Source organism: Marinomonas sp. GJ51-14, assembly GCF_055808695.1.
In genome coordinates this window covers 440,190-497,860 of the sequence record NZ_CM147879.1, presented here as the reverse complement: position 1 = coordinate 497,860, position 57,671 = coordinate 440,190, and the positions used below count along the sequence as shown (strand labels likewise).

Here is a 57,671-nt window from a genome sequence, read left to right as displayed (position 1 = left end):
TCTCTAACCACCACAGAAATTGAAATTTTATTGAATATTGTCAGCGAGCTGAAGCAGCAAGGTATCGCCTGTATTTATATTTCTCACAAATTGGAAGAAGTGTTGGCTTTATCAAATTGGGTAACCGTTATTCGTGACGGGGATCATATTGATACTCGGTCGGCTGAAAACCTAACGCAAAATGACATCATTAGCATGATGGTAGGGCGAGAGTTAGACGAGCTATTTCCACGAGAAGAGCATGATATCGGAGATGTCGTGCTGAAAGTAAGTCATGCTACTGCGACACAAGCTGGTGCGACACGAGCTCAAGTGGAAGATGTCAGTTTCGAGCTCCGTCAGGGGGAGATTCTTGGTATCGCTGGGTTAATTGGCTCTGGGCGAACAGAGCTAATGCAATGCCTTTATGGTTCTTATGATGGCAACTATGAGGCAGAGATCGAATTACAGGGAGAGTCTTTAACGATTCGCTCTCAACGCACAGCATTAGAGGCTGGTATTGCCATGGTGCCAGAAGACCGAAAACGTCATGGTATTGTGCCGATTATGAGCGTCGGGCGAAATATTACCTTGTCTGTTTTGAATCAATATTCTTCGTGGTTCGGTGCAATCAATGAAGATAAAGAAAGTCAGGATATCGATCACTATATTGCACAACTGAAAGTCAAAACAGCGTCTTCTGAGCTGTCTATTAAAAATCTGAGTGGTGGCAATCAACAGAAAGCCATCATCGCCAAATGTTTATTAACTCATCCCAAAATTTTGATATTAGACGAACCAACTCGAGGTATCGATGTGGGTGCTAAATACGAAATTTATAAGCTAATGTTTGCGCTCGTGAAACAAGGTATGTCAATCATCATGGTGTCGTCTGAATTGTCCGAAGTCATTGGTATCAGTGACCGAGTTTTGGTAATGCACGAAGGACATCTAAAAGGTCAGTTTGATCATCAAGGTTTGACCCAAGAAATGATTATGAATTGCGCGATCAAAGAGGATACAGCGAATGTTTAAAACAATAAAAACTAGTCAACTACAACTGTTTGCCATGTTGGCCGCTATGTTGTTAATCGTCGTTTTCTTTTCTGTTGCGACGGATGGGGCCTTTGTGTCACCACGAAATATTTCTAACCTGATTCGTCAAACAGCCATTGTCGGTGTGTTGGCGATAGGTATGGTGTTCGTCATTATCAGTGCTGAAATTGATTTGTCTGTTGGTTCCATGATGGGGTTATTAGGTGGCATCGCGGCGATTTTGGATGTTTGGTTCCACTTTCCCATTTTGTTAACTGTCTTGGTCACCGTTGTTGCAGGTTTAGTGCTTGGTTTGTTTAACGGTTGGTGGGTAGCGTATCAAAAAGTACCGTCGTTTATCGTGACCTTGGCTGGTATGTTGGCGTTTCGTGGCATCTTGGTTGGTTTGACTGATGGTGCGACTGTTGCACCAACCTCGAGTTCACTTGCCATTGTAGGGCAAAGTTATATTCCTTCTGGTTGGGGGATTAGTGTTGTGGCTTTGTTGTGTCTTGGTCTAGTGGCGCGCGTTTATACTCGTCGTCAAGCAAGACAAAAGCACGGGGTAGAAAACCAGTCTGCTAAATTTGAATACGCTAAAGCGACGATTGCGGTTTCTGTTCTGTTAGGTTTGTTATTTATTCTGGAAAGCTATCGAGGTATTCCAACGCCAATTTTGATTATGGGGGGGCTGATTTTAGTGGCGACATACGTAGCAAAACGAACATCATTTGGCCGTCGAGTTTACGCCATTGGTGGCAATATCGAAGCGACTCGTATGTCGGGTGTAAATGTTGAACGAACTAAAATGTTGGTGTTCGGTTTCAATGGCATGATGGTCGCTGTTGCCGCATTGATTCTAACGTCTCGTCTTGGTGCCGGCTCTCCTGCAGCCGGTAATATGGCTGAACTGGATGCAATTGCCGCGTGTGTTATTGGTGGAACCAGTTTGGCTGGCGGTGTCGGTGCGGTATTTGGTGCCATTATAGGGGCATTGATCATGGCGAGTTTGGATAATGGTATGAGTATGTTGGATGTGCCGACTTTCTGGCAGTTGATTGTCAAAGGCATGATTTTATTACTTGCTGTTTGGTTGGATGTGAAGACCAAAAGAGCGCAGTAAGACGATATTTCTTCATGAAAAATTATATAAAGGTTGTTTTATGTATATCGGAATAGATCTTGGTACATCTGGTGTAAAGGTTATTCTTATGGATGACAATGGACAAGTTGTGGCGAGCTGTACATCTCCTTTGTCAGTGTCACGTCCTTTCGACCTTTGGTCGGAGCAAAATCCAGAAGACTGGTGGCAAGCGACGGATTTGGCCATGTTGCAGTTATCCGCAGAGAATGACTTAAAAAACGTTAAAGCCATCGGCTTATCAGGGCAAATGCATGGCGCAACCTTACTAGGCAAACAGGGTCAAGTATTGCGTCCTGCAATTCTTTGGAATGATGGCCGCTCCCATGAAGAATGTGCATTGTTGCAAAGACGCTGCCCAGAAGTGCAATCCATAACTGGAAATTTGGTTATGCCCGGTTTCACGGCTCCAAAACTATTATGGGTTAAGGAGCATGAACCAGATGTTTTTGCGCAAATCGATAAAGTGTTGCTACCAAAAGATTATCTGCGTTTTCGGATGACAGGTGAATTCGCGACTGATATTTCTGATGCTTCAGGCACGCTTTGGTTGAATATGGCACAACGAGCTTGGAGCGACACTATGTTGCAAGCAACGGGATTGAATGAACAACAAATGCCGAAGGTTTATGAAGGATCAGAAATCACTGGTGTGATTTCTGATCCTTTGGCAAAACACTGGTCTATGTCAGTTATACCTGTGGTTGCTGGCGGTGGAGATAATGCAGCGGGTGCCGTTGGCATGGGTATTATTAAGTCAGAAGAGACCATGTTGTCTCTTGGTACTTCTGGTGTCATTTTTTCTGTGAGTGATGGTTTTACAGCTAATCCTTCCGTTGCCTTACATAGCTTTGGTCATGCTATTCCTAATACATGGCATACTATGTCAGTGATGTTGAGCGCCGCTAGTTGTATCGATTGGGTAACCAAATTGACGCAATTTAGTAATGTGGAAACCGCTTTATTGGCTGCAGAAAATAGAGTGGATCATGCTGGTAATGTGATCTTTTTACCTTATTTAAGTGGTGAAAGGACTCCCCATAATGATGCTAATGCGAAGGGTGTATTTTGGGGGATGACCCATGACACTTCGCCAGCAGATCTTGTGCAGGCAGTACTAGAAGGGGTGAGCTTTGCTTTGCTTGATGGTTTGGATGCGGTTCGCTCGGCTCAGGATATCAATAATAGTATTGATGTGATTGGTGGCGGTGCTAAAAGTACCTATTGGTTACAGTTATTGGCTGATGTGTTTGCTGTTCCTATGGATTACCGTGAAGGTGGCGAAGTTGGACCCGCCTTAGGAGCTGCCCGATTAGCCGCTATTGGCAACAAAGGTCAGGACACAGTGAATGATATTTGTGTGAAGCCCCAGTTGATTAAACGCTATCAACCAAACTCGGAAAAATCAGCTTACTACGCAAAAAAACGAGAACGTTTTCACGATTTATACCAAAGATTAAAAGGTCTTTAATCATTAAAAGCGGTACTTATAGGTTTATACGTGCCGCTTTTAATGGTCTTTTTTCTCTCTTCTTCGTTCGTGTTTTATTAACTTTATTCTTCTTTGGGTTATCTGTGTTTTCCAATATTACGTTTTTTATTATTTTATTTCTGATTTTTACGATTCATTAGGACGCTTGAGTGTTCAAAGGTTATGATCTTCAAGGCAATAATAAAAATTAGAGACGTCTTTGTATGTTTGAAAAACGCTACCGACTAAACCTAGTCTTCAATGCTAATAAGGTTTATGACCGACAAGTGATTGAAGGTATTGGTGAATACCTACAGGCCGCTCAATGTGATTGGGATGTGTATTTTGAAGATGATTTTCGCTCTCGATTAGATGGCCTTAGTCATTGGAAAGGTGATGGCATTATTGCCGATTTTGATAACCCAGAAGTGGAAACCCTTTTAAGAAATACCGATATTCCAACCGTCGCGGTTGGCGGTTCTTATCATCACAAGAATGACTATCCTCGTTTACCCTATGTTGCGACAGATAACGCTGCGCTAGTGAAATGTGCCTATGAACATTTAAAGCGAAAGGGGCTACCTAGATTCGCCTTTTATGGTGTGCCAAGTACTGAGTATAGTCGTTGGGCAAGTGAGCGTGAGCGTGCTTTTACGGAGCAAGTTAGTTCTGATGGTTTTGAACCCCATGTTCACCAAGGTCTGTTTACCACGGCTGAACTTTGGGAAACGGCTCAACAAGATTTAGAAAACTGGTTGCAAGATTTACCAAAACCAATAGGCATTGTTGCCGTTACAGACTCCCGTGCGCGTCATCTATTACAAGCCTGTGACCATTTAAACATCATGGTGCCGGAACAGGTTGCTATTGTTGGGATCGACAACGAAAACATGGCGAGATACTTGAACCGAACAGCATTGTCTTCTGTTGCCCAAGGCAGCAAGCAAATGGGTTATGAGGCTGCAAAAATCCTACATCGCATGTTGCTTGGTTACCCAGTAGAAGACTCGCTGGTGGTGGTTGATCCGATTGGAGTTGAGGAAAGACAGTCTTCGGATTATCGTGCGTTGCGCGATCCTTATGTGATTCAAGCTATGCACTTTATTCGTCATAATGCTTGCCGTGGTGTGAAAGTTGCTCAAGTTGTGGATTACATCGGTATTTCTAGAACCAACCTAGAAACCCGTTTTATCGATGAAATAGGCTGTTCCATGCATGAACAATTGCACATGACTAAGTTCTATCGTGCTTGTGAATTGATCACTTCGACCAATCTTCCCTTTGACGAAATCGCCCGCACTTGCGGTTATCCTTCCGTCCAATACATGTACACAGTATCACGTAAAAATCTTGGGATGACGCCAGGGGAGTATCGAGTGTCATCTCGACTTGGCAAAGAAAGCAACGAACAAATGCAACATTAAAAAAAACACAAGTCAGTTTTTACTGGCTTGTGCTTTTTTGTTTTAGAGTTTGTTCTATTATTTATTTATTTATTTATTTATTTATTTATAGATAAAACCGTTTACTATATTTTCTAGCATTTCTTGACGACCAGAAACGGCTTTTGGATCAAGGTTATTACTCTCAGCGTAAGCAGCAAGATCTTGGAGAGAGTGTTTACCCGCGAGAATATCCATACCCAGAGGCTCATTCCATTTTGCATAACGCTGATCTACCAATTTCGACAAGCTTTCAGATTCGATCATTTTTACTGCGCGCTCTAATGACAACGCCAAAGTATCCATAGCGCCGATATGGCCATGGAAAAGGTCTTCAAGATCCATAGATTGACGACGCAGCTTGGTATCAAACATGTAACCGCCGTTTTGGAAACCGCCGTTTTTCAATATTTCATAAGTAACAAGCGTATATTCTTCAACACTCGTAGGGAACTGATCTGTGTCCCAACCTAACTGTGCATCCCCTTGGTTAGCATCTACGGAACCGAGAAGGCCTAGTGAGCAAGCCGTTGCGATTTCGTGATGGAAGCTATGGCCCGCAAGTGTAGCGTGATTGGCTTCGATATTAACCTTGATTTCTTTCTCAAGACCAAACTCTTTTAAGAAACCGTATACCGTTGCGGTATCGTAATCGTATTGATGCTTAGTTGGTTCCGCTGGTTTTGGTTCGATCAACAGAGTACCTTCAAAACCGATTTTGTATTTGTGTTCAACCACCATTTGCATGAAGCGACCAAGCTGAGCGCGTTCACGTTTTAGGTCGGTATTTAGTAAGGTTTCATAGCCTTCACGACCGCCCCATAAAACATAGTTTTGACCACCTAGTTTTTTGGTGGCATTCATCGCATGGAATACCTGAGTGGCTGCGTAGGTGAAGATTTCTGGGTTTGGATTAGAGGCTGCACCAGACATGTATCTTGGATTGGAAAATGCATTGGCGGTTCCCCATAGAAGCTTAACGCCAGTGGCTTCTTGTTTCTCTTGAAGCACATCAACCATTTGTGAAAAATTATTAATGTATTCTTTGAGTGAGCTGCCTTCTGGGCTGACATCGACATCGTGAAAACTGTAATAAGAGATGCCCAGTTTTGTGAAAAATTCAAAAGCCGCGTCGGCTTTCATCTTCGCCGCTTCCATTTCGGATGCCGCTTTGTACCAAGGGCGATCAAAAGTGTTGGCACCAAATACATCACTGCCTTGCCAGCAGAAGTTATGCCAATAGCAGGCCGCCATTCTTAAATGTTCTGCCATGGTTTTGCCCATTAGCACTTTATTCGCATCGTAATGTTTGAAAGCAAAAGGGTTGTTGGAGTTTACGCCTTCGTATTTTACAAACGGCACCGTCTTAAAAAAATCGCTCATATTAGAACTCCTGATTGTTGTTATTTTTGTCATAATGAATCATTGTTTTTTTAAGCGATTGCTTCAATTACGAAATTTCTTGAGGGGGTTATTGATTTTATTGATAGTTAGTTGAAAGCAGTTAAATTGAGTAAGTAGATAACGGGTAATGTATTTTTTGTATGAGTTGTTATAAGTCTGTTTTGGTCTTAAAAAAGCCCAACAAACTCTTATCAAAAGCGTTTATTTAGCTTTCAATAAGGAGTCGTTGGGCTTTTTAATAACCTAAACTAAGATGATTGATCGTTAGGTTTATTTCTCGATCAATGCTCCCATTAGTTGCGCAATGTTTGGGTTTGCATAAAGCGCATCAAGCTGGCGAGTGTATTCACTTGTGAATTCATCCGTTTGAGCCAATTCACCAAAGATGTCATCAAGTTTCAGGAAGGACAGTTTGTCTTTCGCTGTGTTTGCTGCAGCTTCGTGCAATTCGGCTTTCATTGCGTCAACGATGTCGAGCGCGACGCCATTTTTGTCAGTGCCTTTGTCTGAGTAATAACACCAAGCCGCGATGACCAAAGCGGCGTATTTTACGCTACCGCCTTTTTTAAGGTTTTCTGCGATGGTTGGAATTAAGAAAGTCGGCAATTTTGCTGAGCTTTCTAGACAAATGCGCGCTAGATTATCTTTCACATTTGGGTTACCAAAACGTGTGATTAGCGTGCTTTTGTACTCTTCCAAGTCAATGCCTTCAACTGGCGCTAGAACCGGAGTGGCTTCAACGTCCATGAATTGACGTAAGTAAGTTGCGAACAATGGATCCGCGATACAGCCGTCAATTGTTTGGTGACCGTGAATGGAACCCAACAAACCTAAAACAGAGTGGCCTGCGTTTAGAAGGCGAATCTTCATGGTTTCGTAAGGCGTTACGTCAGGCACAAATTGCGCACCAACACTTTCCCATTCTGGGCGACCATTTGAGAATGTGTCTTCAATGACCCATTGGTGGAATGGTTCGCAAACAACAGGCCAAGCATCATCGACACCGGCGTCTTTTAGTGTTGCGATATCAGCAGGCATTGTGACTGGCGTAATGCGGTCTACCATGGCATTCGGGAAGCGAACTTCTGCTTCGATCCACGTTGCTAAGTCAGAATCCTGTTTACGAGCAAATGCCAATAGCATTTTGCGTGTCATGTCACCGTTGTGCTGGATGTTGTCGCAAGACTGAACGGTAAAAGCTGGCAAACCTGCATCACGACGTTTTTTCAATGCAGCAGTCAAGTAACCGAACACCATTTTTGGTGTAGTTGGATTGGCTAGATCGTGCTGAACGTCAGGATGGTCAAAGTCGAATTCATTGGTTACAGGGTTAAAGTGGTAGCCACCTTCTGTGATCGTCAATGAGACTATTTTGGTTTCTTCGTTTGCCATTTTGTTAATCACAGCAGAAGAATCATCACTTGCCAACATGAAATCAATGATTGAACCAATCACTCGATTTTCTATTTGTCCGTCAGGGTGTTTGACGATCAAGGTATAAAGATAATCTTGCTGTTTAAGAACATCACCGATTTTACGGTCAGCTTCACGTAAGCCAACACCGCAAATGCCCCATTCTGTTGATTGGGTGTTTGCTAAAAGCTCATCTGTGTAATAAGCCTCGTGAGATCGGTGAAATCCACCTACTCCAATGTGCACGATTCCAGCCTTGAGTTTGCTTCTGTCGTAAGTCGGACGAACGAAAGACTCTGGCAAGTGCGGTAGGTTACTTTGATTCAATGCTATGAATGTTGTCATCATGATTCTCGAATGATTAATTACGCTTGTAGCGCTTTTTTTCGACGCAATACCCAATAAGCCGCTACAAAGTAGACGACGGTACTGATAAAGCCATAAAAATAGAAAGTGTCACGGTTTTCTAAATACGCTGCCATGTCAGAACTGCTAAACATGGTGATGGAAGCAAGGGCTAGAGTGACACCTAAGCTAAGCCAAGCCGTGATTTTTAGCACCGTAGACAATAGAGAGTTGTCTTCTACTATTGGACCTTCTTCTTCTGCTTGCTGTTTGTGGAAAGCCTCGACCAGCTTGTTGTGTTCTGCCATTTCCGCTTTTTCTTCTGGGTATTTTTTATCGGCGCCGTAGCGTTTCGCAAGTAAGGTATAAACAACAATAGTCACAACCCAAGTAGGTAAGAATAGGTAGTAAAATGAGATCACATCAAGCGCGTTCAAGCCAAAGCCAAACACTAGACCAATAGCCCAAGACGCAACCGCTGGCGTGCTGTGAGTTAGCTTTTGGTAACTTACCCAGTAACGGCTGAAGCCAATTCTTGGGAAGATAACGTGTTCTGCAAAAACGATTGCACCAACAGGAACAACTAACAAACCTGCGTAAGTTAGTAGCGGCAAAATCTTACTGAAAACGAATGGGAAACACGCCACGATAACAGTCACAACACCGACAGCTAAGGTTGTTTGTCTCCTTGAGTACCGGTGAAAAATGCCTTGTGCGGCCAAACCCGCGCGATACAAGTTTGCGTTTGCTGTTGTCCAACCTGCAATGATGACAATCACAAAACCTGAAAGGCCAAGTGCTTGGAAAGCAACATCACCTGGGTCCAACTCAATGATGGATTTTTTAACCAAAACAGCTGTACCTGCACCCATGATGCCGGCAGAAATCCAAGCAATAAAGTGACCGAAAAGCATGCCCGAGCTGGTTGAAAGACCGTAAATTGGCTTCTTCGCGTAACGCAGTAATGCCATATCGATTAAGCCAAAGTGCGTAATGGTGTTCGCAGCCCATGCAAAACCAATGACTTCAAGAAGGCCAATACCGGGATTGCCTTGAGCGTTTATACCAGTCCAAATGGACTCATCACCAATGGTTATAAAGTCCTTAAAACTATGCAGTGATGTGGTGTTCAAAACAGAATCAGCAAGGGCTGGCATCATTACAAGTGCGCCAGAAGCAAACATCACAAATAACCAAGGTCCACAAATACTAGAAAATTCAGATACCGCTTTAAAACCATACATGGCAACAAACACCACCACGACACCGACCGCTAAAACAACCAAGACAAACAAGACGTTTGTTGGGTACCAGTCTAGCTGAGCAGGTATATTGAATGCATACCGAACAGCAGTACTAGAAACGGTAATCATCGCCGCGGATATGACTGTAAATATCACCACGTTGGCCCAGTTGTAGAGCTTGGTCATGGACTTGCCAGCAATTTTATCCAGATAGGTATAAAGGCTTAGGCGTGTTTGTGTGGCAATCGGTGCAGTGATCAGCGTCCAGCTTAAAATAGCGAGAATATTACCGATCAAAAGGCCGAGCAATATGTCCATTGTCTTTGCGCCTAATGCAACAAAGGTCGCACCGATAACAAATTCAGTTGCAGCAACATGTTCACCGGCGTACAGACCTAAAAAGTGCTTCCATCCATGGCGCTTATGCTTTGCGATTGGCAGCTGCTCCTCGCTGATATTGTCTAGTTGTTTGAAGTTCATCTTATTATCTCGTTGTTTTTTACCATGGGTTAATTGGTAGGGATATATCCCTGGCAACTTCGAAAAGAGCCTCTAACGTGCGCATTCAACTTGTTGAATAACAAGGTGAATGCATTTCAACTTTTAGACGTAACGTTTTGGTTATTTCGTTTAAGCTATGTAAAGCAAGATTCTGTAGAGTCATGACATTTATAAAAGCGAACATGATGTCGAGTATGAGAGACACGGTAGTACAGAGCACAAAACTTAGACTGGAGTGCAAAATGGAAATACCGAACAACAAGTCGTTGAACAGCCTATGGCTGAACATAGAAAGCTCAGTAAAAATTGTCATTTTCATTATGAAATCAGTTCTCTAAAAATGAATAAGAACGCATATAAATGAGTAACAAAACCATCACGAAAAGTGACTGAACGCCGGCCTAATTACTTTTCAAACGGAAGGGATTCTTGTGTTTGAATGTTTGCAGGCGTCTATTTTTTGTTAATTATAAATACTCAGAATCAAATAGCGGCGCACTATATCAGTACTCATTTTCAAGGGAAATGGTGGTTTGTGGAAAACCTTGCCTGTAAAGGTGTAAAAAATATGAACTTATTTTTTTGTGATATTGATTGGATGAAAGCTGATATTTATTTGCTTATCGACATACGAAGGGTAACTATGAAGGCAGTTCGAAAGGGGTTAGGCTTGCGTAAAATATTGAACATTAAGGAGACGATATGATTACGGTTCATCATTTAGAAAATTCACGCTCTCAGCGCATTTTGTGGTTATTAGAAGAGCTTGGTCTAGATTACAAAATAGTAGAATATAAACGCGATCCAGAAACGGCATCTGGACCGGAATCACTAAAAGCAATTCATCCTTTGGGCAAAGCACCTGTCATTACCGATGGCGAGCTTACTGTTGCAGAGTCTGGTGCGATTATCGAATACCTATTAGACCGATACGATACGGAAAAGCGTTTAAGACCAACAGAGGGTCAGGCCTTATTGGATTTTCGCTATTGGCTGCATTTTGCAGAAGGTTCTTTAATGCCGCTTCTTGTTATGAAGCTGGTCATGATGAAAGTCCCAAGCAATCCAATGCCGTTCTTTGTTAAGCCGATTGCCAAAATGATAACGGATAAAGTCCAAGAAAAATTTATCATGCCGAGAATCGGGCCTCAGATGAGCTTTATTGAAGAAACCTTAGGAAAGCACACTTGGTTTGTTGGTGATGAATTAAGCGCAGTGGACATTCAAATGAGCTTTCCATTACAAGCTTCGAGCACTCGAATGGACCTAGCGAATTTCCCTAATATTAGTCGCTTCCTGAAGCAGGTAGAAGCCGTGCCATCGTATCAAAAAGCGTTGAGTAAAAGTGGTGTGTTTACAACTTTATAAACAATTTTTTACCCCTTTGATTTAAGGGGTAAGGTACTTTTTTCTTCCCCTTTAATATTTAAATTGAGTGTTATGGCATCTCCTTTAGAAACCTATCAAAGAAAGCTGGATCAACAAGAGGTGATTTTTGATGAAAGTCAGCAGCTTGCTCTACTGGCATTAGAGCGTGTTTATCAACAATTGCATGAGGCAACATTAACACCAGCAATGTCTGATGATATTAAAGGCGTTTATATGTGGGGCGATGTTGGTCGTGGTAAGACGTTTTTAATGGATCTTTTCTTTTCCTGTCTGCCTGATTCTGTTGGTTTAAGACTGCATTTTCACCATTTCATGGCAGCGCTTGCATCGAGAATTGAATCTATCCTTTGGACAAGTTAACCCGCTAAAAGGCATCGCGAAAAGATTGGCTTCGGAATGTCGTGTGTTGTGCTTTGATGAATTTTTTGTGTCTGATATTGGGGACGCAATGTTATTGGGCGGTTTGACTGACGCTTTATTTGAAGAGGGTGTGGTGCTGGTGGCTACATCGAATATTGCGGTTGAAAATCTATTTCAGAATCAATTACAAAAGCAACGTTTCGAAGCTCCGATTGCTTTGTTGCAAGCGAATTTAGAAAGTATTCATCTTAATGGTCAAGCTGATCATAGGTTGCGTCATAAAGGTTCGACTGATATCTACTTTGTATCAGATGAGCAAAAAATGAAGGCTTTGTTTAATCAAATCGCAACAGGTGATGTTTCTTCGTTACCGTTACAGATTTGCCATCGAGCCATTAATACTAAGGCGGTTGCCAAAAATATCGTATGGTTTGATTTTTACGCTCTGTGTGATGGCCCTCGATCTGCGTTAGATTATATTGAATTAGCACAAAGATTCTCTGTCATTATGGTGACAGGTATTCCAGAACTAAGTAGTGAACCGTTTGAGCACATTAAAGCGCGAGGTACAGAAGATGGCGCAATAGGTTCTGGTCAAACAGGAGAGCGGGCTGTCTCCTTAGGAATCAATGACGATGCTGTGCGTCGTTTTATCAGCTTGGTTGATGAATGCTATGACCATCAAGTAATGTTGTTATTAGGTGCCGATGTGCCTTTAGAGCAACTCTATTTAAACGGTACTCTATTGTTTGAGTTCCGCCGAACCTACAGTCGTTTAATTGAAATGAAGTCGCTTTATTATCAAGCATTACATTTTAAAGAGCGTGCCAATTAATTGATTTTATTCTGAGTTTTTTTTCATCCTCTGAAAGCTTGTACTTGATAAATACTAAACTAGTAACCAGTATGCTACTTGAAGATGAAAAAACAATTCCCTTAGAAACCAATAAATTAATAGTAAGGAGGGCGATCAATGCAAAATGAAGATCGCGTTGATGCGTTAGTCGCACCCAAAGGTGCGTTGGAAATGCTATCCCATGATGAGATAGCCCGTTTGTCAGAAGAATCTGGTGAACTTCATGATTTATTTCATCGTTGTGCTTTGGCTATTTTGAACTGTGGAAGTGATTCTGATGATCCGCAAGCGGCTGTGGAAGAATTTAAAGATTTTGATATTCAGGTTATACAGCAAGAACGTGGTGTTAAGCTTCAATTAAAAAATGCACCAAGTAGTGCTTTTGTCGATGGAAAAATGATAAGCAGTGTTCGCGAAATGTTGTTCAGTGTTTTGCGCGATATTATTTTTACTCAGCATGAATATAACCTTGCGAGTGGTTTAGAAAATGCCAGTTCAGATAAATTAACGAACGTTGTATTTGAACTGTTGCGTAATGCAGATGTGTTTCGTCGTATTCAAAATCCAGACATGATTGTTTGTTGGGGTGGGCACTCTATCGCACGCCATGAATACGATTATACTAAGCGTGTTGGTCATGAGCTGGGGCTGCGTGAACTGAATATTTGTACTGGGTGTGGTCCTGGCGCAATGAAAGGTCCAATGAAAGGGGCAACCATCGCCCATGCAAAACAGCGTATTAAAGATGGTGTTTATCTAGGTTTGACTGAGCCCGGTATTATTGCAGCCGAATCTCCGAATCCTATTGTGAATCAATTGGTAATCATGCCAGACATTGAAAAGCGTCTTGAGGCTTTTGTTCGTGCTGGCCATGGGATTGTCGTTTTTCCTGGTGGTGCTGGCACAGCAGAAGAGATTCTTTATATATTGGGGATTCTTTTACACCCTAATAATGCAGATATACCTTTTCCTTTGGTGTTCACTGGGCCGAAAGAGAGTGCTGATTATTTTGAACAGATTCATACTTTTATCGGTGATGTATTGGGTATTGAAGCCCAGAGTAAATATCGCATCATTATAGAAGACGAAGTGGAAGTCGCTCGTGTTATGAAGAAAGGTATGGAAGACGTTCGTCAGTACCGTAAAACACACCAAGATGCTTTTTATTATAATTGGAAGTTGCATATCCCTGAGGAATTTCAACATCCATTTGAGCCAACACATGAAAAAGTTCGTGAATTAAACCTTCATTTTGGGCAAGAAACGCATTTGTTAGCAGCGGACTTGCGTCGTGCCTTCTCGTCTATTGTAGCGGGAAATGTAAAAGCGCAAGGTGTAGCTTACATTAAAGAGTTTGGGCCGTTTGAAATTCATGGTGATAAGGGTTTATTGGCGAAACTGGATGCTTTGTTACAGGCTTTTGTTAGTCAGCAGCGTATGAAACTTCCAGGTAGTGATTATGTGCCATGCTATAAAGTCATCACTGAGTAGTTCTAACTTAAGTCGATGAAGTGTAAAAGGCCTCAAATGAGGCCTTTTTTGTTTTAGCTGTTTTTTATGTGTTCTATATGATTCAAGATGAGCTGACCTGAGATAGTCACTCGATTTGGAATATGAGGTAAATTATCAATTGGGTACCAATCCGCTTCGTCTATTTCGCCAGGTGCTGGTGTAATCTCACCGCTTTCATAATCAGCAAAAAATCCAACCATGAGTTGATGAGGAAAAGACCAGGGTTGGCTGCTTGCGTAGCGTATGTTTTTAACTTCTATTCCAACCTCTTCTCGTATTTCTCGGGCGGCGGCTTGCTCTAATGTTTCACCGGCTTCAACAAATCCCGCTATGTTACTGAATTTGCCTTTGGGGGCATGTAATCCACGAGCAAGTAATACTTGGTTGTCTTTACGGATAGAGATAATGACGCAAGGAGAAATGCGAGGGTAATGCCTCAAATTGCAAGATGGGCAGATTTTTGCATGTTCTTTTGTGTGTTTTTCTTTCATTACCGTGCCGCATCGCCCACAAAATTGATGGTCTCTGTCCCAAGTTGATAATTGATGGGCTCGGCTCAAAAGAATGTAATGATCTTGGTCTTGTAAGAAAAGTAGCTCCCGCAGCGCCATTTCTGTGAAACCCTTTGGTATAGATTCGAAGCGGCAAACAAAGATATCTTGCCCATTCCATTGACCGCAATATACCGCGTTCATATTTGCATTGGGTTGAAAGTGGGTAAAGGGGATTAAAAATTGATTATCTTGTTCAACTAATACTTGGCTACGATGTAATAAAATATAAAGAGCATCTTGATTTGGGAGTGGATGCGTTTGAGTGCCAATTTCTAACATGTTGTTGCTCTGTTTGCGTCTAAAAGAATTACGCTAACGCGATCACCTTCTAGACGCAATAACTTAGGTGGATTTAATTCCAATCAAGTACAACTTTTCCAGATTGTCCAGATGCCATGGTGTCAAAACCTTTTTGGAAATCATCTACTTTAAAGTGATGTGTAATGATTGGATTAATATCTAATCCAGATTGCAGCATCGAGATCATTTTATACCAGGTCTCGTACATTTCTCGCCCATAGATTCCTTTGATAATAAGGCCTTTGAAAATCACCTGATTCCAATCGATTAATGTGTCTTTTCCTGGAATACCAAGCATGGCAACCTTGCCGCCATGGTTCATACACTCCAGCATGGTGCGAAAAGCGATATCGTTGCCTGACATTTCTAAGCCCACATCAAACCCTTCATGCATACCGAGTTCGTTCATGACATCTTTTAAAGATTCTTTTGCAACGTTGACGGTACGAGTTGCGCCCATTTTTTTAGCAAGATTTAGGCGGAAATCGTTGATGTCTGTAATGACGACATTCCGGGCACCGACGTGCTTTGCTATGGCGGCGGCCATGGCGCCAATTGGGCCTGCACCTGTGATTAAAACGTCTTCACCGATTAAGTCAAAAGACAGTGCCGTATGTGTCGCATTGCCAAGAGGGTCAAGAATAGATGCCATGTCATCACTGATATCATCAGGGATTTTAAAGGCATTTGTGGCAGGAATAACAAGATACTCCGCAAAAGCTCCTGTACGATTGACACCAACGCCTAAGGTTTCTCGGCATAAATGACGGCGTCCAGCACGACAATTACGACAATGGCCGCAGGTAATATGACCTTCGCCAGAGACTCTGTCACCAATATCTAGCCCTGTTACTTCAGGGCCAATTTCTTCGATTACACCAACAAACTCATGGCCGACAGTCATTGGAACAGGGATGGTATTTTGTGCCCAATCATCCCATTGATAAATGTGCATATCAGTACCACAAATTGCCGTTTTGCTGATTTTAATGATTACATCATTGTGCCCGCATTCTGGATAGTCGGTTTGTCTCATCCAGATGCCTTTTTCGGCGTGAAGCTTAGCAAGTGTTTTCATTGTGTTTTTCCTTCAATAACACCCATTTCACGGCCGACTTTCGCGAAGCTTGTAATGGCGTGGTCAAGCTGTTCTTTTGTTAAAGACGCAGACATTTGAGTACGTATTCTTGCTTTGCCCATAGGAACGACTGGGTAAGCAAAGCCAGTGACAAAAACGCCTTCTTTGTACAGTGCGCTTGCCATTTCCTGAGCAAGCTTTGCGTCACCTAAAATAACCGGAATAATTGGGTGATCGCCTGGAGTGAGGTGAAAGCCCAATTCACTCATTTTTGCACGGAAATACTGGCTGTTGGTTTTTAGTTGCTCCCGAGCAGTATTGGCCGTTTTGAGTGATTCAATAATGCTTAGGCTCGTCGCGGTAATAATAGGTGACAATGAGTTCGAGAATAAATAGGGGCGAGAGCGCTGACGCAACCAGTCTACGATATTTTTTGATGCACTAGTGTAACCGCCAGAAGCCCCCCTAAGGCTTTACCTAATGTCCCTGTAATTATGTCGATTCGTCCCATTACTTGGCAATATTCGTGGCTACCACGGCCATTCTCGCCTAAAAAACCCACAGCATGAGAATCATCGACCATGACAAGCGCCTTGTATTTGTCAGCAAGGTCGCAAATTGCAGATAGATTGGCAATGATGCCATCCATTGAAAAGACTCCATCCGTTACGATCAGTTTAGTACGAGCTCCGTCAATGTCGGCTTGTATCAAGGCTTGCTCCAGCTCGGCCATATCATTGTTTGCATAACGATAGCGTTTGGCTTTACATAAACGAATACCATCAATGATGCTGGCATGGTTTAACGCATCGCTTATTACGGCGTCTTCTTTATCTAATAGCGTTTCAAACAAACCGCCGTTCGCATCAAAACAAGATGAATACAGGATAGTATCTTCCATTTTTAAAAAATTACTGATGCTCCTTTCTAATTCTGTGTGTATGTTTTGGGTGCCACAGATAAAGCGAACAGAAGCCATACCGTAACCATATTCATCCAGTGCTTTATGAGCTGCTTTAGTAACGTTTTTATCATTGGCTAAACCAAGATAGTTATTAGCACATAAATTAATAAGAGAGATCTGGTCTTGCGTTGTAATTTCACTGTCTTGTGGACTAATAAGAGGGCGCTCTTCTTTATAGAGTCCTTGTTGTTTGAGTGATGCTAATTCTGTGTCGAGTTTTGTATAGAATGCTATTTTACTCATCTGTGCTTCCTTTTATTAACCGCTTCACGTTTGAATTATCGAGTCGTCTTTTACGTATCAGCTTATATGTTGATTGTCTGTATTTATTATGAGTGTAGGAGGACTGGACGTATAAAAGTAGATGCAGTGATGTAGTAAAATAGGCATAACAGTTTATGATGATCTTATATGGCTTTTCTGGTCAATGGCTTGGTTAGTCGAGTAGAATGAGCGCAAATATTAAACAAAGAGGAAAGGATATGTTGTCTAAGGTTCACTACGGAGCTGTGATTGGTGTGTTAAGTGCAAGTATGGCTGTTCAGGCTCAAGATTATTTGCCTATCCTTCAATACCATCACGTGAGTGCTACAACTCCTAGATCTACTTCTCTGACTGAAGAAGAATTTATTGGGCACATGGATTATTTACAGAGTGCGGGATTTCATGTTGTAGATTTACGTATCGCCTTGGATAAATTAAAAGTGAATGAAGCTTTACCTGATAAGGCTGTGGCCATCACTTTTGATGATTCTTATCGTGATATTTATAGCGGCGCCTTTCCTATCTTAGCTGAACGAGAATATCCCTTTACTGTTTTTATTAATAGTGAGCCAGTGGAAGCTAAGCGTAGTAATGCTTTGACTTGGGAACAAATGAAAGAGATGGAAAAGTTTGGCGCTGTGTTTGCTAATCACACGATCAATCATCCTTACATGTTACGAAAAAATGAAGGTGAGTCATATGACGCTTGGTTGTCTCGTATGACCAATGAAGTGGACACGGTAGAAGATTTACTCATCAAGAACCTTGGGCATTCACCAAAAATGTTGGCGTACCCATATGGAGAGTCTAATGAGACTATTCGTAGTATGGTGAAAGATAGAGAGATAATTGCTTTTGGGCAGCAGTCTGGCGTCGTGAGTGCTGACTCTGACTTTGCAAATCTTCCTCGTTTTCCTGCCTCAGGCTCTTATGCGAAGTTATCAACGTTAAAAACTAAACTGAATGCGAAGCCAATGCCTTTGCTTTCTGTGACGACTGGTGGTGATTTTGCGACGGATCAAGCTGTCTCTCTTGGTTTAACTTTTAAAGAAGGTAAATACCGCTTAAAAGACTTAGCATGTTATGTATCTGGCCAAGGTAAGGCTTCGCTTGATTGGGTATCTGATACTGAAGTGATTGCTACGGCAAGTAAGGCATTCAATACAGGTCGTGGTCGTATTAACTGTACTATGCCAGATAATTCAGGTCGTCAATATTACTGGTATTCTAACGTTTGGATCCGGACTTCAGCCGAACAAGGCTATATAAGTGAAAAAAATTAACTTTTTTACAAAAAAATGTTGCACTGAAATTTCAAATCAGTAATATACACCTCGCTCGCAACGGAGGGGTGGCAGAGCGGTTTAATGCACCAGTCTTGAAAACTGGCGTAGGTTAATAGCCTACCGAGAGTTCGAATCTCTCCTCCTCCGCCATCTTCCTTAAAGGAAGTGTGTTGCGAACAAGATAAAATTAGTTCCTCGATAGCTCAGTTGGTAGAGCAAATGACTGTTAATCATTGGGTCACTGGTTCGAGTCCAGTTCGAGGAGCCAATCGGAGTATAGCGCAGTCTGGTAGCGCGCCTGCTTTGGGAGCAGGATGTCGGGGGTTCGAATCCCTCTACTCCGACCATTTTTTTATCATCACCTTGTAATGGTGGGCGTAGCTCAGTTGGTAGAGCTCCGGATTGTGATTCCGGCGGTCGTGGGTTCAAGCCCCATCGTCCACCCCATTACACTGATAGTCGGGCCGTTAGCTCAGTTGGTAGAGCAGTTGACTTTTAATCAATTGGTCACTGGTTCGAATCCAGTACGGCCCACCACTATCCCAATGCTTTGATTCTGCATTATCTGATTAATTCCTCGATAGCTCAGTTGGTAGAGCAAATGACTGTTAATCATTGGGTCACTGGTTCGAGTCCAGTTCGAGGAGCCATTTCGGAGTATAGCGCAGTCTGGTAGCGCGCCTGCTTTGGGAGCAGGATGTCGGGAGTTCGAATCTCTCTACTCCGACCATCAGTTTTATAATATAAGTTTTGAGCGGGCCGTTAGCTCAGTTGGTAGAGCAGTTGACTTTTAATCAATTGGTCACTGGTTCGAATCCAGTACGGCCCACCATTCTTATTACCTTTCGGTTACTTATTTCATTATCTTCTTTGTGTCTTTTCTGAAAAAATCGTCTAATCGTCTAATCGTCTAATCGTCTAATCGTCTAATCGTCTAATCGTCTAATCGTCTAATCGTCTAATCGTCTAATCGTCTAATCGTCTAATCGTCTAATCGTCTAATCGTCTAATCGTCTAATCGTCTAAAGGAGGTTTGTGGTGGTTTATTTTTGATGGGGTTTTTGTGTATAAGTTTGTGGTTAACTGGTTTAATTTTTAGTTTTTTTGAATGATTTATTTATGTTTTGGTTTTGTGGGTTATATTGGATGGATAAATATATGATGAGTTAAGGTGTGGTTTTTTAGATTCTGTTTTAAGGATATAGATGTTTTGGTGTTATAGGTAAGGTGTTGATCTATAAAGAAAAGAATTAATGGTGGAGGGAGGTGGATTCGAACCACCGAAACTTTCGTGGCAGATTTACAATCTGCTCCCTTTGGCCACTCGGGAACCCCTCCACAGCAGCGCGGCATATAGTATAAGCCGCGCTTTCATATGTAAATACTTTTTTAAGATTTATTTAATAATTTTTCTAATTTAGCTTTCATTCGCTCTTCTGGGGATAAGTTGTCATAAATTTCATCTTGACGGGGTGTACTTGTCGGTTTTTTGCTAGGTTTAGCTTTTGATTGAGGTTTTTGTTTGTTTCTTGTTGGTTGGGTAGATTTCTCTCTAACAGGCCTACTAGTTGTTCTTGTTGGTGTTGTTTTGGCTTTTGCTGGAATCATAGATTCAGGCAGGGCTGGCTCATTGTTAACGGCAACACCTTCGAGATCTATTCTAGGTTGACCAGATAGTAGACATTTCTTATATCGATCTGAGCGAGTGTATGCAGCTAGAGCACGCTTTTGTTTGCTAGCATTAAAGTCATCATCTAAAACCATATCTTTGTCTATGCCGACTTTTAGTGGCTTGGGTTGGTTCCAGTCGAATGCTTTTGGATAACGGTCTTCAAGCATCTTTATAAGGCGACGATTGTTTTTTTGATTTTTTTGACGTTTCTTTTGCTCTGGCGTCAAGGTCGCTGTCTCTACGGTACTCTCACTTGCTTCTAGTGCGCTAGTGGTGTTCTCGTCTAGGGAATCGTTTTCTTGCAAGTCGTGAAGCTCAGGTTGTTGTGTAGTCATGTAATCAATCTGTTCTGTTGTCGTGGTAGTTGTGCTGCTGATATCAGCATGCTCGTAGGATAGCTCAAAGTTCAATTGATATTCAGCTGGTTTTGCTTCTATTGCTTGTTCAGGGGGCGTTGCGGTTACTAAAAGATCTAAAGAGTCTTCAATATAAAGCTGCAGTGAATCTTCAGTAGAGCTGTCTGCCATGTGTTGCAATAGATCCATTGAGGCGCTGTATTCAATGGGGTCGTTATTCTTTTCCTTTAGTCGCTTAATTTCCTCGTTAGCGCTTTCTAGCTGCTCGGCTAGCCAGTCAATCCTTGCTTCGAGTTTGGCAATAAGTTGTTCCATAAAAGCATAGGACTCAATTTTGTATTGGAGATAGCGAGATATGTGGTGTATTGCTTGTACCAATCATTTCTCTAAGTTGATCGTCACTTGGTAGAATGATCGATATATTTTTGTTGTTTTGCCATCCGATATAGGTAGTAATAACTAAAAAGCCGAAGATAAATAGAAATAATGGCTTCATGTTTCTTAAAAAGTCAGTCCTGCGCCAATCATGATATGTTTATCATAAGTCTCATTACTGCTATTTAAAATTTTGATATACACATCTAGTCTAGATGAATCGGATGTTGCTATGCGAAATCCTGCCTCTGGGTAATATACGGTATCTTCATAGAAAGATACCCCTCCACCAATATATGACCACATTGGAGCCCCTGGGATAATTTGAAAGGCTGGTGATGAGCTGTAGAATCGAGATCCTATGGTAACAGAGCTTTCAAATGTTTCGCCAAGTACAAAAGAAAATCCACCATAAAAAGAAATATTTGTCGGTGTGGTGAACTCCATATTGGTATTGAGTATTGACGTTACATTGTCTGTATCGCCATTGCTATCTGGGCGTGCAGCCGTAGATTCAAAGTTTACTAAGCTTGCAATTTGGCCTTCTGCTAATGTTGCTGAGCTTATTAATGCTAGGGCTACAAATAAGAGTCGCTTCATTGTTTATCATCCATTTTATTTAATCGACTTAGCATTTGCGAAAGCGATGATTCCCAGTTTGATTGCTGTTCTTTTGATTGGTTTAGGGCGTTTTCAAGTTCGCTTTTTTCTTCGCTAAGTTCATAATTCTGCATTTCTAATTCAGAAACGCGTTTACGTAAAGAACTTATTTCTTCAACCGCTTCGTTGATGCGTTGCTCTAGGTGGTGTAGTAATTCGTTGTTCATGATGTCTATCCTAAAAAATTAACTAATAAAAGGCGCCATTTGTTCATGTATGGGCGCGGTTATATAAAAACTACCATGCAATTACGACATCTTGTTGTTGTACATTCAAAATATGAGAGTCAACAACCAGCTCGCCAACTGAAAAGTTGGGCTGCACTTGCTTTATTGTAACACTGATATTGGCATTGTTCAGCTGAGTTTGTGCTGATTGCAACTGATTGAAGACCTCATAGCGTCGATAGATATTAAATTTATCACCTTGCTTTATGCCGGCTAATGAGCCTGCAGCAATATGAATTCGATTGCCTTCAGTGCGGAAAATATTCGCTATGAAGGGTTGGCAGCGAAGTTCTTCACTTGCATCGAGTGCGCTTTCTTTTAATGCTTGTTGAACTACTTTTCCATAATGGATTGACCAAAACTTAGCGCTGCCAAAACCTACTCTAACATGGTCTGAAATATCCCAATTACCTATTTCGCTATAGCGATGCTCAAATAAAAGTGCACCACTAAAACCATCATATATGTATATATCGACCACAAAGTTTCTTTCTTTATCTATTCCTTCATCTAAAAAGTCTTTTGCATTTTTGTCATTTGGACGTCTTAGATAGACTTCACCTATATCTCTTATGACTCCACTTACAATATATTGAACGCCTAATTGTTCGCTAATGCGAGTAACGTTAGTCAGTGATCCGTCAAAGTTAGTTGAGGAAGGGGCATTGATGAGGTCGGGATAAATGGCGATATTTGTTGCTGTTAGGGCTTTTAGGTAGCCCTGTTTATTGATTTCGTTTGCCAGATTTTTAGGAAGCTCGCGGGAAATATTACTAAGTTCTCCAAGTCTTGCTTGTTGTGGGACTTGTAGTTCAAAGCCTGTCACGCCAACTGTTTTTTTATAGTAATTAGTAGGGCCTGTGCTGCATTGAGAATCAGGAGTGACTTCAACTCGCGCGATAACAGTAAGAAAGTCTCCGTTTTGTTCTTCGGATATTATTCTGGCTCTTTGGATGTGACCTGAGCTGCGGATTTCTAAGTTGGATTCAAGCTCTCCATTGCTTAACTCATCTTTTACATTGACTCGAGAGCCAGACTCCAAGACAGCTTGCTTTATTGCTTGTTGGGTTGCTCTGTAACGTGCGTCTACAATATCGTCATTGTAAATTACTGCTTCGCCGATAGCCTCAATGGTTTTTGCAAAAGAGGCTGTTGATAGTAAAAAACTACAACTAATAATAAAAAAATATTTAATAGTTAACATTATTATTCAATGCTATAAAAGTTAGTCGTCGGAGCAGAATTTTCGACATTGATCGCGCGGTAACCAGGAGTGACTTGGCAGTTAGGGTTTGAATTAATACCTTGGGCTGAAGTTACGCATTGTCGGAAATTTTCTTGTAAAGCCATTTCAACAACTGTCTCAAATGTACCGTCTTCGTGTTCTCTTTGAGACACAACTTTCGCACCGACCAAATAAGCATCAACGTACGTTCTTAATTCATCATTTTGCAAAACCATATTGCTTAATGAGCTAGAGCCATCGATTTTCAAACCATAAACACGTTCTGACAGGTTTCTATAGGCATCCAACATAGAGCTGCGCAATGTCATGATACGCGCTTGAGATTTGGTTAAGCGTTTATTTGTTGTCATAGCTGCATAACCTGTAGCGGTAACCACAATAGGTTCTTGCTTGATCACAGCAATAGTGTTGTTTGCATTAACTGCACCATTTTGTACATATCCATTGTTTTGAGTGTAGCCAGAATATGACGTATCACCAACGACATTGCCATTACATGGAGCGACAGATGTACAGCCTGTTCCAGCTGTTCCTTGCTGATTAAGGTTTTGGCAACCGGTAAGAATTATTGTGCCTATGGCAATTAAAAAAATTCTAAATGGTAGTGTCATGATGGTGCCCTTTATATAGAAGTCTTTGCCCTAATGCCTCGCATTGAATACGTATAATGCGGCTTTCTTTAAAGCCATTTCAATTTAGCGAATCATTGCTGGGGGCGTTTATTGTGGATAGTTTACCTGAAAAAAAATTATTTTTTAACATAACTAATCTAATGAACAAAATGTAAACTATTTTACTAACTAGCGTCCATGTTTGCGTCCTTAAAAACGTAATTTTCTTTGTTTTTAGTGCTGAAATTATTGTTTTTGTCCTGTTTTATTAAATTTCTCAATTATTTTACTTTATGCGTCGTCTATCTAAAAGAAAGTTTATCTATCCAGTGGCTGAGTTTAGCGATTTTTAATTGCTTTGTTGTATACTGTTTTTTTATACAGTTATGTTAGGTTTGCTTTAAATCTCTATGTTACAAAACCGTAAAATTATTCATATTGATGCCGACTGTTTTTATGCCGCAATAGAGATGCGTGACGATCCTGATTTGCGAGACATTCCAATTGCCATTGGGGGTTCTATTGATCGTCGTGGTGTTTTAGCTACTGCAAATTATGTGGCGCGCGCTTATGGTGTTCGCTCGGCTATGCCAACGTCTGTTGCTAAGCGTCTTTGTCCTTCATTGTTGGTGATTCCTGGTGATATGACTAAATATCGATTTGCTTCTCAGCAAATGCACACAATTTTTCGTGATTATACTGATGTTATTGAGCCATTGTCTTTAGATGAAGCTTATCTTGATGTGACAGGTTCCGAGCATTTTCAAGGTAGCGCTACTCGTATTGCGGAAGAGATTCGCGCTCGAATTTTTGATGAAGTCGGAATCACTGTTTCTGCAGGTGTGGCGACAAATAAGTTCATTGCAAAAGTTGCAAGTGATTGGAAGAAGCCTGATGGTTTAACGGTTGTAACGCCTGAAAAGCAATTCGAATTTGTATCAAATATTCCTGTTAAATCAATATCGGGCATTGGTCGAGTTGCTCAGGAAAAGCTGGCTTCACTGGATGTGTTTAGTTGTGCGGATTTGCAAAAGTTAGACTTCGCGTTATTGCAAAAGAAATTTGGAAGTATGGCGTTTCGATTATCCCAGTTTGCTTTGGGAATTGATAATCGACCGGTGACTATTTCAAGGGAAAGAAAGAGCATTTCTGTTGAGCATACTTTTTCGAAGGATTTGCTTGATCTTAAAGAGTGTTTATCTGTGTTGCCCATGTTGTTGGCAGATTTAAAAAAACGGATGAAGGGAAAAAACGTTGAATCGCAATTGAGTAAATATTATCTGAAAATAAAATTTGATGATTTTAAGCAAACCACAATCGAGCAAGCCATTAAAAGTAAGCTCACAGATGATATGTTTTCTGCTTTGCTGGCGCAGGCTTATTCTCGGTCTAGTCGTCCAGTACGTCTAATTGGTGTGGGGTATCGATTATCTCCCCCTGAACCTCTTCAACTTGTTCTTGCATTTGATTAATCATTTAGTGTAAATGTTGTTTGTTTTTTGTACACCCAACTATACTGAGTAAAATAATTTGTATAGGGGTGTTCATCATGCTTAAGCAACATAATAAATCTAACTATATACATACGAGTCAACCAGACTCCTTATCACATCGACTGCGTTTTGAAGTAGGGCAAACTTTGGCTTCTTTATATGCGGATTCCTCCTTGATTGATCAGCTTGATAGTTTGTATTTGCCTTTTTCTAACTGGATAGATAAAAAGGCCAGTACAGGGAAAGGCCCTTTGTTTGTAGGTGTTGGTGGTGCTCAGGGGTGTGGGAAAACGACCTTCTGTAGTGTGATTAGTCGAGTGTTACATAAGGGGTTTAATTTAAACTGTATTGTGCTGAGTTTGGATGACTTGTATAGCACTCGATATGATCGCCTGAAATATGCGAAACAAACAGTAGACATGTTTTCCGTCAGAGGTGTGCCAGGGACTCATGATGTTGAGCTGGCGATGGTGCTCTTTGAGAGATTAAAAAACCTTAAAGAAGGTGAGGTGATGCGGCTTCCTTGTTTTGATAAGTCGATAGATGACCGTAAAGCAGTGCATTTATGGCAAGAGGTTCAAGGTCCTGTTGATGTTGTCTTATTTGAAGGTTGGTGTGTTGGTGCGCCACCGATGAATAATGCTTTAAAACGTCCAATAAACCAGCTTGAGAAAGAAATAGATGTAGATGGTTTATGGCGGAAAACAATTAACCAGCATCTAAAGAAAGATTATAAGAACTTGTTTTCCAAAATTGATTTGATGGTTTGGATGCAGGCGCCTCATTATGATGTTGTTTATAACTGGCGTAACAAGCAAGAGAGAATGTTAGAAAAACATTTGCATGATATTCACGGCATTTTATTGGATACAATTGACTTAAAAGTGATGTCTGAAAAGGAGTTAAAGCGTTTTATACAATATTATGAGCGACTGACTCGTCATTTGTTGGCTGTGATGCCTGATCAAGCTGATGTGCTTTTTAAATTGAATGAGGCTCAAGAAGTAATTGAGGTACGTTTTCCTGTTGAGCACTAGGTTTACTATGTCGAGTGAGGACCTTCAGTATGATAGGCTATAGCGAACTGATATAGCCTATTTTTTGGAGAGTTAAAGAATGACCGACTTATTACCTTCTGTCATCGTGGAAACCAGTTCTCAACCTGATGCCGCCATTATCTGGTTGCATGGGCTTGGTTCCGATGGTCATGATTTTGAGTCTTTAGTGCCTGCTTTGTCTTTATCGTCAGATCTCGGTGTGCGTTTTGTTTTTCCCCATGCACCTAAACGGCCAGTAACAATTAATGGCGGCATGGCGATGCGTGCTTGGTATGATATTTATGAAATGACGTTGGATCGAAAAGTCGATATGGCGAATATTGATGAATCTTATGAGCAAGTAGAAGCTTTGATTGAGGATCAAATTAATAAGGGAATTTCTGCTAGTCGCATTATATTAGCAGGTTTTTCTCAGGGTGGAGTGATTGCCTACCAAGCCGCATTGAGAACAAAGCATACCTTGGCTGGTGTTCTTGCGTTATCAACTTATTTGGTTAAGGGTGATGAAGTGCCAGAAGCGACAGATTGCGTCAATGGTAATACACCTATTTTGATTCATCATGGGCTACAAGATCCTGTTGTTGTGCCAGCTTTAGGAATTCAAGCAAGAGATTTGTTGGTTTCCAAGGGCTTTTCTGTTTCATACCAGTCTTATGAAATGCCCCATTCTGTTTGCCCTGAACAGGTTCAAGATATTTCCGTTTGGCTGAATGGTCGCTTAGCTTAATTTACTCTATATGGCTTGGTTCTTATTATGACGAATAGTGTGCACCTTGAATGGTTGGAGTTCGCTAAAATACTTGCTGTAAGCGCAGGTGATATGATGGTTGAAGCGCGAAATAAAGCGGTGTTTGTTCGAGATTATAAAAATGATCATGAACTGGTAACTACAACTGATTTGGCGATTGATCAGTATTTATGTGCTCATATAATGCAGCGTTATCCAGATCATCTTATTTTGTCGGAAGAGTCTTCACCTGATATTGAGCTTGTTTCTATAGATGTACCTGTGTGGGTTATCGATCCTATTGATGGCACAGTAAATTTTGCTCATGGACATGCTCATGTTGCGGTTTCAATTGGCTTGTATTTGAGAGGAGAGCGAATCGTTGGAGTGGTGAATGCGCCATTTCTTAATGAATGCTATTGGTCCTGTAAGTCACATGGTGCGTATTGTAATAATGAGCGACTCTCTGTCTCTGATAATTCAGTATTGCGTAATGCATTAGTGGCAACTGGTTTCCCTTATAGCAAAGATGCTCTAGGGCCGATAATTGAGCGTGTTTCTCGTGTCTTGCATGCTTGTCAGGATGTGCGGCGCAACGGTTCTGCTGCGTTGGATTTATGTTGGGTGGCGACAGGGCGTTTGGATGCGTATTTCGAAACGGTAAAACCTTGGGATATGGCGGCGGGTGCTCTTATTGCGGAAGAAGCAGGGGCAAAAGTTGGGCGTTATTCTACCAGTCAAAGTCATTGGCCTGAGGCTATTGATGGTGAGTCTTTGTTGGTGTCATCGCCGGTTTTATTTGATGACTTATTTGCTTTGTTACAACTTAATAAATAGCTTTTTTCTAAGTTGAATGATGGTAATGTGAGTCGGTTTTTTATAAGAAAATGAGTCAGATGTGATGGCTTGGTATATTGCTTTGGATTAAATTTATTATGTCTTTAACTGTGTTTTTAGTTTTTTTGTTTATAGCTATAGGTGTTATGGCTATATCTATTTGGTTTATTTTTCGTCAGCTCAAACTTAATCGAATGCGTAAGCAGAGAGTTGTGGATGGTGAGGCGCGAATAATTGTAGAGCGTCAGAAACGTATTGATAGTATCAATGTACTTTTGAAGGTTGCCAATACCAATGAGATGAGCTGGATCGAAGCGAGTATTAGAATTAAAAATTTGCTAGATCAATTAGGTGTTGATCTGTCTGAGCATGAGGATATTTCTGCTTTCTATATTGTGACGGAAAAGACGGAGCATATTCCAACGCATGAACAATGGAAGGATTTACCTAAGGAAGCCAAGGTGAAGTTTCGTCGGGAAATGGAGGCTTGTGAAAAAGCCCACGTCGAGCATTTGTTGCGTGCTAGGAGTTCTCTTAGTGTCCATTCTTTCACTTAATACCTTATACCTGTGAGTGGTTATTACATTTTTTCTTAAGAATATAGTGTGTTTTTGTTAATGAGGGCTAAATGTACAGCTTTGTTGGTTTTAAGCTTGTATGTCTTTATTGGCGGGCTTTTGAAGGCTTTTTGTATTTAAACATCTTTACGATAAAGCTGTTTATTTATGAATAAGTATTGTGTACAACCTATTCATTCATTAAATAGCCATGAAAATATGGTTATTTAGTAGAAGTAAAAATGTGAGTAGAAAACGCTATTTAGCGTGTTTTTATCAACGGATAATAATGGAGTAAGTGATATGAATGATATGCAGGAATTATTGGACCAAGGGTCCGAATGGTTGCCACTGGTAATGGATGGGTTGATTAACTTGCTCATGGGTTTGGTTATATTTTTTATTGGCAAGTTTGTTGCCTCTAAAGTAGCCAAATGGTGTGAAAATCGCATGTTGAAATCTTCCGTTGATAAAGCCGTAGCAGGCTTTACATCAAGCATTCTTTACGCTTTGATGTTTGCGGCAATTGCATTGATGGCGTTGGGTCAGATTGGTGTCGAAACAACTTCCTTTATTGCGATTCTTGGTGCGGCAGGTTTGGCTGTTGGTTTAGCACTGCAGGGTTCATTATCTAACTTCGCATCAGGTGTTCTGATTATTATCTTGCGACCTTTTAAAAGCGGTGATTTCATCGATGGTGCAGGCCAGATGGGTACGGTAGATCGTATCGAACTGTTCCATACTTATTTAAAAACAACAGATAATCGTGTTGTTATTATCCCTAATTCAGCAATGATGAATGGCTCGATTGTTAACTTTTCTCGTGAAAAGACGCGTCGTGTAGATCTTGTTGTTGGTATTAGCTATGACGCAGACATTCGTTTGGCAAAACAAATTATGCAAGAAATTGTTTTGGCAGATGATCGCATTTTAAAAGATCCTGAATGTACTATTGCTGTTTCTGAATTGGCGGATAGTTCTGTGAATTTTGTTGTTCGCCCTTGGGTGAATGCTGCTGACTATTGGACGGTTCGTGCAGATCTTCTTGAGAAAGTGAAGTATGCATTTGATGAGCGTGGTGTTGGTATTCCTTATCCACAAATGGATGTTCATCTTCATAAGCAAGAGTCATAATATCTGAGATTCACGTTTTCAAAATGTCGCCAAGTGATTGCTATTGCTTGGCGGCATTTTTGTTTCTATTGTTGAGTCATTGCTCGCGTGTTTAATTTTTTAATTCTAGGTTGTTGCTAATGAGTCGATATCGTCCTCCGTCCCCACCAAAATCTGCTTACATTACTCAGGAAGGGGCTCAGGCTTTATTGGCAGAATTAAAGTATCTGTGGAAGGAAAAACGTCCCGCTGTCACAGAGACGGTTCGTGAGGCTGCTGCACAAGGCGACCGTTCTGAAAATGCAGAATACATATACGGAAAAAAGCAGCTGCGTGAGATAGATGGTCGAGTACGATATTTAGAAAAGCGTTTAGAGGCTTACACAGTGGTAGATCGTTTTCCTAGTGATCAAAAGCGTGTGTTTTTTGGTGCTTGGGTTACTTTGGAGGATGAAAGTGGTGAGCTTAAAGAGTATCGTATTGTTGGTCCGGACGAACTGGATCATCATACTAGCTATATTAGCATTGACTCTCCTGTAGCTCGTGCATTACTTAAAAAACAAGAGGGTGATGAGGTGACTATTCATCTTGCAGCAAGTGAGAAGACTTATTTTATTGAGACAATTGAGTATCGTAATTCAATATAGTAGATATTAAGGTGATTCAACAATTACTTGGTGGAGCCTTAATCGGCAGATAATTGGTTGGCAGTGATAACTTCATCATGTAGTCGATATTGACCAGCTTTATGGTCTTTAATGAAGTGTTTCAGAGTTTTACTCACACTGCTAAAAGCCAATTCATCCCAAGGGATTTGATCTAAATCGAATAACTCCACCTCTGAGCTTTCTGCTGTTGGATGGAAGTCGTCTTTTTCTAATTCTGCTAGGTAAAAAATATGAACCTGATTGATGTGTGGGATGCTAAACATACTAAATAGCTGGATGCATTTTGCCACAGATCCACTTTCTTCTAAGGTTTCTCTGAGTGCGCCTTCACTTGCGCTTTCTTGATTTTCCATGAAGCCTGCAGGTAATGTCCAGAAACCTAAGCGAGGCTCTATATTTCTTCGACACAATAGGACTTTTCCGTCATAAAGAGGAATAGTTCCTGTTATCATTCTTGGATTGTCATACTCTATGTGTTCACAATTTGGGCACACTGCTCTAATGCGATTATCCCCAATAGGGATGGTCATGTTTACGGAGTGACCGCATTTCGAGCAGTATCTCATTGTGTTCCCTTAGCGTTTTAGGTGAAGTTTCGCGTATTTGACAACTTTATCTTCTATTTCTTGAATCTCTATCATGTAGTGCCCAACCCATAGGCTGATTGGGTGCTCTGGAATGAATTCTAGTGTTTCAATGATGAGGCCGTTTAGTGTTTTGGGGCCATCAGTTGGTAAGTGCCAATCTAATACCTTATTGATTTCTCTGATGTGGGTTGAGCCTTCAATTCTAAATGAACCATCATCTAGTGTTTGAATTTCTTCTTCTTCATCTTGAGTTGGTGTGAATTCACCTACTATCTCTTCAAGTACATCTTCCAGTGCGGCAATACCTTGTACATCGCCATATTCATCAACAACGACACCCATTTGTTGGTGATCTTTTTGGAAATTTAATAGCACAGTGTTTAGTGAGGTGCTTTCTGGGATAAAGTAAGGTTCGACAGTCGCTTTTAAAAGAGCTGCTTTAGATGGTGTTGGGTCACGAAGGAAAACTGCGGCGTGTCTAGCATGCAGAATACCAATGACTTTATTTATCTCGCCATTATAGACTGGCATCCTTGTGTGTCTGCTTTGGCAGATTTGATCGATGATTTCTTCAATGGAGTCTTCAATGTCGATACCAACAACCTCATTACGAGGGATCATTATGTCTTCAACAGATACTTTTTCTAAATCTAAAATAGAAATTAGCATTTCCTGGTGGGCAGCAGGAATTAAGCCGCTAGCTTCGTTCACGACGGTTCTGAGCTCTTCAGAATCAAGTGTGTCGTGATTGTTTTGAGAGGCGTGAACACCAATTAAGCGCAATAAACCATTTGATAAGCCATTTACAATCCATACTAACGGGTAAAGTGCTTTTAATAGAATGGCTAGTATCCAAGAAGCAGGGAAGGCTATTTTTTCTGGATGAATAGCTGCTAACGTTTTTGGCGTAACTTCTGCGAAAATCAATACAACCATGGTAAGTGCTGCTGTTGCTATTGCTATACCAGCATCGCCCCATAGGCGAACGGCAATGATAGTTGCAATTGCGGAGGCAAGGATATTAACAAAGTTATTTCCTATTAAAATAACACCAATAAGTCTATCTGGTCGTTCAAGAAGGGAGCTTACTTTCATTGCAGATCGGTTCTTATTTTTCACAAGGTGCTTGAGGCGATATTTATTAATCGACAGCATCCCTGTTTCAGAACTCGAAAAGAAAGCAGAAAGCAAAATTAGACAGAAAAGTATTCCACCAAGAATACCTAAGGGTACTTCGTTCAAAAAGGGATCGCCTCAATTATTTAGATAAAAGGATTATTGGTTCTTAAGATCTTGCTGTCAAACTACTTCGTCAATTTGTAGACTATTGTAGTAATATTTGTAAAACGATTTTACTTCCGAAGTAACCAAGCATTAGTAGAAAAAAGCCACTAAGAGTTAGCTTGACTGCTAATTGGCCACGCCAACCAACTAAATGTCTGCCCAATAAAAGACCAGAAAAAACGAACCAAGAGGCAATGGTGAAAAAAGTTTTATGAGCAAGGTGTTGTGCGAACATGTCTTCAATAAAATAGAAGCCCGTTGCGATGGTAATCGTAAGTAAGATGAATGCGGCCCAGATAAATTCAAACATCAGTTGCTCTAAAATTTGTAATGGAGGGACTCTAAGCAATTGCTTTAATTTATGGTGCTTTAGTTGGTACTCTTGGATTGATAGTAAAATAGCGACGCCGCAGGCCGCAGTGAACAAACTATAAGCTGCAGAGGCAATAAGAATGTGGGCGCTTGTTCCCCAGGAGCTGCTATATAATTGCATTAGGTTCCATGGTTCAATTGCATTTAAGCCAATAATAATTGAACCTAGCGAAAATGCGGCTCCTAGTAGAATGGATAGGTCTTTATCTCGGTTGCTAAACCAGAGGAGGCTATTGCCGATTAGCGCAATTAATAATCCAATGGTTAAAAAATTAAAACCATCACGATTGAGTAATAATTGCGTTAGTGAAAAAGTGTGCACCGCGATTGCGAAAGCACCTATGTATTGTGTGAGGCGTTGTTCTGGGCGAAAGAAGTACGCTGCGCTAGCAACTAAACAAACAATACAAGCAAGCCAAAGCGATAATTGAATCATGAAACTAAAGGTTCCGCAGAGTAAAGGTATAGGGTGAAAATCATTTATCCGTTATAATAGAGCCAATTTCACCTTGGATAAACTGAAACTGTAGGTTTTTTCCATTTAGAGCCAAATTTGAGGGCAATATGTTCGACAATTTATCGAATCGTTTAACTTCCTCGCTTGACCGTATTCGAGGTCGAGCTAAATTAACTGAAGATAATATACAGGAAGTCCTGCGTGAAGTACGTATGGCGCTTCTTGAGGCAGATGTTGCGCTACCTGTAGTAAAAGACTTTATTGCTGCTGTTAAAGAACGTGCGGTAGGTACTGAGGTTTCAAAAAGCCTAAGTCCTGGTCAAGTTTTCTTGAAGATAGTTAAGCAAGAACTTGAAAATGTAATGGGGCAAGCAAACGATGGCTTAAATCTTCGTGTTGCGAGTCCAGCTGTTATTTTATTGGCAGGTTTACAGGGGGCTGGTAAAACGACTTCTGCCGCTAAGTTGGCAAAATATTTAAAAGAACGTGAAAAGAAATCCGTTTCCGTTGTTAGTGCCGATGTGTATCGTCCAGCTGCAATTAAACAGCTTGAAACTCTTGCTGGCGAAGTAGGTGTGGATTTTATTCCGAGCGATTTGTCGCAAAAACCTATTGATATTGTTAATGGTGCCATCGATTACGCCAAGAAAGCGCACAAAGATGTTTTGATCGTTGATACCGCGGGTCGTTTATCCGTTGATGAAGATATGATGGCGGAGATCAAAGCTCTGCATGCTGCGGTAAATCCAATCGAGACTTTGTTTGTCGTGGACGCGATGACAGGGCAAGATGCAGCGAATACCGCGAAAGCTTTTGGTGATGTGCTGCCGTTAACCGGTGTTATCTTAACGAAAACAGATGGTGATGCCCGTGGCGGTGCGGCTTTATCTGTTCGTCATATTACTGGTAAGCCAATTAAGTTCTTGGGTGTCGGTGAAAAGACAGATGCGCTAGAGCCATTTCATCCTGATCGCCTTGCTTCTCGTATTCTGGGGATGGGGGATATGCTTTCTTTAATAGAGGAAGCAGAGCAAAAAATAGATAAAGAAAAAGCCGAGAAACTTGCTGGGAAATTGAAAAAAGGCAAGGGCTTTGATTTAGAAGACTTTAAAGAGCAGCTTCAGCAAATGAAAAACATGGGGGGCATGAGTTCCATGTTAGATAAGCTTCCAGGTATGGGGCAGCTAGGGAATATCCAAGACAAAGTGAACGACAAAATGTTTGTTCAGATGGAAGCCTTAATTAACTCTATGACACCGGCAGAGCGTCGTAATCCTGATGTTATAAATGGTTCTAGAAAAAAACGTATTTCAGCAGGTGCTGGTTTGCAAATTCAAGATTTGAACCGTTTGCTTAAGCAGCACAAACAAATGCAAAAAATGATGAAGAAATTTAGCTCTAAAGGTGGAATGCAGAAAATGATGCGTGGCCTAGGCGGAATGATGCCCGGTGGTGGTATGCCCGGAGGCGGTGGTTTCCCTAAAATGTAGAGCTAATTAGCTGTTTTTGCTGGTGGTTTTCAAAAAACTGTCAGTTTAATTGAAAGGGCGAGCAAATCGCCCTTTTGTTTTTCTGGTTTATCGACTAGAATATGCCGCCTTCTTGTAGTATGAGTCTAAAATTCGACTCGGCAAGGGGGTTTCGTTAAGCAATAAGGAGCCAATAATATGGTAACTATTCGTCTTTCTCGTGGTGGCTCTAAAAAGCGCCCATTCTATCATTTGAACGTGGCTGATAGCCGTCGTGCACGTGATGGTCGTTACATCGAGCGTTTGGGTTTCTTTAACCCTGTTGCTCGTGGTCAAGAAGAACGTCTACGCATCGATTTAGATCGCGTAAATCATTGGGTTAGCCAAGGCGCTCAACTTTCTGACCGTGCTGCGCAGCTTGTAAAAGATGCTAGCAAAAACGCTTAATATTGAGGTAATGCTATGTCTACATTAAAACAAGCGGCCGCTCCTGAGCAAGCCCTTGTCGTTGGACGCATTACATCGGTTTACGGCGTTAAAGGGTGGGTGAAGTTATATTCACACACTGATCCAATGCAAGGAATCTTTGATTACAAGCATTGGTGGTTGAAAACCCCTAGTGGGTGGAAAACCATAGAATTAAGCCAAGGGCGTTTGCAAGGGCGTGGTTTGGTTGCATCGGTTAAAGGTTATAGCGACAGAGATCAAGTAAAAGAGATCTGCGGTATGGATGTTTATATCGATAGCAAAGAGCTACCGGCATTAGATGAAGGTGATTATTACTGGAGTCAGCTGGAAGGTCTAAGGGTTGTTACCAAAGAGGGTGTCCTCTTGGGGAAGGTTTCTCAGCTTATGGAAACCGGTGCGAATGATGTTGTTGTTATCCGTGCGTGTGAAGGTAGTTTTGACCGTGAAGAACGCCTGATTCCTTATGCTCCTGGAACGTATGTTTTAAATGTCAATTTAGAGCTGCAGGAAATGGTAGTTGATTGGGATCCGGAATTTTAACCAGAGAAGCTGAGGTCGCAACGTGAAGGTTAGCGTTATATCGCTCTTTCCGGAAATGTTTCAAGCCATTACTCAATATGGAGTAACGGGCAGAGCCATTAAGTCTGGTTTGGTTGAAGTGGATTTTTTTAATCCTCGAGACTTTACTTATGACAAGCATAAGACAGTAGATGATCGACCTTATGGTGGTGGTCCTGGGATGCTGATGAAAGTTCAGCCTCTTAAAGATGCGATTGAGAGTGCTAAGAAATTGGTGCCCAATGCAAAAGTTATTTATCTATCCCCTCAAGGGCGTACGCTAACGCAAGAAGGCGTGCAACACCTCGCTAAGCAAGCAGAATTTATTCTGGTAGCAGGTCGTTATGAAGGCGTTGATGAGCGTTTTATTCAATCTGAGATTGATGAAGAATGGTCCATTGGTGACTTTGTCCTAAGTGGTGGTGAGTTGCCGGCAATGGTGCTCATGGATACTGTATTTCGTATGGTTCCTGGAGTGCTAGGAAAGAAGGCTTCTGCAGACGAGGACTCGTTTGTTGATGGTTTGTTAGATTGCCCGCATTATACTCGCCCAGAAGTGCTAAACGGTGAACCCGTGCCGGCAGTGCTGCTTAGTGGCAACCACGAGGAGATTAGACGCTGGCGATTAAAGCAAAAGCTCGGAAGAACTTTTCAGCGCCGGCCAGACCTTCTGCAAGAACTTGAGTTGGACAAGGAACAGCAGAAGTTGTTAGAAGAGTTTATTCGCGAAACTGAAGATTCAACCTCGGCAGAGTAAGAATTGCGGCTTATTAGTAGGAAACCTTCGTGCTAATAAGAAACTATATTATTGGGAGTCACATCCATGAGTAATAAAACGACATTGATTCAGCAGATAGAAGCTGAACAGATGACAAAAGAAATCCCAGCCTTCGGTCCTGGTGATACTGTTGTTGTCCAAGTTAAAGTAAAAGAAGGTTCACGTGAGCGTCTACAGGCCTATGAAGGTATTGTAATTGCTAAGCGTAACCGTGGTCTTAACTCAGCATTTACTGTTCGTAAAATTTCTAACGGTATTGGTGTTGAGCGTGCTTTTCAAACTTACAGCCCATTAGTTGATAGCATCGAAGTTAAGCGTCGCGGTGACGTACGTCAAGCTAAGATCTACTACCTACGCGAGCGTTCTGGTAAGTCTGCACGTATTAAAGAAAAATTGACTAAACGTTAATTTTTTCTGTTTCAAAAAAGGCGACGTAAGTCGCCTTTTTTTATGGAACTAACTCCCTTCTATATGGCCTAATAGAGACTATTTTTCTCTTTGAGGTTCTTCATGAATAAAATCTTCCTTTTGTTGTCTCGTAAATCCATTTTGGGCGCAGCATTTTTATTGTTCTCTAATATCATTTTTGCTAATGAATCTGATGTTTTGTCTTCTGTGCAAGCAGCTTTACCTCAGTATGAAATAGAAAATGTTGTATTGCATGAAGGTGCTGAGCTGTACGTGGTGAGCCTCAAGGGTGGGCCGGTATTGCATGTCACTAAAGATGGTAAGTATTTTGTCGCTGGTGACCTTTATCGTATAGAAGGAACTTTGCTTGAAAATGAAACTGAGAAAGCCAAGCTTGCTAAAATTGAAGCCTTGCCAGAAGCGGATATGATTGTTTATAAGGCAGAGAACGAAAAAGCTCATATTACTGTCTTTACTGATGTGGATTGTGTCTACTGTCGAATGCTTCATAAAGAAGTTTCCCAGCTCAATAATTCTGGTGTGACAGTGCGTTATTTGGCTTACCCTAGATCAGGCATTGGTTCTGAGTCTTATCAAAAAATGGTGAGCGTTTGGTGTTCTGACAATCCTAAAGAATGGCTTTCTGATGCAAAACTAGGCAAACAAATCCCAGAAAATAAGTGTGTTAATCCAGTTGCTGATCAATATAATCTAGGTAACGAAGTTGGTGTGCGTGGCACTCCAAGTATTGTCTTAGGTGATGGTACGCTTTTGCCTGGGTATTTGCCTGCTGTTGAATTGGTTAAACGTCTTGGGTTATAGCCTTATCGCAAAATATTACACCAAACAAAAGGCTACTTCAGCCTTTTGTACGTTGGGTTTGCGTAGTACTGTCGGTATAATGAATCAGTTTTATATTAATCACTTATAATAATTAAGTTATCTCTGTGGGGTATTGTTTTGAAACCGGTAAAAGTCGGAATTTGTGGGCTGGGAACTGTTGGGTCCGGCAGTTTTAACATTCTTCGGAATAATGCGGAAGAGATTACACGACGTGTTGGCCGTAGTATTGTGATTGAGCAAATTGGTGCTCGTCGTGATAACGATATGTGTGACACCACAGGTATGAATGTTACACGTGACATTTTCGACGTTGTTAATAATCCAGAGATTGATATTGTACTGGAATTGATTGGCGGTACTTCGGTTGCTAAAGAATTAGTCCTGACAGCAATTGCGAACGGTAAACATGTTGTGACAGCAAATAAAGCGCTTATTGCTGAGCATGGCAATGAGATCTTTGCTAGGGCCCAAGAAAAGGGTGTTATTGTTGCTTTTGAAGCGGCGGTTGCGGGCGGTATTCCAATTATTAAAACCTTACGCGAAGGTTTATCTGCAAATCGAATTGATTGGTTGGCTGGTATTATTAACGGTACAGGTAACTTTATTCTTTCTGAAATGAGTGAAAAACAGCGCGATTTCGATGATGTTTTAGCGGAAGCTCAAGCTCTCGGGTATGCTGAAGCGGATCCGACCTTTGATGTTGAAGGAATTGATGCTGCCCATAAGTTGACAATTCTTGCTTCTATTGCATTTGGTATTCCTCTTCAGTTTGAGAAAACATACACAGAAGGTATCAGCCGAATTACTGCTGAAGACGTGGCATTTGCTGATCAGCTTGGTTACTCGATTAAACATCTAGGTATTGCGCGACGAGCTCAGCATGGTATTGAATTGCGTGTTCATCCTACTTTGGTTTCACATAAACAATTACTTGCTAATGTGAATGGTGTAATGAATGCCATCATGGTTCAAGGTGATGTTGTTGGGCCTACATTGACTTACGGTGCAGGTGCAGGTGCTTTGCCGACGGGTTCTTCTGTCGTGGCTGATGTTATTGATGTTGCTCGTACCTTGACTATTGATCCAACGAATCGAGTCCCTCATTTAGCTTTCCAAGCAGATGCCTTGTCTGATATGGAAATATTGCCAATTGAAGAAATCGAATGTGGTTTCTTTTTGAATATGACGATTCAAGATCGTGCAGGCGTATTGGCGAATATTACACAGATTTTATCTTTGAATGGAATCAGTATTGAATCATTGATTCAGCGTGAACGAGAGGGCAGTGATTTAGTGCCCCTCGTTGTTATGACTCATGATGTGAAAGAGCGCAATATGAATACAGCTATTGCTGCGATTGAAGCCTTACCGGATGTTGCAGGTACTGTTCAGCGAATCCGTGTCGAAAACTTGGCGTAAGAGAGAATAAGATATGAAATACATTTCTACTCGTGGCAAAGCACCTGCATTGTCTTTTGCTGATGTGCTACTGGCTGGTTTGGCAAATGATGGCGGCTTGTATGTGCCAGAAAGTTTGCCCCATTACAGTAAAGAAGAGATTGCTTCATGGGCAAATCTTTCTTATCAAGAGTTAGCATTTAAAGTGATGTGGCCTTTTGTTGAAGGTGATATTCCTGAGAGCGAATTTAAACGAATGATTGATGAAGCTTATGCTGGTTTTAATCATTCTTCTATTGCGCCTATGGTTCAAGTGGGAAATAACGAATGGATCTTGGAGTTATTCCGTGGCCCTACGTTAGCTTTTAAAGACTTTGCATTGCAATTGCTGGGTCGTTTAATGGACTACGTTTTATCTGAACGCAAAGAAAAACTTGTGATTTTGGGTGCGACGTCTGGTGATACGGGATCTGCTGCTATCGAAGGTTGTCGTCATTCAGGGCATCTCGATATCTTCATCTTGCATCCTTTTGAGCGTGTTTCTGAAGTGCAACGCCGTCAAATGACAACTGTCATTGACGACAATGTCTTTAACATTGCCGTGAAAGGAAATTTTGATGATTGTCAGGGTATGGTTAAGTCCAGCTTTGCAGATCAAAGCTTTTTGAAAGGTGCTAAGTTAGGTGCGGTAAATTCAATAAATTGGGCGCGTATTATGGCTCAAATCGTTTACTACTTTTCTTCTGCCTTGTCTGTTGGTGCGCCGCATCGTGAGGTGTCTTTTTCTGTTCCGACGGGTAACTTTGGCGATATTTTTGCCGGTTATCTAGCGAAGAAAATGGGCTTGCCAATCGATCAACTTGTTGTAGCAACCAACAAAAACGATATCTTACATCGTGTTATTGCTGAGAATGACATGAGCCGTCAATCGTTAAACGTTACCTTGTCTCCAAGTATGGACATCATGGTATCGAGCAACTTCGAACGTCTATTGTTTGATGCTCATGGACGTGATGGGGTGGCTATTGATGATTTAATGGCGCGCTTTAATCAAGGTGATGTGTCTCTGAATGACCAAGCTTGGTCTTATGTAAAAGAGAACTTTGATAGCTATAAAGTCGATGATAAGAAAACCTGTGAAGTGATTGCTGATGTATTCGCATCAACTCAATATTTGCTTGACCCGCATACGGCAATTGGTCTTGAAGCGGCTCGCCATTGCTGGAAAAACAAATCTGTACCTATGATTACTTTAGCTACAGCGCATCCGGTTAAGTTTCCAGATGCCGTTGAGAAGGCGGGTTGTCAAACACCAAGGCTGCCTGAGCACATGAAAGACCTTTTTGAGCGTCAAGAGTCTTATGAAGTGTTGGATAATAATTTGAGTGATGTCCAAGCTTTTGTTGCTAAACACATCTGATTGCGTCTATTGAACTAATGAAGCGGCCAATCCATGATTGGCCGTTTTTGTATTCCCTATCAACCATTATAGGTAATCGACTTTCCTATGAATTTAATTGTACTTGACCCTAAGCTCTCTCTTCAGCCTGATCAATTTTCCTTGTCTGCCCGACAACAAACGCATATTTCTAAAGTCATTAAAGCAAATCAGGGTGATATATTAAGGGTTGGATTATTAAATGGGAAAATAGGAGAGGGGGTTTATGAGCCACCAACCGATGATCGGTTTGGTTATATACACTCATTAAACCTAACTTCGCCCGCGCCTGATGCTCTGCCAATTATTTTGGCTATGGCTTTACCAAGGCCTAAAATGCTGAAAAGAACACTCAGTAATATTGCCGCAATGGGAGTGAAAGAGCTCTACTTAATTCACTCTGCAAAAGTAGAAAAAAGTTATTGGCAAAGCCCTGTTCTGCAAACGGAATCCATTGAACAATCTTTGTTAGAAGGTTTAGAGCAAGCGAAAGACACGGTTATGCCAAAATGGTCTTTAATTCCTCGCTTTCTGCCTTTTGTGGAAGATCAACTTCCAGCTATTTTGAAAGACAGAATTGGACTTTTAGCGCATCCTTATTTAGCAAAACCTTGTCCTATTAATATTCAAGAACCCTGTGTTTTAGCTCTAGGTCCTGAAGGTGGCTGGAACGAATTTGAAGTAGAAAAATGGTTGGAAGCTGGTATGGAGTCTGTTCATTTAGGTGACCGAATTTTGAAGGTAGAAACTGTTGTGCCAGTTTTGTTGTCTCGTTTATATCCTGCTTAATTTAGAATTATATTAGTTCTAATATCGAAATGTTGTTATTTGTAACAAACGTGCAATATTAAGAGAGCTATCTTATTTCTTGGTGTAATATTAGTGATTACTAATTAGCTGAGTGCGAAAAAGCACGCTAGAGTTTGCATGACAACAGATTCGAATAAAAATAATTTTAAAAAAACAACTGAGAAAGGTAAAAGTATTCAACCAAGATCTAGCTTGTTGGCTTTTTTCTATGTTGGAGTTACTGATGATATTTTTTCAGAGGATGTTCGACGCGTTTTTATTATTAATTTTTTTGGAAGTGTCGGGGTTCTTTTTACTTTACCTTTAGGTATTTTGTCTCTCTTTAATAATGATATTACTCTAGGTGTAGCTTTAATTTCTGTTGCTTTTTTATATGCAATAAATCACGTTTATCTGCGTTATACCCATAATTATTCTGTTTCTGGTAATTTTGTTATCTATCCTTTGTATGCCTTAATGATTTACCTTATTTATACAGGTGGATCTAACGGAACTGGGCATGTGTGGATATTTTGCGTACCTGCTGTTTCATTGTTTCTGCATGGAATGAAAAGGGGGTTGATCGAATTAGGCATATTTACCTTAGTTTTAATTTTTGTCATGTTTTTTATGAGCAGTGATTTTGCTAAGTTTGGTTATCATGACGCACTAAAATCTCGAATTTTGTTTTCTTTCTTAGTTGTAGTGTTTTTATCTGGTATTTATGAATACTCAATGTCTCGGTTTAATCGTGAGTTAAAAGAGACTTCTACTAAGCTAAAATTAGTGGCTTATATAGACTCATTAACTGGGTTGTTAAATCGTCGAGGAATGTTACAACGTTTAGAAGATAATACAGGTGAACACTTTCATTTATTATTGGCAGATGTGGACTTCTTTAAGAGAGTTAATGATGATTACGGTCATGATGTTGGTGACTACGCACTAAAAGAATTGGCAAATATAATACAATCTTCTCTTCCTGATGATGGCTTTGCTTCACGCTGGGGGGAGAGGAATTTCTTATTGCTGTTGGTGATTGCGATAAATCTGAGGTTTATTTCTTAGCCGAGAAAATTCGTACACAAATAGAATCTCATGGATTTACTTATCAGGGTAATGTGTTTCACATAACGTTAAGTATCGGTATTGCGACGATGAATGAATCTACTTCCTTGCGTGAAGCTATAACGCTTGCTGATAATTGTTTGTATAGCGCAAAGCGTGGTGGTCGGAACCAAACCAGACAAGAATAAATCACTGATTTATATGGTTTCGACATTTATCACAGATCCTCTCATCTTTAGTAATAAACATCCCCGGCGAACTTCTCTGTACTGAAAGTACGCCTTCTTTCATGATATTCTCTTTAGTAATTATTCCTCTTTTTTAGTTTTGAGATTGCTATGCGTATTGAGCGTCGGAGTGTTCCGACTGTAGAAAATAATTTTCCTAAAAGTATGTCACCTACTTTGCAGCGTGTGTTTATGGCACGAGATGTTATATCTGTAGAGCAGCTAGATTATCGATTGCCACATTTATTACGACCAGATTCTTTATTTGACCTTGCGGCCGCAGGCCGTATTTTGGCAGATGCTATTGTGGCTGGTCAGAAAATCCTGATTGTTGGTGATTTCGATGCAGATGGTGCCACTAGTACAAGCCTCGGTATTTTGGCTTTAGAAGCAATGGGGGCTATTGCACCAGATTATCTAGTACCAAATCGATTTGAGTTTGGCTACGGTTTGACTCCAGAAATTGTTGAAGTTGCTAAAGAGAAAGAGCCCGCAGTTTTAGTAACTGTTGATAATGGCATTGCCAGTATTGATGGTGTTTTAGCGGCAAAAGCCTATGGAATGAAGGTAGTTGTAACAGATCATCACTTACCAGGCGGTACCTTGCCAGCTGCGGATGCGATTGTTAATCCAAATCATCCAGAGTGTGGCTTTCCAAGTAAAAACTTAGCCGGTGTTGGGGTGATTTTTTATGTTATGTCAGCCTTGCGTGCTGAGCTTAATAGACGTAATTGGTTTGCTGAGCAACATATTCCTGAACCTAAAATGGCGGATTATTTGGATTTAGTGGCCTTGGGTACGGTTGCAGATGTTGTGCCACTGGATGCGAATAACCGCATTCTTGTGCAGCAAGGTATTAAGCGTATTCAGGCTGGGTTGGCGCGACCTGGAATTCTGGCTTTATTAGAAGTGGGTCGTCGCGATCATACTCAATTAAAAGCATCAGACTTAGGTTTTGCTGTGGGTCCAAGACTGAATGCGGCTGGGCGTCTTGATGATATGTCGATTGGTATCGAGTGCTTACTTGCGGTTCACTCACATCAAGCTCGTGAATATGCTCAACAGCTCGACCAGTTTAATCGTGAGCGCAAAGCGATTGAATCGGATATGAAAGAACAGGCAGAGCTAGTTTTAGAAACCCTATTAGATGATGAGCAAGAGATGCCGAATGGCATGTGTTTCTATGATGCTGATTGGCACCAGGGAGTTATTGGTATCTTAGCTTCCCGAATGAAGGACAAATGTCATCGTCCAGTGATTGCTTTTGCTCGAGTAGGGGATGACGAATTAAAAGGCTCGGCCCGTTCTATTGCAGGTGTTCATATTCGCGATGCTTTGGATTTATTAGCAAAACGTTATCCACAGCTTTTAAGTAAGTTTGGTGGGCATGCCATGGCTGCTGGTATGACTATTAGAGAGTCTCATTACGAAGCATTTTGTCTAGCGTTTGATGCGATTATTACTGAATGGGTAACACCTGAGCAATTAGAGGCGAAGCTTCTAACCGATGGTCCCCTTGCAGCAGAAGATTTTAGCTTAAGCTTTGCTGAGCAAGTGCGGTTATCTGGACCTTGGGGGCAGGCATTTCCAGAGCCTATTTTTGATGGTGTTTTTGATGTTCTTCAGCAGCGTATCGTCGGCGAAAAGCATCTTAAACTCATGGTACGTGAGCGGAATAGTGGCCTCTTATTGGATGCGATCAGTTTCTTTGTGGATTTGGAGAAATGGCCAAATAATAAAGCAGATAAAATTCGCCTAGTGTATAAGCTGGATATCAATGAGTTTCGTGGGCAGCGTAATCTGCAACTGATTGTGGATTATTTAGAACCAGCATAAGATCGACTCTGCATTGTTTTATTGCGACTTTGAATAACAAAATTAGTTCGGCACTGCCTATCGAATCAAAACTTGGGGTACAATATCCGTCCCTCATATATCACTCTATTATTACTGGAGCTCTTTCATGACTGCATTGGTTCTTGACGGCAAACTTTGCGCCAAAGAAACTGAAAACCGCCTACAGGCTCAAGTTACTGAGCTTAAAGAACGTACCGGTTGTACGCCTATTTTGGCAACGATTTTAGTGGGTGCTGATCCAGCGTCAGCGACTTATGTGAAAATGAAAGGCAATGCTTGTCGTCGAGTTGGTATGGACTCGAGAGCAATTGAGCTACCTGAAAGTACCACGACAGAAGAATTGCTGAATACCATCGAAGAACTGAATGCTAACCCTGATGTTCATGGTATTTTGTTGCAACACCCTGTGCCAGAGCAAATTGATGAGCGTCTTTGCTTTGATGCAATTGAAGCTCGTAAAGATGTAGACGGTGTGACCTGTCTTGGTTTTGGTCGTATGGCAATGCAAGAACCTGCTTATGGTGCGGCAACACCTGCGGGCATTATGCGTTTACTTGAAGCATACGATGTGAAGTTAGAAGGTAAACATGCTGTTGTGGTTGGTCGTAGTCCAATATTGGGCAAACCAATGGCGATGATGATGCTGAACGCGAATGCAACAGTGACAATTTGTCATTCCCGTACTAAAAACTTAGCCGATTTGATTAAACAAGCGGATGTGGTTGTTGGTGCAGTAGGTAAACCAGAGTTTATCAAAGCGGAATGGATTAAAGATGGCGCAGTGGTTGTTGATGCCGGTTATCATCCTGGTGGCGTTGGTGATATTGAATTGGCCCCTCTGACAAACAGAGTGGCAGCTTATACGCCAGTTCCTGGTGGCGTTGGCCCAATGACAATTAATACCCTGATTTTACAAACCTTAGAGTCTGGCCTTAAACAATTAGGCTAAGCATTTAAGGTCGAAACAAAAAGCCGCGCCATTAGGTGCGGCTTCTTTTTTATAATGAATTGAACAAGAGTAGGTAAACACGCTATGTCCAGAACAACGCCCACAGAAATGTTAAAAGACGCATTGGACTTCGATTTAATCGCTGATGTTTTTGTTTCTGAATCTATTTCGGCATCGCCTGCAGAATTGCATGGTCAACTGTGTGGTTATCTTGCTTCTGGTGTGGTGTTACCACTAGAAGATTGGTTGACCATGGTTGCTGAGTTTTGCGATATAGAAGGTTGGAAGGAAGAGGCAAGTCGTGCGGTAATCGTTGAACTTTATACGGCCACATTGACCTTGTTGCAAAACGGCGAATACGCGCTTGTACCGAGTATTTCCGATGATGATGCAGAGCTTTGTGAAAGAGGTGTAACCTTATCTCAATGGGCGCATGGTTTTTTGGCTGGCTATGGTTTGTCTGGGCAAAAAAATACGCTTTCTGATGAAACGAAACAGATACTTCGTGACTTTGCTAATATTTCCGGCATGCAAGCGGAAATGAGAGTGTTAGAAGACAGCAATGATAATGAAGCAGATTTAACCGAATTGGTTGAATACGTTAGATTGTCTGCCATGATGATGTATACAGAACATCATGATGTGAACCCTAATATCGATCATACGAAGAAAAATCCGTTACATTAATAATGTGTACCGACCGTAAAAAGAGAGACGTTTTATGAAAATTGATACTCAAACTTACCAAGCGCGTCGTGAGCGTTTGATGCAATCTTTACCTGAAAACAGTGTGGTAGTTATTCGTACTGGTGAGTTGGCAACTCGTAATAATGATTGTGAGTATGAGTTTCGTCCTCATAGTAGTTTCTTTTATCTGACTGGTTTCCCTGAACCAAGTGCTTACGCAATCATTGGTGCTGATGGTGATATGACCTTGGTTACTTTGCCGAAAGACCCAGAGAAAGAGCAGTGGGATGGTTTTCGTTTTGGTACAGAAGGGGCAATAAAAAGCTTTGGTGCGAATGACGCTGCGGACCTTGATCAATTAGATGATGTGATGGTTACTGCATTAAATGGTGTCGCCAATGTTGCTTACTTATTTAATGACAGTGTCTTGCGTGAAAAAATTGCAGCTTGCCGTGATGCATTAGCCGCCCGTGCAAGAGCAGGAGCAATTGCTCCGACACAATTCACGGACGTTGGTCCTTTCATTGCTGAAATGCGCTTATTCAAAGATGCAGAAGAAATCGCCATTATGGAAGCCGCTGCACAAATCAGCGTAGAAGCCCATAAACAAGCAATGCGTTCGGTTCGTCCTGGCATGATGGAATATCAGTTAGAAGCGGAATTAAATTACGTCTTTATGAAATCCGGTGCACGTCAGCCTGCGTATAACAACATTGTTGCGTCGGGGAGTAATGCTTGTGTTTTGCATTACATTAAGAACGATGAGCTTATTGAAGACGGTGATTTAATCCTTATTGATGCGGGGGCTGAATTAGGTTGTTATGCCGCAGACATTACTCGTACTTTTCCTGCAAATGGTAAGTTTAGTGAGCCTCAAGCCGCTTTGTATCAAGTGGTGTTAGATGCGTATCATGCGGGTATGAAGCAGTTAACTGTCGGTACTCCTTACGAAGCCTGTCATAACGCAGCAGTTCGAACGCTAACGGAAGGTTTAGTGACTCACGGTTTGTTAAGTGGTGATGTTGATCTCCTGATCGAAAGCAAGGCATACCGAGATTTTTATATGCATAATACAGGACATTGGTTGGGGTTGGATGTTCATGATTGTGGGACTTATAAAATGGCAGGTGAATCCCGTTTGCTTGAAGAAGGTATGGTGTTAACCATTGAGCCGGGTTTGTATGTTTCTGTCGATAACGAATCAGTTGATGATAAATGGCGAGGTATCGGTATTCGTATTGAAGATGATGTACTTATTCGTGCAGAAGGCCCATATGTTTTAACCCATGGTTTAGCAAAAGAAATTGCAGACATTGAAGCCTTGATGGCTCAAGGTCGTTAAAAGAGTAAGTGTAAGAGTTATTGTGTGTAAGCAGCAAATTGGAGTAATGGGAATATGGCTAAATCGTACGATGTAATTATAGTGGGTGCTGGGATGGTTGGCGCGCTATCGGCGATACTTTTGGCTAAATCTTCTTTGCGAGTTGCGCTCATTGATAAGCATAATGGTGCTTACACACTATCAACCCCTCCAGCTTATGACGCCAGAGTAAGTGCCATTTCCAGCCAGTCAAAAGCATTACTTGAAGCGGCTAATGTTTGGCAAAACATTCCGCAAGGACGAATCGCTCCCTATGATAATATTGTCGTTTGGGATGGTCTTGGTTCAGGTTATATAGACTTCAATGCAGGCTCAGCGGCCATGTCAGAATTGGGAGACTTGGTTGAGAATACCGTTTTAAGTCATCAAATGATGGCGCAAATACAGAATAATCAAAATATTGATTTGTATTTTAATAATGGGCTGGCCTCTTATGAGTTAACTGAAAATAGTGCAAAAGTCGATTTGGAATCAGGGGATCGACTAGAGTCGCAAGTCTTGGTTGCGGCAGATGGTGGCAGTTCTAAACTTCGTTCAGAGAATGATTTTGCAACGGTAGAATGGGATTACGGACATACTGCCATTGCCGCAACTATTGAAATTGATCAATCTCATAATAATACGGCATGGCAAAGTTTTGGTGAAGAAGGCGTTTTGGCGTTTTTACCGCTGCCAGATGTAGGTGATAGGCATTTTGTCTCTATTGTTTGGTGTGTTCCTCCTGAAGAGGCAAACGTTTTGAAAACAATGACGGATGATGCTTTTTGTCGCCGCGTTCATTACGCCATTAATAAGCGCTTTGAAGTGCTCGCTATTATGCGCTCTAGGCAAGCGATTCCATTACGTCAACGACACGCCAAAGAATACGTGAAATCAGGCATTGCTTTAATTGGAGATGCGGCCCATACGATTCACCCTCTGGCCGGTCAAGGTGCAAACTTAGGGTTCTCAGATGTTAAAGCTTTGGTTGATGTTTTGAGTAAAGCACACAAACGGGGTGAGAGCCTCGGAACAAGCAAGGTGTTAAGGCGTTATCAACGAGCTCGAATGCTCGACAATATTGCAATGGCGGCAGGCATGGAAACCTTTAAACGACTATTTTCGACCCAGCACCCATTTATTGTGGAGCTCAGAAATACTGGTATGAAAAGCTTTGACTGTAACACTTCGCTGAAGAAAAAGTTAATTGCTCGTGCTGCTGGATTAGCTTCTTTTTCATGATTTGATTTGTATTTTTTCCTGTAAAGGTGATTTTAAAAGCCTTCCATCATAGAGATATTAGGTTGTTTGCAAAACGCTACTTATTTTCTATTGAAAAAAATGGTCGCTAGCATACTCTGCTGTATATTAGGTATTGATTAATAAACAGAATATATAAGGTGCGATGGTATGCAAATTCAGGATCTTCTCAAGCAAACCGACAAGCTGCCTAATGTTCCCGATGTTGTGCGAGAGCTTATTCAGTTACTCAGTGATCCAAATGTAAAGTACTCAGATATTACTGAGCGCGTTTCCCATGACCAGACAATTTCATTAAAAGTGTTACGAGTGGTTAACTCGGCTTATTTTGGCCTTTCTAGGAAAATTTCATCGATTGATGAAGCAACGGTATTGTTAGGCGTTGATAAACTTAAGACCTTGGTAATTGCATCTGGTTTTTCCAATTCTGTGACGAAAGTTGATGGTATTGTTTTACCTGAGTTTTGGGCTGATTCATTTCGTGTTGCCGAACTGGCTCAATGGTTTGCGAAACGCACGCCTTTGGTTGAAGCGGATGAAGCATTTACCGTAGGTATTGTTCATAATATTGGACGATTATTACTGCACTTAACTGCTGCTGATACTGCAAAAGAAATTCAGGCCTTGGTTGCAAGCCGTAAGGCTGGAAGAGTAAAAGCAGAATTAGATTTATTAGGTTTTACTTCTCAAGATGCAGGTAGAAGTTTGATGGATTTATGGAAGTTTCCCGAGAACTTAGGAGATGCTGTACAGCATCATAAACGTCCTTTTGCTGATGATGAGCCTAAGCCCCTTGCCTGTGTCTTAAATTTAGCCTGCTACCTTAATGCTTGTATTCGTAATGATAGGGACCCAGATTTAGTAAGGGATGGCTTCCCTATGGCCGTCGCAAAAGCCGCTGGTTTGTCGGAAGGTATTGTTTACGAATTAGATGATGCTCTTATTATTAGTGATGAATTAAACCAAATGCTCAATTAATATTGAGCATTATTTATTTACGTTGAAAGTCAATTTTAACGTTTCATTTACACATATCGTACTCTTTCTCTTTAAGGCTGAAAAATTGCATTTTTATTGAATGAGAATCGCTAGTGTTAAACTTGTTGTTGTGTTAATTTCTTGTCTCATTTTTTTGGTTGGTTTCTCTAAGCTTTTTTATGCATAGAGGCCCTTTGAGCATGTGGAAGGTTTATATGGCAATACAGTTAAGTAAAGTAGTCGATATGATGGATCGCCAATCGATTTTAAGTAGTATTGGAATCATTACGTTAACCTCAACTTTGCTTGTGTCTACAAGTCTGCAAGCAAAGGGCGAAGTGAATATTTACTCTGCACGTAAAGAGTCTTTGATTGCTCCAGTGTTGGACAGCTTCTCTAAAGAAAATGATGTTGTTGTTAATCTGATTACAGGGTCCGCGGATGCTTTGTTGAGCCGTTTAAGAGCTGAGGGTAACGCAAGTCCTGCTGATATTTTTATTACTGTTGATGCTGGGCGTTTACACAGAGCTAAAGCAGCAGGTGTTTTGCAACCAATTCAAAGTGAGGTGTTAGATGCCAATATTCCTAGCCATTTACGCGACAGCGATGGTTATTGGTTTGGTCTTTCTCAACGTGCTCGTGTCATTTTTTATAATCCGAAGAAAGTTTCTGAAAGTGAGTTTTCAACATACGAAGACTTAGCGACATCGAAATGGAAAGGGCGTATTTGTGTGCGCTCATCCGCCAATATTTATAACCAGTCTTTGGTTGCTTCTATGTTAGAAGCTGATGGCCGTGAAAAAACACAAGCTTGGATTAAAGGCCTAGTATCCAATTTAGCTCGTCCCCCTTTTGGTGGCGATGTTGATTTATTGAAAGCTGTTGCGGCAGGTGTTTGTGATGTTACTTTGGCGAATACCTATTATTATGGCCGCCTTGGTCAAAGTAATGATGCCGATGAACGGAAAGTCTATGACAGCGTGAAGTTGTTTTGGCCGAACCAAGGTAAAAATGAGCGTGGTGCTCATGTTAATGTAAGTGGTGCCGGTATCACTGCATCAGCAACTAACATTGAAAATGCAACATTATTGATTGAGTTTTTGACTAATCATGCATCACAAGAATGGTATGCTCATGTTAATAATGAATATCCTGTTGTGAAGGGCGTTAGTGCACCTGAAATGCTAGCACCATTTGGTAAATTCCGAGCTGACACTATTTCATTAAGTAAGCTAGGTGAAAATAACCGTGAAGCTGTTGAGCTAATGGATATTAGTGGTTGGAAATAATTTTGTTTTAATGTGGATTTCTATAATTAATGGTTGATTTAACTCATTCGAGTTTAGCTAGAAAATCCAACTGGAATTGGCTAAAAATCGCAGCAATTAGTATTGCTGCGATTTTGTCGTTACCTATATTGGTTGTTTTAGTAAATGTTCTGATTGGTGACGGTGAAGTGTGGCGACACCTTTATCACACTGTTTTAGCTGATTATGTGCAAAATTCTTTGTTGCTTATGCTTGGCGTTGGTTGTGGTGCATTTGCTATTGGTGTTCCATGTGCCTGGTTTACCAGTATGTGTGAGTTCAGAGGTCGTAAATTCTTATCTTGGGCACTGTTACTGCCTATGGCTGTGCCTGCATACATTATTGCTTATACTTATACTGGCGTTCTTGATTTTGCTGGGCCAGTACAAAATTTTATTCGTAATATGACAGGCTTGAGCTACGGAGAATATTGGTTTTTTGAGGTTCGTTCTCTTGGTGGGGCCATTGTCATGTTGACTTTGGTTCTTTATCCGTATGTTTACTTGATGAGTCGTGCAGCTTTTTTAGAGCAATCGGCCAACACCCTTGAAGTCAGTCGTACTCTTGGTTACTCAAGTCAAAAAGCATTTTTTAAATTAGCACTTCCTCTTGCTCGTCCCGCTATTGTGACAGGTCTTTCTTTAGTATTAATGGAAACCTTGGCAGATTATGGCACTGTGCAGTATTTCAGTGTAAACACCTTCACAACTGGTATCTTGCGGACTTTTTATGGCTTTGGTGATATCGCTGCTGCGTCACAGTTGGCGGGTGTGCTTTTATTATTTGTCGCGGTTTTGATTTTATTAGAGCGCTATTCTCGTCATCGTATTCGTTATCATTCTTCAGGTTTGCGTAAGGCGACGAATCGACGAATCGAATTAAAAGGTGCTCGAGGTGTTTTGACAACCTTGTTTTGTTGGTTGCCTGTATTGTTCGGTTTTATTATTCCTGTTGGTGTATTGATTTATTGGGCCTTATTTAAGGCAGAATTGCCAGGGTGGGATTTCGTTCAATTGGCGTGGAACTCTTTCTATCTTGCTGCGTTGGCGGCGTTAATTGCAGTTAGCTTATCTTTATTGCTTTGTTATGCCATACGCTTAAACCATGAGCGTAGCGTGAGAGCCTCTGTTGGTATTGCAGGGTTAGGTTATGCGTTGCCAGGAACGATTATAGCGATCGGAACCATTGTCCCTTTGGCTTGGTTAGATCATAGGCTGATTGATTTAATAAAATATTATACGGGTGAAAATGTTGGGCTGATTTTCTCTGGCACCTTGTTTGCGCTCTTGTTTGCTTACACAGTTCGTTTTATGGCCGTTTCGCTTGGAGCTGTGCAAAATGGCTTAGGTAAAATTAAACCTAGCATGGATATGGCGGGACGTTCCCTTGGTTTGTCCCCAGCGAAAGTGCTAAAAAGCATTCACATACCTTTGCTTAAAGGGTCTGTTTTAACGGCCTTGCTGATTGTATTTGTTGATGTTTTAAAAGAGTTGCCAGCAACTTTAGTATTGCGTCCATTTAACTTTAATACCTTGGCCGTTAGGGCGTTTGAATTAGCATCCGATGAAAGGTTGATTGATGCTGCGCCTGCTTCTTTGATGATTGTGCTGGTGGGGTTAGTGCCAGTGATTTTGTTGAGTCGCTCTATCTCTTCACGTATTGAGCACTCGAAATAGGATTGAATATGACGTCGTTACCTCCTCATGAAGTGTTAAAAGAAATGACATTAACCAATGTTTCGGTTGGTTATAGTGGGAACGTCGTTGTCGAAAATGCTTCTTTTCAATTACTAGAAGGGCAAATTGGTTGCTTACTTGGCCCAAGTGGTTGTGGTAAATCGACTTTATTACGAGCAATTGCTGGGTTTGAAACCTTAATGTCTGGTGAAATTCAGATGGACGATAAGGTGATTTCAACGCCTTCTTATGGCCTGAATCCAGAGCATCGACAAATAGGTATGGTATTTCAAGATATTGCTTTGTTCCCACATCTTACTATTGCCCAGAATATTGCTTTTGGATTATCCGCTTGGTCAAAAGAAAGTACACAAGAGCGAGTGGCTTATTTACTGGAGTTAGTAGGTTTGTCTGGCTTTCAAACTCGTTATCCGCATTCTTTATCCGGTGGTCAACAACAAAGGATTGCTCTTGCCCGCGCCATTGCACCTAAACCGAAACTTTTATTAATGGATGAACCGTTTTCCGGCCTTGATGCTAAGTTACGTGAAGAGTTAGTGCCTGATATTCGTGAGATATTACAACATGAAAAAATGAGTGCGCTCTTGGTGACTCACGATCAGATGGAAGCCTTCGCGATGGCGGATCAGGTGTTTGTTATGGATGCTGGCGTGATTCATCAAACGGGCTCACCGTATCAAATTTATCATGAACCAGAAACGCGCTTTGTTGCGAGTTTTATTGGGCATGGTGACTTCCTTCCTGCAACCGTATGTGGACCAGATTGTGTACATTCTGATTTGGGTAATATTCGTGGTGATTTAGACCACGGTTTTGCAGACAATACTGAAGTGGATTTGTTGGTTCGTCCTGATGACATTTTACATGATGATGATAGTGAGTTTGTTGGTGTGATAGTGAATAAATGGTTTAGGGGGTCTCACTTCCTATATCGCGTGAAGCTGTCTTCTGGCAAAGTGGTTTATTGCTTTGCTTCCTCCCATCACGATCATTCAATTGGCCAAGAGATTGGTTTGAGCGTTCATCTAGATCATTTGGTTATGTTTCCTCGCCAATAAACTTTCGTACTATTCTTGTGTTTTAAATCACTTGTCTTTTTAGAGGGAGGTGATTTAAAGCCAAGGGATTTCAGTTGTGTAACTTTCCTTAATAAATGGCAATTGACTCTAGAGTCTCTATAATAGCGTTTTTTTAAAATATACTAGGTGAAAACTTTGAGCGTTATTCGACTAAAAGGTCAGGCTGATCGCCGTCTTCGAGCTGGACATCAATGGATCTACAGCAACGAGGTAAATACTTCTGAGACACCGTTAAAGCAATTTACTCCAGGAGATCAGGTTGTTGTCGAAACAGCACAAGGGAAACCTCTTGGTATTGCCACGATAAACCCAAACACATTAATTTGTGGTCGTTTAATAAGTCGTAGTACAGATACTGTATTGAATAAATCTACATTAGTTCATCGTCTTAAAATTGCCCTGTCATTGCGTGAAATGAGTTACCCTGCACCATATTATCGCTTGGTATTTGGTGATTCTGATGGCTTATCTGGTTTGGTTGTGGATCGTTTTGCTGACATTCTTGTTGTGCAAATTTCAACAGCAGGAATGGAGCGAGTTAAAACCGAAATCATTGAAGCCTTACAAGACGTTATTAAGCCAACGGCTATTTTGATGAAAAACGACGGAAAAATGCGTCAGATCGAAGGGCTGGAAACTTATGTCGAGGAAGCTTTTGGTACTGTGCCAGAAACGGTTTTCTTACAAGAGAATGGGGTGCTATTTGAAGCGCCTGTTTGGGATGGTCAAAAAACTGGTTGGTTCTATGATCACCGTGAAAACCGTAAAACCATGCAGGGGTTTTGTGACGGCAAACGCGTTCTTGATGTATTCTCTTATGTTGGTGGTTGGGGGGTTCAAGCCGCTTCCGCAGGCGCAACGGATGTCACTTTTATTGACGCATCTGAAAGTGCGCTAAACTATGTGAACGGTAATTTAAAGCTTAACCAATATGAAGGGGTTTCTAATCTCATGCATGGTGATGCTTTTGAAGCTATGTCTTCTTTAATTGAGGATAAGCAGCGTTTTGATGTTGTTGTTATGGATCCACCTGCATTTATTGCCCGTCGTAAAGATATTAAAGCGGGTGAAGGGGCTTATCATAGAGCGAATCAGCTAGCGATGAGGTTGGTTGCTAAAGGTGGTATTCTTGTGTCTGCTTCTTGTTCAATGCATCTTGAAACCGCACGTTTACATGATCTTGTTCGTAGTAATAGTCGTCAGTTAGAGCGTTTCTCTCAATTAATTTATCGTGGAACTCAAGCACCAGATCATCCAGTACACCCTGCGATTGAAGAGACTGAATACCTAAAAGCTCTGTTTTATCGTATTCACAATAATATGGGTTTATAACACTCTAATTATTTAAGAAATCTTATTGTTAAAAAAGCGCAACAGAAGGGGATTCAGTTGCGCTTTTTTATTGATGCTTTTTTAATTAGTTTGGGCTGGTATTTAGTCTCGTAGAGAAATGTGAGGCCACTCACGTTCTTCGGCTATTTTAGCAAGCGTTTTATCGGCATCAACGGCAACAGGGTGACTGACTAGCTCTAGCAATGGCAAATCATTACGGGAGTCGCTGTAAAAATAGCTGCCTTCCATTGAGTGTCCAGTTTCTTCTAACCAATCGTTTAAGCGAGTGACTTTGCCTTCTTGAAAGCTTGGGACGCCTACGGTTTTTCCTGTGTAGTGTCCATCAAGAATTTCTGGTACTGGTGCAATGATATGATCCATGCCCAATACTTCGCCAATAGGGCCTGTAACGAATTGATTGGTTGCTGTGATCATCAGCAAGAAATGGCCTTGTTCTTTATGATATTGTAGTAAGTCAGCCGCTTTTTTTAACATCATAGGCTGTATTTTTTCCTCCATGAAAACTCTATGAAGCTCTATCAGTTCAGTGCTCGAAAACTGTGTGAGAGGTGCTAAGCTGAATGCTAAGTATTCCTGAATGTCGAGGTTGCCAGCCTGGTATTGTAGAAAAAATTTATCGTTGGCGTCTTTGTAGGTTTGGGTATCGACTAAGCCTTTTTCTACAAGGAATTGTCCCCAAGTGTAATCGCTGTCGCCGCTTAATAATGTGCCATCTAAGTCAAATATTGCGAGTGTCACAGTTTGCCCTCAATTGTTCTAAAGTGCGTAAAGTATAGCCTTGGCGACAATAAATAACATTAGTCTTAATTGTGCGAATGGGCGAATTATGGAACAATGAATCTAATTTATTCTTATATTAGAAGGTGATGGCTCGTGATTGATGCAGACGGATACAGACCGAATGTGGGCATCATATTGATGAACGAGCGTGGACAACTTCTCTGGGCAAGGCGTGTTGGGCAAAATGCATGGCAGTTTCCCCAAGGCGGTATTAAATCTGATGAGACTCCTGAAGAGGCACTATTTCGAGAGCTTAAAGAAGAAGTAGGGCTTGATCCTCATCAGGTTGAGATTATAGGGAAAACCCGAGGTTGGCTGCGTTATCGTCTTCCTAAACGCATGCTAAGACACAACAGCAAACCTTTATGCATTGGCCAGAAACAGAAGTGGTTTCTTCTGTCTATTCGTTGCCCCGATGCTTCTGTGTGCGTAGATGGAACAGAATGTCCTGAATTTGATGGCTGGCGCTGGGTAAGTTATTGGTACCCACTTGGTCAAGTTGTTGCGTTTAAAAAAGATGTTTATCGCCGAGCTTTGAAAGAGCTTATTCCAAGTGCGCATCGTCGATTGGAAAAAGTGGTAAACTCATCGAATCAATGTGAAGGTTAGTTAAAACACTAGGAGAGCTATGCTAAATTTGCTAAGGCGAATTACACAAGAAGTTACTGCGGCGGAATCTTTATCAGCGGCCTTGGATATTATCGTCCGACGAGTCCGAAGATCTATGCTGCGCAGAAGTGTGTTCGATTTACTTAGTAGATAGCACTACATCCGAATATGTTTTGATGGCGACGCGAGGGTTAAATGCCGATGTTGCTGGAACGGTTAGTCTGAAGTCTGATGAAGGTTTGGTTAGTTTGGTTGGACGAAGGGCTGAACCAGTTAACTTAGAAGACGCTCATATTCACCCTTCATTTCATTATCTACAAGGCACAGGAGAAGAACGTTACCGTTCTTTTCTTGGTGTCCCTATTATTCATCATCGACAAGTCTTGGGTGTGTTGGTTGTTCAGCATGAGGATAAGCGTCGCTTTGATGAAGGGGAAGAAGCCTTCCTTATCACCTTGTCTGCTCAATTAGCTGGTGTTATTGCTCACGCAGAGGCGACAGGAGCGATTGCGAACCTAAATGCTAATACATCGCCAAATGGTTTTGATTTTCGCTATAAAGGTGTCCCCGGAAGCTCTGGTGTAGCAATTGGACGTGGTGTGGTGGTTTTTCCACCTGCTGATCTTGATGTTATTCCAGATCGACGTACAACGGATTATGACGAAGAGATACAAGATTTTTATCAAGCGCTCGAGGCGGTGAGACAAGACATTCGACGTGCGAGTAACCGAATAAGTCAGCATCTTTCTGCAGATGAAAAATCCCTATTTGATGTATATTTGAAGATATTAGATGACAACTCTATTGCAGGGGAAATCGTCAAAAAAATCAAAGAAGGTAATTGGGCGCAAGGTGCGTTACGACATGTTATTTTGGCTCATATTGGCCAATTTAATCGTATGGATGATCCTTATCTACGGGAACGAGCTTCTGATCTCCGTGATCTTGGGCGCCGTATCCTTTCTCACCTTCAAGAGAAAGCTCCGAATATTGTTGAACGATTTAGTGAGCCATCCATTATTGTTGGTGAAGAGCTTACTGCGTCTATGTTGGGAGAGATCCCAATCGATAAAATCAAAGGCCTTGTTTCTGTTATGGGCTCAGGTAACTCTCATGTGGCTATCTTAGCGCGTGCGATGGGCATACCAACAGTCATGGGCGCGCTTGATTTACCTTATGCGCAATTAGATAAAGTCGATCTGATTGTCGATGGTTATTTGGGCAAAATTTATACCTATCCTTCTGAAGCATTAATCGAAAATTATCAGCAAATCGTTGATGAAGAGCGTTTGTTAGAAGAAGAGTATGAGACGCTCAAAGATTTACCTTGTGAGACGCTGGACGGTTATCGCTTAGCTCTATATGTGAATACAGGGTTAACGGCTGATGTGGCGCGCTCTTTGGATCGTGGTGCGGAAGGTATTGGACTTTACCGAACTGAAGTGCCTTTCATGGTACGAGATCGTTTTCCAA

Annotated in this window: 50 protein-coding genes, 9 tRNA genes and 3 pseudogenes (2 of these 62 cut by a window edge); 46 read left to right on the top strand and 16 right to left on the bottom strand. The window is 41.3% G+C overall.

Features of this window, described 5'->3' with window-relative positions; genetic code table 11:
* From AC0L3Y_RS02440 to AC0L3Y_RS02425, 4 genes are all read left to right on the top strand, one after another.
* Positions 1 to 1,014, top strand: partial view of a xylose ABC transporter ATP-binding protein gene (locus AC0L3Y_RS02440; RefSeq protein WP_473468313.1) — the 3' portion only. Its footprint begins 516 nt before the window's first position; the window shows 1,014 of its 1,530 coding nt (coding positions 517-1,530); the start codon falls outside the window, past its left edge; its stop codon occupies positions 1,012 to 1,014.
* Entirely contained in the window at positions 1,007 to 2,137 is a 1,131-nt protein-coding gene (locus tag AC0L3Y_RS02435) for a sugar ABC transporter permease (protein ID WP_473468310.1), read from the top strand. Before AC0L3Y_RS02440 ends, AC0L3Y_RS02435 begins: the two co-directional genes overlap by 8 nt.
* A 40-nt stretch (positions 2,138 to 2,177) precedes the next feature.
* A complete protein-coding gene (gene xylB, locus AC0L3Y_RS02430; protein WP_473468307.1) occupies positions 2,178 to 3,626 on the top strand; it encodes a xylulokinase in 1,449 nt (482 codons plus the stop codon).
* A 224-nt stretch (positions 3,627 to 3,850) separates the two neighbouring features.
* Positions 3,851 to 5,050 carry a XylR family transcriptional regulator gene (locus AC0L3Y_RS02425; RefSeq protein ID WP_473468304.1) on the top strand — a complete coding sequence of 400 codons (1,200 nt, stop codon included), beginning with the start codon at positions 3,851 to 3,853 and terminating at the stop codon, positions 5,048 to 5,050.
* An 81-nt stretch (positions 5,051 to 5,131) separates the two neighbouring features.
* Here AC0L3Y_RS02425 and xylA read toward each other — a convergent pair whose 3' ends face one another.
* The 3 genes from xylA to AC0L3Y_RS02410 form a co-directional block, all read right to left on the bottom strand.
* A complete protein-coding gene (gene xylA / locus AC0L3Y_RS02420; protein ID WP_473468299.1) occupies positions 5,132 to 6,451 on the bottom strand; it encodes a xylose isomerase in 1,320 nt (439 codons plus the stop codon).
* Positions 6,452 to 6,742: 291 nt separating this feature from the next.
* Positions 6,743 to 8,233 (bottom strand): mannitol dehydrogenase family protein, encoded by a 1,491-nt coding sequence (locus tag AC0L3Y_RS02415; RefSeq protein WP_473468298.1) that lies wholly within the window; start codon positions 8,231 to 8,233, stop codon positions 6,743 to 6,745.
* A 17-nt stretch (positions 8,234 to 8,250) separates the two neighbouring features.
* Complete coding sequence (locus tag AC0L3Y_RS02410) at positions 8,251 to 9,954, bottom strand: purine-cytosine permease family protein (protein WP_473468294.1); 1,704 nt, start codon at positions 9,952 to 9,954, stop codon at positions 8,251 to 8,253.
* Positions 9,955 to 10,677: 723 nt separating this feature from the next.
* On the opposite strand from AC0L3Y_RS02410, the gene AC0L3Y_RS02405 reads away from it, so the two are divergent.
* The 4 genes from AC0L3Y_RS02405 to ppnN all read left to right on the top strand — a co-directional run bounded on the left by AC0L3Y_RS02405 (position 10,678) and on the right by ppnN (position 14,071).
* Positions 10,678 to 11,343, top strand: a complete 666-nt coding sequence (locus tag AC0L3Y_RS02405; RefSeq protein ID WP_473468291.1) for a glutathione S-transferase family protein — start codon at positions 10,678 to 10,680, stop codon at positions 11,341 to 11,343.
* Between the two features lie 72 nt (positions 11,344 to 11,415).
* Positions 11,416 to 11,724, top strand: a complete 309-nt coding sequence (gene zapE / locus AC0L3Y_RS02400; RefSeq protein WP_473468289.1) for an AFG1/ZapE family ATPase — start codon at positions 11,416 to 11,418, stop codon at positions 11,722 to 11,724.
* A complete protein-coding gene (gene zapE, locus AC0L3Y_RS02395; RefSeq protein WP_473468287.1) occupies positions 11,687 to 12,559 on the top strand; it encodes a cell division protein ZapE in 873 nt (290 codons plus the stop codon). Before zapE (AC0L3Y_RS02400) ends, zapE (AC0L3Y_RS02395) begins: the two co-directional genes overlap by 38 nt.
* 138 nt (positions 12,560 to 12,697) lie before the next feature.
* Positions 12,698 to 14,071 carry a nucleotide 5'-monophosphate nucleosidase PpnN gene (ppnN, locus tag AC0L3Y_RS02390; protein ID WP_473468285.1) on the top strand — a complete coding sequence of 458 codons (1,374 nt, stop codon included), beginning with the start codon at positions 12,698 to 12,700 and terminating at the stop codon, positions 14,069 to 14,071.
* Between the two features lie 53 nt (positions 14,072 to 14,124).
* Here ppnN and nudC read toward each other — a convergent pair whose 3' ends face one another.
* The 3 genes and pseudogenes from nudC to AC0L3Y_RS02375 form a co-directional block, all read right to left on the bottom strand.
* Positions 14,125 to 14,925, bottom strand: coding sequence for an NAD(+) diphosphatase (gene nudC / locus AC0L3Y_RS02385; protein ID WP_473468283.1), 801 nt, complete (start codon positions 14,923 to 14,925; stop codon positions 14,125 to 14,127).
* A 73-nt stretch (positions 14,926 to 14,998) separates the two neighbouring features.
* Positions 14,999 to 16,024 (bottom strand): L-threonine 3-dehydrogenase, encoded by a 1,026-nt coding sequence (gene tdh / locus AC0L3Y_RS02380; RefSeq protein WP_473468281.1) that lies wholly within the window; start codon positions 16,022 to 16,024, stop codon positions 14,999 to 15,001.
* Positions 16,021 to 17,231: pseudogene (locus tag AC0L3Y_RS02375) on the bottom strand (glycine C-acetyltransferase). Before AC0L3Y_RS02375 ends, tdh begins: the two are co-directional and overlap by 4 nt.
* 239 nt (positions 17,232 to 17,470) lie before the next feature.
* On the opposite strand from AC0L3Y_RS02375, the gene AC0L3Y_RS02370 reads away from it, so the two are divergent.
* From AC0L3Y_RS02370 to AC0L3Y_RS02330, 9 genes are all read left to right on the top strand, one after another.
* On the top strand, positions 17,471 to 18,535 hold the full coding sequence (locus AC0L3Y_RS02370) for a polysaccharide deacetylase family protein (RefSeq protein ID WP_473468279.1): 1,065 nt from the start codon (positions 17,471 to 17,473) through the stop codon (positions 18,533 to 18,535).
* Positions 18,536 to 18,597: 62 nt separating this feature from the next.
* A tRNA-Ser gene (locus AC0L3Y_RS02365) sits at positions 18,598 to 18,688 on the top strand.
* A gap of 42 nt (positions 18,689 to 18,730) precedes the next feature.
* Positions 18,731 to 18,806, top strand: a tRNA-Asn gene (locus AC0L3Y_RS02360).
* Positions 18,807 to 18,808: 2 nt separating this feature from the next.
* Positions 18,809 to 18,885: transfer RNA gene (locus AC0L3Y_RS02355), tRNA-Pro, on the top strand.
* 24 nt (positions 18,886 to 18,909) lie between these two features.
* Positions 18,910 to 18,985: transfer RNA gene (locus AC0L3Y_RS02350), tRNA-His, on the top strand.
* Positions 18,986 to 18,999: 14 nt separating this feature from the next.
* A tRNA-Lys gene (locus AC0L3Y_RS02345) sits at positions 19,000 to 19,075 on the top strand.
* 37 nt (positions 19,076 to 19,112) lie between these two features.
* Positions 19,113 to 19,188: transfer RNA gene (locus tag AC0L3Y_RS02340), tRNA-Asn, on the top strand.
* 3 nt (positions 19,189 to 19,191) lie between these two features.
* Positions 19,192 to 19,268, top strand: a tRNA-Pro gene (locus AC0L3Y_RS02335).
* A gap of 26 nt (positions 19,269 to 19,294) precedes the next feature.
* A tRNA-Lys gene (locus AC0L3Y_RS02330) sits at positions 19,295 to 19,370 on the top strand.
* A gap of 422 nt (positions 19,371 to 19,792) precedes the next feature.
* Here AC0L3Y_RS02330 and AC0L3Y_RS02325 read toward each other — a convergent pair.
* From AC0L3Y_RS02325 to AC0L3Y_RS02300, 6 genes are all read right to left on the bottom strand, one after another.
* Positions 19,793 to 19,876, bottom strand: a tRNA-Tyr gene (locus tag AC0L3Y_RS02325).
* Positions 19,877 to 19,927: 51 nt separating this feature from the next.
* A complete protein-coding gene (locus AC0L3Y_RS02320; protein ID WP_473468276.1) occupies positions 19,928 to 20,881 on the bottom strand; it encodes a ProQ/FINO family protein in 954 nt (317 codons plus the stop codon).
* Between the two features lie 186 nt (positions 20,882 to 21,067).
* Positions 21,068 to 21,541, bottom strand: coding sequence for a hypothetical protein (locus AC0L3Y_RS02315; RefSeq protein ID WP_473468274.1), 474 nt, complete (start codon positions 21,539 to 21,541; stop codon positions 21,068 to 21,070).
* The gene (locus tag AC0L3Y_RS02310; protein WP_473468272.1) at positions 21,538 to 21,768 is read right to left on the bottom strand and encodes a cell division protein ZapB; all 231 of its coding nucleotides are present in this window, start codon (positions 21,766 to 21,768) and stop codon (positions 21,538 to 21,540) included. The genes AC0L3Y_RS02315 and AC0L3Y_RS02310 overlap by 4 nt, the downstream gene beginning before the upstream one ends.
* Before the next feature lie 70 nt (positions 21,769 to 21,838).
* On the bottom strand, positions 21,839 to 23,032 hold the full coding sequence (locus AC0L3Y_RS02305; RefSeq protein ID WP_473468269.1) for a flagellar assembly protein T N-terminal domain-containing protein: 1,194 nt from the start codon (positions 23,030 to 23,032) through the stop codon (positions 21,839 to 21,841).
* Positions 23,033 to 23,034: 2 nt separating this feature from the next.
* On the bottom strand, positions 23,035 to 23,685 hold the full coding sequence (locus AC0L3Y_RS02300) for an LPP20 family lipoprotein (RefSeq protein ID WP_473468267.1): 651 nt from the start codon (positions 23,683 to 23,685) through the stop codon (positions 23,035 to 23,037).
* A 410-nt stretch (positions 23,686 to 24,095) separates the two neighbouring features.
* Here AC0L3Y_RS02300 and dinB point away from each other — a divergent pair, with 410 nt between their 5' ends.
* The 7 genes from dinB (at position 24,096) to greB (ending at position 30,117) form a co-directional block, all read left to right on the top strand.
* Positions 24,096 to 25,157 carry a DNA polymerase IV gene (dinB, locus tag AC0L3Y_RS02295; protein ID WP_473468265.1) on the top strand — a complete coding sequence of 354 codons (1,062 nt, stop codon included), beginning with the start codon at positions 24,096 to 24,098 and terminating at the stop codon, positions 25,155 to 25,157.
* A 77-nt stretch (positions 25,158 to 25,234) separates the two neighbouring features.
* Positions 25,235 to 26,215, top strand: a complete 981-nt coding sequence (locus AC0L3Y_RS02290) for a hypothetical protein (RefSeq protein ID WP_473468263.1) — start codon at positions 25,235 to 25,237, stop codon at positions 26,213 to 26,215.
* Positions 26,216 to 26,294: 79 nt separating this feature from the next.
* Positions 26,295 to 26,963 carry an alpha/beta hydrolase gene (locus AC0L3Y_RS02285; protein ID WP_473468261.1) on the top strand — a complete coding sequence of 223 codons (669 nt, stop codon included), beginning with the start codon at positions 26,295 to 26,297 and terminating at the stop codon, positions 26,961 to 26,963.
* 27 nt (positions 26,964 to 26,990) lie between these two features.
* Positions 26,991 to 27,800: an inositol monophosphatase family protein gene (locus AC0L3Y_RS02280; RefSeq protein WP_473468257.1), complete on the top strand. Its 810-nt coding sequence runs from the start codon at positions 26,991 to 26,993 to the stop codon at positions 27,798 to 27,800.
* A 146-nt stretch (positions 27,801 to 27,946) separates the two neighbouring features.
* Complete coding sequence (locus AC0L3Y_RS02275; protein ID WP_473468255.1) at positions 27,947 to 28,357, top strand: DUF2489 domain-containing protein; 411 nt, start codon at positions 27,947 to 27,949, stop codon at positions 28,355 to 28,357.
* 303 nt (positions 28,358 to 28,660) lie between these two features.
* On the top strand, positions 28,661 to 29,491 hold the full coding sequence (locus AC0L3Y_RS02270; RefSeq protein WP_473468252.1) for a mechanosensitive ion channel family protein: 831 nt from the start codon (positions 28,661 to 28,663) through the stop codon (positions 29,489 to 29,491).
* Between the two features lie 119 nt (positions 29,492 to 29,610).
* Positions 29,611 to 30,117, top strand: coding sequence for a transcription elongation factor GreB (gene greB / locus AC0L3Y_RS02265; protein ID WP_473468250.1), 507 nt, complete (start codon positions 29,611 to 29,613; stop codon positions 30,115 to 30,117).
* A gap of 38 nt (positions 30,118 to 30,155) precedes the next feature.
* Here the strand turns inward: greB and AC0L3Y_RS02260 are convergent, their stop codons facing one another.
* The 3 genes from AC0L3Y_RS02260 to AC0L3Y_RS02250 all read right to left on the bottom strand — a co-directional run bounded on the left by AC0L3Y_RS02260 (position 30,156) and on the right by AC0L3Y_RS02250 (position 32,817).
* Positions 30,156 to 30,704, bottom strand: coding sequence for an NUDIX hydrolase (locus AC0L3Y_RS02260; RefSeq protein WP_473468247.1), 549 nt, complete (start codon positions 30,702 to 30,704; stop codon positions 30,156 to 30,158).
* A gap of 9 nt (positions 30,705 to 30,713) precedes the next feature.
* A complete protein-coding gene (locus tag AC0L3Y_RS02255; RefSeq protein WP_473468245.1) occupies positions 30,714 to 31,967 on the bottom strand; it encodes an HlyC/CorC family transporter in 1,254 nt (417 codons plus the stop codon).
* A gap of 82 nt (positions 31,968 to 32,049) precedes the next feature.
* Complete coding sequence (locus tag AC0L3Y_RS02250) at positions 32,050 to 32,817, bottom strand: cytochrome C assembly family protein (RefSeq protein WP_473468242.1); 768 nt, start codon at positions 32,815 to 32,817, stop codon at positions 32,050 to 32,052.
* Between the two features lie 128 nt (positions 32,818 to 32,945).
* Here AC0L3Y_RS02250 and ffh point away from each other — a divergent pair, with 128 nt between their 5' ends.
* The 20 genes and pseudogenes from ffh to AC0L3Y_RS02150 all read left to right on the top strand — a co-directional run bounded on the left by ffh (position 32,946) and on the right by AC0L3Y_RS02150 (position 54,788).
* Positions 32,946 to 34,328, top strand: coding sequence for a signal recognition particle protein (ffh, locus tag AC0L3Y_RS02245; RefSeq protein WP_473468239.1), 1,383 nt, complete (start codon positions 32,946 to 32,948; stop codon positions 34,326 to 34,328).
* 177 nt (positions 34,329 to 34,505) lie between these two features.
* Positions 34,506 to 34,754, top strand: a complete 249-nt coding sequence (gene rpsP, locus AC0L3Y_RS02240; RefSeq protein WP_012071436.1) for a 30S ribosomal protein S16 — start codon at positions 34,506 to 34,508, stop codon at positions 34,752 to 34,754.
* Between the two features lie 15 nt (positions 34,755 to 34,769).
* Positions 34,770 to 35,315 (top strand): ribosome maturation factor RimM, encoded by a 546-nt coding sequence (gene rimM, locus AC0L3Y_RS02235; RefSeq protein ID WP_473468234.1) that lies wholly within the window; start codon positions 34,770 to 34,772, stop codon positions 35,313 to 35,315.
* 22 nt (positions 35,316 to 35,337) lie between these two features.
* Positions 35,338 to 36,090 carry a tRNA (guanosine(37)-N1)-methyltransferase TrmD gene (gene trmD, locus AC0L3Y_RS02230; RefSeq protein ID WP_473468232.1) on the top strand — a complete coding sequence of 251 codons (753 nt, stop codon included), beginning with the start codon at positions 35,338 to 35,340 and terminating at the stop codon, positions 36,088 to 36,090.
* A 66-nt stretch (positions 36,091 to 36,156) separates the two neighbouring features.
* Positions 36,157 to 36,519, top strand: coding sequence for a 50S ribosomal protein L19 (rplS, locus tag AC0L3Y_RS02225; RefSeq protein ID WP_473468230.1), 363 nt, complete (start codon positions 36,157 to 36,159; stop codon positions 36,517 to 36,519).
* A gap of 102 nt (positions 36,520 to 36,621) precedes the next feature.
* Entirely contained in the window at positions 36,622 to 37,341 is a 720-nt protein-coding gene (locus AC0L3Y_RS02220) for a thioredoxin fold domain-containing protein (protein WP_473468229.1), read from the top strand.
* A 138-nt stretch (positions 37,342 to 37,479) separates the two neighbouring features.
* Positions 37,480 to 38,781 carry a homoserine dehydrogenase gene (locus tag AC0L3Y_RS02215; protein WP_473468227.1) on the top strand — a complete coding sequence of 434 codons (1,302 nt, stop codon included), beginning with the start codon at positions 37,480 to 37,482 and terminating at the stop codon, positions 38,779 to 38,781.
* A gap of 13 nt (positions 38,782 to 38,794) precedes the next feature.
* On the top strand, positions 38,795 to 40,180 hold the full coding sequence (gene thrC, locus AC0L3Y_RS02210) for a threonine synthase (protein ID WP_473468226.1): 1,386 nt from the start codon (positions 38,795 to 38,797) through the stop codon (positions 40,178 to 40,180).
* Between the two features lie 87 nt (positions 40,181 to 40,267).
* Positions 40,268 to 40,987 (top strand): 16S rRNA (uracil(1498)-N(3))-methyltransferase, encoded by a 720-nt coding sequence (locus tag AC0L3Y_RS02205; RefSeq protein WP_473468224.1) that lies wholly within the window; start codon positions 40,268 to 40,270, stop codon positions 40,985 to 40,987.
* 138 nt (positions 40,988 to 41,125) lie between these two features.
* A pseudogene (locus AC0L3Y_RS02200) lies at positions 41,126 to 42,243 on the top strand (GGDEF domain-containing protein).
* A 150-nt stretch (positions 42,244 to 42,393) separates the two neighbouring features.
* Positions 42,394 to 44,118: a single-stranded-DNA-specific exonuclease RecJ gene (gene recJ / locus AC0L3Y_RS02195; RefSeq protein WP_473468222.1), complete on the top strand. Its 1,725-nt coding sequence runs from the start codon at positions 42,394 to 42,396 to the stop codon at positions 44,116 to 44,118.
* Between the two features lie 127 nt (positions 44,119 to 44,245).
* Positions 44,246 to 45,088 (top strand): bifunctional methylenetetrahydrofolate dehydrogenase/methenyltetrahydrofolate cyclohydrolase FolD, encoded by an 843-nt coding sequence (gene folD / locus AC0L3Y_RS02190; protein ID WP_473468220.1) that lies wholly within the window; start codon positions 44,246 to 44,248, stop codon positions 45,086 to 45,088.
* An 84-nt stretch (positions 45,089 to 45,172) separates the two neighbouring features.
* The gene (locus tag AC0L3Y_RS02185; RefSeq protein WP_473468218.1) at positions 45,173 to 45,775 is read left to right on the top strand and encodes a UPF0149 family protein; all 603 of its coding nucleotides are present in this window, start codon (positions 45,173 to 45,175) and stop codon (positions 45,773 to 45,775) included.
* Positions 45,776 to 45,809: 34 nt separating this feature from the next.
* Positions 45,810 to 47,117, top strand: coding sequence for an aminopeptidase P N-terminal domain-containing protein (locus AC0L3Y_RS02180; protein ID WP_473468215.1), 1,308 nt, complete (start codon positions 45,810 to 45,812; stop codon positions 47,115 to 47,117).
* Between the two features lie 54 nt (positions 47,118 to 47,171).
* On the top strand, positions 47,172 to 48,377 hold the full coding sequence (locus AC0L3Y_RS02175; RefSeq protein WP_473468213.1) for a UbiH/UbiF/VisC/COQ6 family ubiquinone biosynthesis hydroxylase: 1,206 nt from the start codon (positions 47,172 to 47,174) through the stop codon (positions 48,375 to 48,377).
* A gap of 168 nt (positions 48,378 to 48,545) precedes the next feature.
* Positions 48,546 to 49,373 carry an HDOD domain-containing protein gene (locus tag AC0L3Y_RS02170; RefSeq protein WP_473468211.1) on the top strand — a complete coding sequence of 276 codons (828 nt, stop codon included), beginning with the start codon at positions 48,546 to 48,548 and terminating at the stop codon, positions 49,371 to 49,373.
* A 215-nt stretch (positions 49,374 to 49,588) separates the two neighbouring features.
* The gene (locus AC0L3Y_RS02165) at positions 49,589 to 50,662 is read left to right on the top strand and encodes a Fe(3+) ABC transporter substrate-binding protein (protein WP_473468208.1); all 1,074 of its coding nucleotides are present in this window, start codon (positions 49,589 to 49,591) and stop codon (positions 50,660 to 50,662) included.
* A 29-nt stretch (positions 50,663 to 50,691) separates the two neighbouring features.
* The gene (locus tag AC0L3Y_RS02160; protein WP_473468206.1) at positions 50,692 to 52,356 is read left to right on the top strand and encodes an ABC transporter permease; all 1,665 of its coding nucleotides are present in this window, start codon (positions 50,692 to 50,694) and stop codon (positions 52,354 to 52,356) included.
* Between the two features lie 8 nt (positions 52,357 to 52,364).
* Positions 52,365 to 53,435, top strand: coding sequence for an ABC transporter ATP-binding protein (locus AC0L3Y_RS02155; RefSeq protein ID WP_473468204.1), 1,071 nt, complete (start codon positions 52,365 to 52,367; stop codon positions 53,433 to 53,435).
* 156 nt (positions 53,436 to 53,591) lie between these two features.
* Positions 53,592 to 54,788, top strand: a complete 1,197-nt coding sequence (locus tag AC0L3Y_RS02150) for a class I SAM-dependent rRNA methyltransferase (protein ID WP_473468202.1) — start codon at positions 53,592 to 53,594, stop codon at positions 54,786 to 54,788.
* A gap of 102 nt (positions 54,789 to 54,890) precedes the next feature.
* Here the strand turns inward: AC0L3Y_RS02150 and AC0L3Y_RS02145 are convergent, their stop codons facing one another.
* Positions 54,891 to 55,547, bottom strand: a complete 657-nt coding sequence (locus AC0L3Y_RS02145) for a histidinol-phosphatase (RefSeq protein ID WP_473468200.1) — start codon at positions 55,545 to 55,547, stop codon at positions 54,891 to 54,893.
* 135 nt (positions 55,548 to 55,682) lie between these two features.
* Between AC0L3Y_RS02145 and AC0L3Y_RS02140 the strand changes: the two genes are divergently transcribed.
* Positions 55,683 to 56,198, top strand: a complete 516-nt coding sequence (locus tag AC0L3Y_RS02140; protein WP_473468198.1) for an RNA pyrophosphohydrolase — start codon at positions 55,683 to 55,685, stop codon at positions 56,196 to 56,198.
* A 19-nt stretch (positions 56,199 to 56,217) separates the two neighbouring features.
* Positions 56,218 to 57,671: pseudogene (ptsP, locus tag AC0L3Y_RS02135) on the top strand (phosphoenolpyruvate--protein phosphotransferase) (it continues 833 nt past the right edge of the window).

Bases quoted from the DNA above. Each gene is read 5' to 3' on its own strand.
- AC0L3Y_RS02220 (WP_473468229.1), top strand. From the start codon at position 36,622: ATGAATAAAATCTTCCTTTTGTTGTCTCGTAAATCCATTTTGGGCGCA.
- AC0L3Y_RS02165 (WP_473468208.1), top strand. From the start codon at position 49,589: ATGGCAATACAGTTAAGTAAAGTAGTCGATATGATGGATCGCCAATCG.
- AC0L3Y_RS02435 (WP_473468310.1), top strand. From the start codon at position 1,007: ATGTTTAAAACAATAAAAACTAGTCAACTACAACTGTTTGCCATGTTG.
- ppnN (WP_473468285.1), top strand. From the start codon at position 12,698: ATGCAAAATGAAGATCGCGTTGATGCGTTAGTCGCACCCAAAGGTGCG.
- AC0L3Y_RS02425 (WP_473468304.1), top strand. From the start codon at position 3,851: ATGTTTGAAAAACGCTACCGACTAAACCTAGTCTTCAATGCTAATAAG.
- AC0L3Y_RS02275 (WP_473468255.1), top strand. From the start codon at position 27,947: ATGGCTATATCTATTTGGTTTATTTTTCGTCAGCTCAAACTTAATCGA.
- recJ (WP_473468222.1), top strand. From the start codon at position 42,394: ATGCGTATTGAGCGTCGGAGTGTTCCGACTGTAGAAAATAATTTTCCT.
- AC0L3Y_RS02285 (WP_473468261.1), top strand. From the start codon at position 26,295: ATGACCGACTTATTACCTTCTGTCATCGTGGAAACCAGTTCTCAACCT.
- AC0L3Y_RS02170 (WP_473468211.1), top strand. From the start codon at position 48,546: ATGCAAATTCAGGATCTTCTCAAGCAAACCGACAAGCTGCCTAATGTT.
- AC0L3Y_RS02320 (WP_473468276.1), bottom strand. From the start codon at position 20,881: ATGGAACAACTTATTGCCAAACTCGAAGCAAGGATTGACTGGCTAGCC.
- AC0L3Y_RS02280 (WP_473468257.1), top strand. From the start codon at position 26,991: ATGACGAATAGTGTGCACCTTGAATGGTTGGAGTTCGCTAAAATACTT.
- AC0L3Y_RS02310 (WP_473468272.1), bottom strand. From the start codon at position 21,768: ATGAACAACGAATTACTACACCACCTAGAGCAACGCATCAACGAAGCG.
- AC0L3Y_RS02155 (WP_473468204.1), top strand. From the start codon at position 52,365: ATGACGTCGTTACCTCCTCATGAAGTGTTAAAAGAAATGACATTAACC.
- AC0L3Y_RS02410 (WP_473468294.1), bottom strand. From the start codon at position 9,954: ATGAACTTCAAACAACTAGACAATATCAGCGAGGAGCAGCTGCCAATC.
- AC0L3Y_RS02290 (WP_473468263.1), top strand. From the start codon at position 25,235: ATGCTTAAGCAACATAATAAATCTAACTATATACATACGAGTCAACCA.
- AC0L3Y_RS02180 (WP_473468215.1), top strand. From the start codon at position 45,810: ATGAAAATTGATACTCAAACTTACCAAGCGCGTCGTGAGCGTTTGATG.
- AC0L3Y_RS02205 (WP_473468224.1), top strand. From the start codon at position 40,268: ATGAATTTAATTGTACTTGACCCTAAGCTCTCTCTTCAGCCTGATCAA.
- thrC (WP_473468226.1), top strand. From the start codon at position 38,795: ATGAAATACATTTCTACTCGTGGCAAAGCACCTGCATTGTCTTTTGCT.
- xylB (WP_473468307.1), top strand. From the start codon at position 2,178: ATGTATATCGGAATAGATCTTGGTACATCTGGTGTAAAGGTTATTCTT.
- AC0L3Y_RS02270 (WP_473468252.1), top strand. From the start codon at position 28,661: ATGAATGATATGCAGGAATTATTGGACCAAGGGTCCGAATGGTTGCCA.
- AC0L3Y_RS02370 (WP_473468279.1), top strand. From the start codon at position 17,471: ATGTTGTCTAAGGTTCACTACGGAGCTGTGATTGGTGTGTTAAGTGCA.
- rimM (WP_473468234.1), top strand. From the start codon at position 34,770: ATGTCTACATTAAAACAAGCGGCCGCTCCTGAGCAAGCCCTTGTCGTT.
- AC0L3Y_RS02160 (WP_473468206.1), top strand. From the start codon at position 50,692: ATGGTTGATTTAACTCATTCGAGTTTAGCTAGAAAATCCAACTGGAAT.
- folD (WP_473468220.1), top strand. From the start codon at position 44,246: ATGACTGCATTGGTTCTTGACGGCAAACTTTGCGCCAAAGAAACTGAA.
- greB (WP_473468250.1), top strand. From the start codon at position 29,611: ATGAGTCGATATCGTCCTCCGTCCCCACCAAAATCTGCTTACATTACT.
- tdh (WP_473468281.1), bottom strand. From the start codon at position 16,024: ATGAAAACACTTGCTAAGCTTCACGCCGAAAAAGGCATCTGGATGAGA.
- AC0L3Y_RS02405 (WP_473468291.1), top strand. From the start codon at position 10,678: ATGATTACGGTTCATCATTTAGAAAATTCACGCTCTCAGCGCATTTTG.
- nudC (WP_473468283.1), bottom strand. From the start codon at position 14,925: ATGTTAGAAATTGGCACTCAAACGCATCCACTCCCAAATCAAGATGCT.
- AC0L3Y_RS02185 (WP_473468218.1), top strand. From the start codon at position 45,173: ATGTCCAGAACAACGCCCACAGAAATGTTAAAAGACGCATTGGACTTC.
- AC0L3Y_RS02300 (WP_473468267.1), bottom strand. From the start codon at position 23,685: ATGACACTACCATTTAGAATTTTTTTAATTGCCATAGGCACAATAATT.
- AC0L3Y_RS02175 (WP_473468213.1), top strand. From the start codon at position 47,172: ATGGCTAAATCGTACGATGTAATTATAGTGGGTGCTGGGATGGTTGGC.
- AC0L3Y_RS02250 (WP_473468242.1), bottom strand. From the start codon at position 32,817: ATGATTCAATTATCGCTTTGGCTTGCTTGTATTGTTTGTTTAGTTGCT.
- AC0L3Y_RS02315 (WP_473468274.1), bottom strand. From the start codon at position 21,541: ATGAAGCGACTCTTATTTGTAGCCCTAGCATTAATAAGCTCAGCAACA.
- ffh (WP_473468239.1), top strand. From the start codon at position 32,946: ATGTTCGACAATTTATCGAATCGTTTAACTTCCTCGCTTGACCGTATT.
- AC0L3Y_RS02305 (WP_473468269.1), bottom strand. From the start codon at position 23,032: ATGTTAACTATTAAATATTTTTTTATTATTAGTTGTAGTTTTTTACTA.
- AC0L3Y_RS02260 (WP_473468247.1), bottom strand. From the start codon at position 30,704: ATGAGATACTGCTCGAAATGCGGTCACTCCGTAAACATGACCATCCCT.
- xylA (WP_473468299.1), bottom strand. From the start codon at position 6,451: ATGAGCGATTTTTTTAAGACGGTGCCGTTTGTAAAATACGAAGGCGTA.
- rpsP (WP_012071436.1), top strand. From the start codon at position 34,506: ATGGTAACTATTCGTCTTTCTCGTGGTGGCTCTAAAAAGCGCCCATTC.
- AC0L3Y_RS02415 (WP_473468298.1), bottom strand. From the start codon at position 8,233: ATGATGACAACATTCATAGCATTGAATCAAAGTAACCTACCGCACTTG.
- dinB (WP_473468265.1), top strand. From the start codon at position 24,096: ATGTTACAAAACCGTAAAATTATTCATATTGATGCCGACTGTTTTTAT.
- rplS (WP_473468230.1), top strand. From the start codon at position 36,157: ATGAGTAATAAAACGACATTGATTCAGCAGATAGAAGCTGAACAGATG.
- zapE (WP_473468289.1), top strand. From the start codon at position 11,416: ATGGCATCTCCTTTAGAAACCTATCAAAGAAAGCTGGATCAACAAGAG.